This window comes from Rhodanobacter soli (genome assembly GCF_039523495.1).
Taxonomy (GTDB): domain Bacteria; phylum Pseudomonadota; class Gammaproteobacteria; order Xanthomonadales; family Rhodanobacteraceae; genus Rhodanobacter; species Rhodanobacter soli.
Window position 1 is genome coordinate 1,612,266 of sequence record NZ_BAAAFK010000001.1, and the last position, 57,671, is coordinate 1,669,936.

Genomic DNA, 57,671 nt, shown 5'->3' on the forward strand with positions numbered 1-57,671 from the left:
ATGAGCCAGGGCATCTGCGTGGTCGACGCCGAACTGCATCTGGTCGCCTGGAACACGCCGTATGCGCGTCTGTTCGACTACCCGCCCGAACTGTTGCAGGTAGGCCGCTCGGTAGCCGAGCTGACCCGCCACAACATCGACGCCGGCATGCTCGGTCCCGGTGAAGTGGATGCGCGCGTGCAGCGCCGGCTGGCGCACATGCGCGCCGGCACGCGGCATCTGTCCGAGCGACGCTTCCCAGACGGCACCGTCGTCGAGATTCGCGGCAACCCGATGCCCGGCGGCGGCTTCGTGGCTACCTTCACCGACGTCACCGCATTCCGCCAGGCCGAAGCCGCGCTGAAGCGTGTCAACGAGACGCTGGAACTTCGCGTGGAAGAACGCACCCGCGAACTCGCCGCGGCCTCGGCCGAAGCGCAGGCCGCGAACGAGGCGAAGAGCCGCTTCCTCGCCGCGGTCACCCACGACCTGATGCAGCCGTTGCACGCGGCCCAGCTGTTCGCCCATTCTTTGACCGAGCACGGCGGAGATGCCGTTACCGCGCAGCATCTCAACGGCGCACTGGCCGCCACCGAAGGTCTGCTCACCGGCCTGCTCGACGTGGCCCGGCTCGAAGGCGGCCGCCTGCATCCGCAACCGCGCGCGTTTGCGCTGGCCGAGGTGCTCGACCCGCTGGCCGCCGAATTCCGCGCGATCGCGCTCGACCGCGGCGTGCGGCTGGACGTGGTCGGCACGCGTGCCTGGGTGCGCTCCGATCCGCAGCTGCTGCGCCGGGTGCTGCAGAACTTCCTGTCGAATGCGTTGCGTTATGCGGAACACGGACGCGTGCTGCTCGGCGTGCGCCGATCTGGTCAGCAACTGCGTGTGGAAGTCTGGGATACCGGGCCGGGCATCGCGCCGGGCGAGCAGCAGCTGATCTTCCAGGAATTCCGCCGCGGCAGCGCCGCGGGCGGGCAGGGGCTCGGGCTAGGTCTGTCGATCGCACAACGCATGGCCGATTTGCTCGGTCATCCGCTCGGACTGCGCTCATGGCCGGGGCACGGCAGCGTGTTCGACCTCAGCGTGCCGAGGGCGCGCGCCGCAATACGACTGCCGCCTGTCGCGGACACGCAGCAGTCACTGCCGGCCGGTCGTGCGCTGGTACTGGACAACGAGCCGGCCGCACTTGCCGCACTAAGCAGCTTGCTCGTGAGTTGGGGCTGGCACGTGCATGCCGCACGCAATGCCGAGCAGGCGCTGGCGGCACCGTGGCGGCCGGATCTGCATATTCTCGATTTTCATCTCGACGGCGGGCGGACTGGTTTTGATGTGTGGCATCAGCTACGCAAACTGCATGCCGATGTGCCGACCGTGATGCTCACCGCCGATCGCGATGGCGAGCTGCGTCAGCGGTTGCTCGATGCGGGTGTGGGGGTGCTGTACAAGCCGTTGAAGCCGTTGGCGCTGAGGCAGGTGTTGCAGCGGGTGACGGCGGGCGCGATAAAAGCGTGATGCGAATTATCTAAGCCATGTGTGCCAAATTTCTCACAACATCTCCAATTAGGTTGGAGCTCTGCATAATCCGTTTTTTTCAGAAACAGCGGATCCGGCTTACAACTGCCTGCTGATTTGTCGCCATGCGCTAAAGGGGGAAGGTCAATGGATGAAGAGTCTCTGCGAATGATCTTAGAGCGTTGCCATTTGTCGCGAAGACACAATGATCGAATGAAATCCCTTATGCCAACGGGCGAGGCTCCCTCTTTGCGCGCAACCTTTGCAAGGTGTGCGATAGACTTGGCGCTTGAGCACCACTCAGCTCTTGTTCGCCTGGTGGAGGCTGGGGAATACGGAACTGGCGGAGCACTGTTGCGGCCAGTGCTCGAGGCGTCCACAGCAGGTTACTGGTTCGTCTACGTCGCCACCTGCAGTGAAATTCAAGCACTCCCGACGACGTCAGTCGATAGCCCTGAGGCAGACATCCCGGGACTTGGGGATATGCTCAAATCACTCATTCCCACCTTCCCAGATATTCAGAAGATGTCTGACGGTCTGAAGACAGGGGGAACAGCCAAGTGGCTCCACAAATACACGCATGGCGGCACACCTCAGCTAACTCGACGAGTGAATGGGGGTTGGACGGAAAGCGAAGTCATATTGACTCTGATCCGGGGCGACATGTTTTCGAACTTGGTTGCGTGTCTGGAAACTGTGATAGCTCCCAATGCTCCCCTTGCGAAGTACGGATTTAGCTATCGGGACGAACTCGCGTTCGAGCTGCAGACGACGTTTGGGACAGACCCTATTCCGCAACAGCCGCACAGCCTTCCCGTCGCGCCGCTACTTGAGGAAGGTTGTGGCTCCTCGTTTGCGTGAATACGACTGGACCAGTCGCGGAAGCTGCCCTCTAAACGTCCGTCTTCGTGGCGTCTTATCCGCTCAACCAACCCGCGCCGGCTCCCCTAGATCCAGCGACTTCAACAACATCCCCGCCTGCGTCCGGTTCCGCACCCGCAGCTTCTCGAAGATCGCCGTGACATGCGCCTTCACCGTGCGCTCCTGGATGCCCAGGCGATCGGCGATCTGCTTGTTGAGCAGGCCTTCCGCGAGCAGGGCAAGCACGCGGGACTGCTGTTCGGTGAGGCGGGCCAGGCGGCTGGCGAGGTCGGTGTCGGCCGGGTCGGCGGGCAACGCGGCGACTGCATCGGCGAGAGCAGGTGGCAGCCAAGTGCCGCAGTCGAGCACGCTGCAGATCGCTGCGCCGATCTCGGCAGGGCTCGCGCTCTTGGGGATGAAGCCGGCAGCGCCGTGGTCGAGCACACGGCGCACGATGCGCGGTTCGTCGTGGGCCGACACCACCAGCACGGCCACGCCGGGATGCTGGCCGCGCAACGCGGCGAGGCCGGACAGGCCTTGGCTGCCGGGCATGTGCAGGTCGAGCAGGACCAGGTCGGTATCCGGCTCGGTGGCCAGCGCGGCGAGTACGCCGGGCAGATCCGCGGCCTCGCGCACCTCGCAGCCGGGCAGACTGTCGCTGGCCGCCAGGCGCAGCGCGGCGCGGAACAGCGGGTGGTCGTCGGCGATCAGCAGGCTCGTCATTCTGTTGAAGTTAGCGGGCCACGGCGGCTACGTCGAGTTCGGCGCATGGACTTTCGTACGATGGCGGCCGGCGATGCGCTTGTTATGGTGACTCGATGAAGAAATCCGCCTGCATTGCGAGCCTGCTGTTCTTGTCCGTGCTGGTATCCGCCATGCTGTCGGCCTGTGCCAGCAACATGACGAGGAAAGACTCTGCCATGCGTGAGGTCGATTACGGCGACGTGCAAGTGACCGAGCATCGCGGCCACGATGATTTGTTGAGCGCGGGCCTGGGCCTGGCGGGCCTGGCCGGTTTGCCGTCACCGTTCACCCGTCCACTGGACCCCGATGTGCAGGAATTGCGCCGGCGCGCGATCCAGACCAGCTGGAAGGGCATCGCCGACCTCGGCCCGCTCGGCGGCTACGGCACGGTGTACGGCGGCGTGCCGGATGTGCCGGGCCGCGAATACCAGGCATTCGCGCGCATCCCCGGCGCCCGTTCGCCGCATCGCGTGCTGCTGCAACTGCCCGACAACTTCGACAGGCAGAAACGTTGCCTGGTGGTGACGGCCTCGTCCGGCTCGCGCGGCATCTATGGCGCGATCGCGCTGGCTGGTGCCTGGGGTCTGCCGCATGGCTGCGCGGTGGCGTATACCGACAAGGGCACCGGTGCCGGCTATTTCGACTACGCCGACGACAGCGGCGTGGCGCTGGACGGCCGCCGTGCGAAACGCGGCGAGGCGGAACTGGAATTCCAGCCGCCGCCGGCTTCGCCTGCCGCGGGCATCGCGATCAAGCATGTGCATTCGGGCGACAACCCGGAGGCCGACTGGGGCGGGCACGTGATCCAGGCGGCGCAGTTCGCTCTGGCCATGCTTGATCGCGCGTTCCCTGCCGAGGCCCCGTTCACGCCGCAGAACACCAAGATCATCGGTGCCGGCATATCCAATGGCGGCGGCGCCGTGCTGCAGGCGGCGGGACTGGATCAGGAACACTTCTTCGCCGGCGTGGTGGCGCTGGAACCGAACGTGCACGTGAAGGATCGTGGTCGCGCGCTGTACGACTACGCCACCGAGGCGGCGATCTGGTTGCCATGCGCACTGAGTGCCGACTATTTCGCTGCGACCCCGCTGGCGCGCGGACCACGCAACGTGCCGCTGCCGGCATGGCCGATCCGCTGTGCCAGCCTGCGCGCGCAGGGCAAGCTCGGCGGCAACACCGTGGCCGTGCAGGCAGAACAGGCGCGGCAATACCTGCACGCGCGGGGCTGGACCGACGAGACGATGAGCACGGCCGCCAGCACGACCGCGTTCGACCTGTGGCGGGTGATCGCCGCCGGTTACGCTTCGGCCTACCTGCGTCGCGGCGCCACCGACATGCCGTGCGGCTTTCACTACGCGGCGATTGGCGTGGGCGGGTTGCCGGGTGTGGCCGATCCCGTCACACGGGCGACCTGGTGGGCGGATGGTTCGGGCATTCCCCCCGGCAACGGCATCGGCCTGTTCGGCGGCGTGAATGTTTCGGCCGACCCTACCCTGATCGGCAGCGAATGTTTGCGCGCACTGTGGACCGGCGACGACCACGAGTCGCAAGCCTTGCACGCTTCGGTAGCCGCCACCGGGGCGCGGCTGCCGCGCAAGGACCTGCCGCTGTGGGTGTTGCACGGCGCCGGCGACGGCTTGCTGCCTACCGCGTTCAGTTCCGAGCCGTACGTGGCCTGGCTGCGCGGCGAAGGACGCCGGCCGATCTACTGGAAGGTGCCGCACGCGCAGCACTTCGATGCGTTCCTGGCGCTGCCCGGCTTCGGCGAACACCACGTACCGCTGCTGCCGTATGGCTATGCGGCGCTGGACCGGTTGTGGGCGTATCTGTATGAAGGCGCGGCGTGGCCGGTCGATGCACCGACGCCTGCGACCACGCCGCGTGGCGCAGGGTCGCTGGAACGCACCACGCTGGGCCTGCCATAGAATCCAGCCTCACCGTTCGCCCTGAGCGTGGGCCCAACGGGCCGAATTCGAAGGGCTGCCCTTGGACTTCACTGCGCTCAGGGCGAACGGTCGTTGAGACGTGGCTCGGCGCGAAAGCCATGGTCGCTGCTTCATCAAGCTCGCTGGGTTATTCTTGACCATCCTCGTGCCCGCGTCGTGGCACGGCGCAGTTTTCAAACCCAAGGATTTGCGATGACCATCAACGTCACCTTCACCACCAACCGCGGCCCGATCCACCTGCGCCTGCATGAAGACAAGGCGCCGGTGACGGTCGCCAGCTTCGTCAACCTGGCCCGGCGCGGCTACTACGACGGTCTGTCGTTCCATCGCGTCATCGCCGACTTCATGGTCCAGGGCGGTTGCCCCGAGGGCAGCGGTCGTGGCGGCCCGGGCTACAAGTTCGAGGACGAGTTCAATCCGTCGCTGCGCCACGACAAGCCGGGCGTGCTGTCGATGGCGAACGCCGGCCCGCGCACGAATGGCAGCCAGTTCTTCATCACCCACGGTCCCACGCCATGGCTGGACGGCAAGCACAGCGTGTTCGGCGAAGTGGTCGGTGCGGCCGACATGGACGTGGTCAACGCGATCCAGCAGGGCGACACGATCGAGAAGGTCACCGTGGAGGGCGACGTCGATGCCTTGCTGGCGGCGCAATCCGATCGTGTGGCGGAATGGAACGCGGTGCTCGACCAGCGCGGCTGAGTCTGGCGCCCTCGGGACACAGGAAACCGCCGGCCAGCAGTCGGCGGTTTTTTTTTGCGGTCTTTTCCCCGGCGCGGCCTTCACGAAATGTTGTCATGGCGGATTTCGCGACGACTTATGATCGGCTGGCTAAGCGCTTGATTCGTCACCATCCGAGGAGAACGACATGTCATTCCTCAATGATCTGCTCGGCGGCCAGGAGCAGGGACAGCAGGCAGGTGCCGGTTCGTTGATTGCCGTCGCGGGGCAACTGATCGAGAAGGCGGGCGGCGTGCAGGGCCTGGTCAACATGCTGCAGCAGCATGGGCTTGGCGGCGCGGTGCAGTCGTGGGTCGGCACGGGCGCGAACCAGCCGGTGTCGGGCGAACAGTTGGGTCAGGCGCTGCAGAGTGGCGGCCTGGGTTCGCTGGTGGAGGAAGCCGCGGGCAAGCTGGGCGTGGACCCGAATGTCCTGCTGGGCGGGCTGTCGCGGGTGCTGCCGCGCGCGGTCGACCATGTGACGCCGGATGGCCAGGTGCCGGCGCAGACCAGCGGTTTCGACCTGGGTATGCTCGAAGGGCTGGCCGGCAAGCTGCTCGGTTAAGGACGGTCCCGGTGGAGCAGGGCTTCACCGGGACCGCGGTCAGGTCGACTTGCGCTTGACCAGGTGATACAGCAGCAGCAACACGATAGCGCCGATCACCGAGGCGATGAAGCCGGCGGATTGTCCTTCCTGATACCAGCCGAACACGTTCTGGCCGACCCATGTCGCCAGCAGCGAGCCGGCGATGCCGATGATGGCGGTGATGATGAAGCCGCCCGGATCCTTGCCCGGCATCAGCAGCTTGGCCACCAGGCCGATAACCAGTCCGATCACGAATACCCAAAGCCAGTGCATGCGGATCTCCTTCGCTGGTGAGGTTTCACGGTACCCGTCGCGCGGGCGCACCCATCATGCCCGGATCGCGTCGCTGTGGCGTGTAGAGCCGACAGCCAGCGCCGGGCCCGGACGGCGTGATAAAATGCGGGCCTTTGCTTCCTCCCCCGCGTGAGATACCCATGCCCCAGCTCGCCCAGCGTGTCGGCCGCGCCAAACCCAGCGCGATCATGGTGATTGCCGAGAAGGCGAAGCAGCTCAAGGCTGCCGGCCGCGACATCATCAGCTTTTCCATCGGTGTACCGAACTTCCTTCCCGGTGAGCATGTGTATGCCGCTGCGCGCGAGTCGCTGTCGCACGACTCCGGCCAGTACGGCAGCAACCGCGGTGCCGAGGTGTTGCTGGATGCGTTCCTCAAACACATCGAGGCGTTGGGCTTCTCCGGCTACGGCCGGATGAACCTGTCGATCGGCATTGGCGCCAAGCACGTGCTGTACAACCTGGCCGAGGCGCTGCTGGACGAGGGCGACGAAATCTGTTTCGCCGCGCCGTACTGGACCACCTATCGCGACATCGCCGACATCGTGGGCGCGAAGGTCAACGTGATGCATTGCGGGCCGGAGCAGAACTACAAGCTCACCCCGACCCAGCTCGACGCCGCGCTGGCGCGCAAGCCGAGGGTGTTCCTGTTCAACAACCCGTCCAATCCCACCGGCATGGTCTACACCGCCGGGGAGATTGCCGCGCTGGCCGACGTGCTGGTGAAGCATCCGGATACATGGGTGATCACCGACGACATCTACAACGCGATGGTGTTCGACGGCATCGGCTACCACAACTTCGTGTTCGCCAGGCCGGAGTTGCGCGATCGGGTGGTCTTCGTCGACTCGGTGTCCAAGACCTATGGCATGCCGGGCTGGCGCGCGGGCCTGATAGCCGGCCCCGAGCTGGTGGCCAAGGCGGTGACCACGCTCAACTCCAACCACATCAGCAGCCTGCCGGAAGTGATCACCGCGGCGGCGGTGGCGGCGTTCAGCGGCCCACAGGACGTCCCGCGCGCCAGGTGTGCGGAATTCGCCGGCAAACGCGACATCGTGGTCGCGGCACTCGGCGCGATCCCCGGTGTGGCGTGTCCGCGGCCGCAGGGCGCGTTCTACGCGTTCCCCGACATTTCCGTGGCGTTCGGCAAGAGCCATCACGGCACGAAGATCAACAACGACGTGGAGTTCTGCGCTGCGCTGCTGGAGGCCAAGGGCGTGGCCTGCGTGCCCGGTTCCGCATTCGGCGAGCCGCGTGCGATGCGCATTTCCTACACCTGTCCGACCGCACAACTGCAGCCGGGTCTGGCGCGCATCGCCGAGTTCTTCGCCGAGCTGAGCTGACCATTTTCCCTGCGGAGCGCTCCGCGTGCTCCGCATAAACGAACACCCCAAGAAGGAGTCATCGTTCATGAAAGCCCCCGTTCGAGTTGCCGTCACCGGCGCTGCCGGCCAGATCGGCTACGCCTTGCTGTTCCGCATCGCCGCCGGCGACATGCTGGGTCCGGATCAGCCGGTGATCCTGCACCTGCTGGAAATCACCCCGGCACTGCCGGCGCTGCAGGGCGTGGTGATGGAGCTGAACGACTGCGCGTTCCCGACCCTGGCCGGCGTGGTCGCCACCGACGACGCGAACGTCGCATTCAAGGACGTCGACTACGCGCTGCTGGTCGGTGCCCGACCGCGCGGACCCGGCATGGAGCGCAAGGATCTGCTGGAGGCGAACGGCGCGATCTTCGGCCCGCAGGGCAAGGCGCTGAACGCGCATGCCAAGCGTGACGTGAAGGTGCTGGTGGTCGGCAACCCGGCCAACACCAATGCCCTTATCGCCCAGCAGAACGCGCCGGACCTGGATCCGAAGTGCTTCACCGCGATGGTTCGCCTCGACCACAACCGCGCCAAGAGCCAGCTGGCCGAGAAGACCGGCAAGCACAACACCGACGTGAAGAAGATGACGATCTGGGGCAACCACAGCTCCACCCAGTACCCGGACCTGCACCACGCCACCGTCGACGGCAAGGCGGCGATGTCGCTGATCGACCAGGCCTGGTACGAGAACGACTTCATCCCGACCGTGCAGCAGCGCGGCGCGGCGATCATCAAGGCACGCGGCGCCTCGTCGGCGGCTTCGGCGGCTTCGGCCGCGATCGATCACATGCGCACCTGGGCGCAGGGCACGGTCGAAGGCGACTGGGTCTCGATGGGTATCCCGTCCGATGGCTCGTACGGCATCAAGCCGGGCGTGATCTACGGCTACCCGGTCACCGTGAAGAACGGCAAGTACGAGATCGTGCAAGGCCTGGCGATCAACGACTTCTCGCGCGCCCGCATGGACGCCACCGACAAGGAACTGCGCGAAGAGCGCGCCGGCGTCGAGCACCTGTTCGCGAAGAAGTAAGCGCCCGGTTCATCGCAGGCGAAAGAGGGCGGCCATGGGCCGCCCTTTCGGTTTCTGCCCGGCTGCTCCTGGCCGTCGGCGACTACGACCATCGTCGCGATGATGCCGCCGGCGGCGTGTTCTAGGCTTGCGGCAACGAAGCCCCGGAGTCCGCCCATGCGTTACGAGGATTTCTACCGACAGTCGATCGACGAGCCGGAGCAATTCTGGGCCGAGCAGGCGCGGCTGATCCACTGGCATACGCCGCCACAGCAGATTCTCGACCAGTCGAATCCGCCGTTCCGGCGCTGGTTCGTCGGTGGTACCACCAATCTCTGCTACAACGCGGTCGACCGGCACCTCGCCAAACGCGCAGAACAACTGGCGCTAGTGGCGGTTTCCAGCGAGACCGACATCACCCGCGAATTCACCTACCGCCAGCTGCATCGTGAGGTGAACGCGTTCGCCGCCGTGTTGCAATCGCTGAGTGTGGGCAAGGGTGACCGCGTGGTGATCTACCTGCCGAACATCGCCGAAGCGGTATTCGCCATGCTGGCCTGCGCGCGCATCGGTGCGATCCACTCGGTGGTGTTCGGTGGCTTCGCCGCGCACAACCTGGCGCTGCGCATCGACGACGCACAGCCGAAGCTGCTGATCGCCGCCGACGCCGGCATGCGCAGCGGCAAGGTGATCCCATACAAACCGCTCGTTGATGCGGCGCTGAACGAGGCGTCCTCACCGCCGCCGCACGTGCTGATTGTCGACCGCAAGCTCGATCCGCAGATGATCCGTGTGGCCGGGCGTGATCTCGACTACGCTGAACTGCGCATGCAGCACGAGGACGCCGAGGTGCCGGTGACCTGGCTGGAGTCGAACGAGCCGAGCTATCTGCTGTACACCTCCGGCACCACCGGCAAGCCGAAGGGCGTGCAGCGTGATGTGGGCGGTTACGCGGTGGCGATGGCGTTGTCGATCCGCTACGTGTTCGACATCGCGCCGGGGCAGGTGATGTTCGCCACATCGGACGTCGGCTGGGCGGTGGGGCATTCCTACAATGTCTACGGCCCGCTGATCGGCGGTGCCACCAGCCTGCTGTACGAAGGGTTGCCGACGCGGCCGGACGCGGGCATCTGGTGGCGGCTGTGCGAGCAGTACGGCGTGCGCACGATGTTCTCTTCGCCCACGGCGATCCGCGTGCTGAAGAAGCAGGACGAGAGCTGGCTGAAGAAGTACGACCTGTCGAAACTGAAATGGCTGTTCCTCGCCGGCGAGCCGCTGGACGAACCGACCGCGCAGTGGATCACCGCTGCGCTTGGCGTGCCGGTGATCGACAACTACTGGCAGACCGAGACCGGCTGGCCGGCGATCACGCTTATGCCGGGGCTGGAACTGAAGACGGTGAAGTTCGGCTCGCCCGGCCTGCCGGCACCGGGCTATCGGATGAAGGTGATCGATGAGAACACCGGCAAGGAAGTCGCGGCCGGGACCAAGGGCGTGCTGGTATTCCAGCCACCGCTGCCGCCGGGCTGCCTGACGACCGTGTGGCGCGACGACGACCGCTACGTGCACAGCTACTTCAGCCACTTCAAGGAGCTGCTGTACAGCTCGCTGGACTGGGCGGTTCGCGACGAGGACGGCTACACGTTCGTGCTCGGCCGCACCGACGACGTGATCAACGTGGCCGGTCATCGGCTGGGTACGCGCGAGATCGAGGAATCGGTGGCCAGCCACCCGGCAGTGGCCGAGGCGGCGGTGATCGGCGTGAAGGACGAGTTGAAGGGGCAGGTGCCGATCGTGTTCGCCACGCTGAAGCAGGACGCCGGCGACGGTGCCGGCGCGGTGGCGCGGGCGATGCAGCAACGCGTGGTCGACCAGCTAGGCGGGGTGGCGAAACCGTCGCGCATCTACGTGGTGAATGCCTTGCCGAAGACCCGTTCCGGCAAGCTGCTGCGCCGCTCGCTGCAGGCGCTGGCGGAGCAGCGCGATCCGGGCGATTTGTCCACGCTGGATGACCCGGGCGCGCTGGACGATATTCGCCGTGCGCTGGAGCGCGGGCCCGACCAGGGCAGTTGAAGAGAACCATCAGGCAAACGGGACGGCCGAAGCCGTCCCGTGTGTTTTTCTGCCCGGATGATCTCAGGCGATCAGGCAGCCACGGCTTCCTTCTCCGGCTTCGCAACCACCACCGGGCTGCGGATCAGGTGGTCGAACGCGCTCAGCGCGGCGGTGGAACCGGCACCCATCGCGACCACGATCTGCTTGTACGGCACCGTGGTGGCATCGCCGGCGGCGAACACGCCGGGCAGCGAGGTCTGGCCGCGTTCGTCGATGACGATCTCGCCGCGGGACGACAGTTCCAGCGTGCCCTTCAGCCACTCGGTGTTCGGCAGCAGGCCGATCTGTACGAAGATGCCTTCCAGTTCGAGGCTGTGCATCACGCCGTCGACGCGGTCCTTGTAGACCAGGCCGCTGACCTTCTGCCCGTCGCCCAGCACCTCGGTGCTCTGCGCGCTGACGATCACGTCGACGTTGGGCAGGCTGCGCAGTTTGCGCTGCAGCACCTCGTCCGCGCGCAGCTTGCTGTCGAACTCGATCAGGGTGACATGGCTGACGATGCCGGCCAAGTCGATCGCCGCCTCGACGCCGGAGTTGCCGCCGCCGATCACTGCCACGCGCTTGCCCTTGAACAGCGGGCCGTCGCAGTGCGGGCAATACGCCACCCCCTTGTTGCGGTACGCGTCTTCGCCGGGCACGCCCATCTGCCGCCAGCGTGCGCCGGTGGAAAGAATCACGGTTTTCGATTTCAGCGTGGCACCGTTGGCCAGCTCGATCTCAATCAGGCCGCCCGGCTCGCTGGCCGGTACCAGTTTTTCGGCGCGCTGCAGGTTCATGATGTCGACGTCGTATTCCCTGACGTGCTGCTCCAGTGCCACGCCCAGCTTCGGGCCGTCGGTGGCGGTGACCGAGATGAAGTTCTCGATCGACATGGTGTCCAGCACCTGGCCGCCGAAACGTTCGGCTGCCACGCCGGTGCGGATGCCCTTGCGCGCGGCATAGATTGCCGCCGCCGCGCCGGCCGGGCCGCCGCCGACCACGAGCACGTCGAACGCGCCCCTGGCCTTGATCTGCTCCGCCTCACGGGCGCTGGCGCCGGTGTCGATTTTTGCCAGGATCTGCTCCAGGCTCATGCGGCCCTGGTCGAACACTTCGCCGTTGAGGTAGACGGTCGGCACTGACATTACCTGGCGCGCCTCGACCTCGTCCTGGTACAGCGCGCCGTCGATGGCGACGTGCTGGATCTTCGGGTTCAGCACGCTCATCAGGTTCAGCGCCTGCACCACGTCGGGGCAGTTCTGGCAGGACAGCGAGAAATAGGTCTCGAAACGGTAGTCGCCGTCGAGGTTCTTCACCTGCTCGATCACGTCTGCGGCGGTCTTGGACGGATGGCCGCCGACCTGCAGCAGGGCGAGCACGAGTGAAGTGAATTCATGGCCCAGCGGAATGCCGGCGAAGCGCACGCCGATGTCGCTGCCGACGCGGTTGATCGCGAACGAGGGCTTGCGCTTGTCGTCGTCGCGGCGAACCAGGGTGATCTGACCGGACAGCGAGGCGATTTCCTCGAGCAGTTCGTTCAGTTCGGCGGATTTGGCACTGTCGTCCAGGGACGCAACGATCTCGATCGGCTGCGTGACCTTTTCGAGATAGGCCTTCAACTGGGTCTTGAGGTTGGCATCCAACATGGCGGACTCCGTGGGTTTCTTCGGGGTGAGCGTGGCGAGCACCCGGGCGGACCCGGGCGTCGCGTTGCACTGATACTTCGGTAAAGCGGGTCGGGAAGAACTCCGGGCCCGTGGCGCATGGCGCGGTGCTGCTTAGATCTTGCCGACCAGGTCCAGCGACGGCGCCAGGGTCTTCTCGCCTTCCTTCCACTTGGCCGGGCAGACTTCACCCGGATGGGTGGCGACATACTGCGCTGCCTTCACCTTGCGCAGCAGCTCCTTGGCGTCGCGGCCGATGCCGCCGGCAGTGATCTCGACGATCTGGATCTTGCCCGCCGGATCGATCACGAAGGTGCCGCGATCGGCGATGCCGGCGTCTTCAATCAGCACCTCGAAGTTCTTCGAGATCTGATGGGTCGGGTCGCCAACCATCGTGTAGTTGATCTTCTTCACCGCATCGGAGGTGTCGTGCCAGGCCTTGTGCGCGAAATGGGTGTCGGTGGAGACTGAGTAGATCTCGACGCCCAGTTTCTGGAACTCGGCGTAATTGTCAGCCAGGTCTTCCAGTTCCGTCGGGCAGACGAAAGTGAAGTCGGCGGGGTAGAAGAACACGACCGACCACTTGCCCTTCAGGTCGGCGTCGGTGACTTCGATGAATTGGCCGGCCTTGAGGGCCTGGGCCTTGAACGGTTTCACTTCGGTATTGATCAGGGACATCTTTGCTTGCTTCCCGTGGTGGTTGAAGGATGAGACAGATGTTACGGCTCCCGATTCGATAAATCTAATTGATTGTCGACATCGGTTCGATTGGCTGTGACTATCATGTGACTATTCACATGTGAGGCCGGGCGGGACAGCTTCAAGCCCTGCCGATCGGCCACGTCGTATGCGGGAGTTACGGTGCTGCCGCGAGGCGGTCGCGCAACTGGTTGTCGACCACCGTGGCGGTGATGATGTCGCTGCCCACGTTCACCGTGGTGCGCATCATGTCGAGGATGCGGTCGACGCCGATGATGATGCCGATCCCCTCCGGCGGAATGCCGAACGTCGCCAGCAGGCCGGCAATCATCGGCAGCGAGCCGCCCGGTATGCCGGCCACGGCGACCGCGCTGAGCACCGACAGCAGCATCAGGATGGCCTGGTGACTCAGGGTGAGTTCCACGCCGAACGCCTGCGCCACGAACAGCACCACGCAGCCCTCGAACAACGCGGTGCCGCTCATGTTCATGGTCGCGCCCAGCGGCAGCACGAAGCCGGCCGTGCTGGGGGAGAGCTTCAGCTCGTCGTGCGCCACCGCCAGCGAGGCGGGCAGGCAGGCGTTGCTGGAGCTGGTCGAGAAGGCGGTGATCAGCAGCGGTCGGATCTGCCGGAAATAGGCCAGCGGCGAGCGGCCGGCGAGAAAGCGCAGCCACAACGACATGGTGCCGAACAGGTGCAGTGCCAGCGCCACGGTGCAGCCGACCACGAACACCGACAACGCCAGCAGCACGTCCACGCCGACCTTGACGATCACGCTGTAGATCATTGCCGGCACCGCGTACGGCGCCAGTTGCAGGGCGAAACCGACGATCTTCGTCATCAGGTCGGTGATGGTGTCCAGCGCCATCTGTACACGCTTGCGTTCCTTCTCGCGCAACTGGGTGGCGGCGGCACCGACCAGGATCGCGAACAGGATCAGCGGCAGCACGTCGCCCAGCGTGTCGCGGCTGGGGCCGGCCACGGCGCCGACCAGGTTGCGCGGCATGAACATCTCCACCAGCGTGCCGAAGTTCATGCTGGGCTGGGCGGCCTTGGTGTCGATCGACTTCTGCGCGCTGCTGCCGTACTCCTGCATTAGCTGGGTGCGTGCCTGTTCGTCCAGGTGGTGGCCCGGCTGCACGATGTTCATCATCGCCAGGCCGATCGCTACAGCGATGCCCATGTTGAGGAAGAACAGCAGGAAGGTCCGCCCGGCCAGGGGACCGAGTCGTTCCAGTCGACCGAGCTGGGCCACGCCGGAGGCCAGCGAGCTGAACACCAGCGGGATCACCACGAAGAACAGCATGCGCAGGAAGATCTGTCCGAACGGGTCGAACACTGCGGCGGAGATCTTCTGCATCAGCACCAGCGTGGGCGGATGCAGTTGGCCGATGCCCAGCGTGGCCACGGCAGCGACCACGCCGATCACCAGGCCCCAGAGGATGCGTTTTGCGAGAGGAGTCGATGTGCTCATCCGGTTGAATGTACGGGGCTGCGGGGAATTCGTCACGCGAGAAATGGCCGGCTGCCGGCCATGGGCTCCGAACGGCGGTTCGGGATGGCCGCGCCCGCGTCGGATGGTCCAATCCCGGCACGGGCCGGGGTGGGCTAAAATAGCCGTTTTGACGGAGGCGACATGACACAGCCAGCATCCCCGGGCGCACGTTTCCGCGCAGAACTCGCCGTCGAGCAGCCGTTGCAGGTCATGGGCGCAATCACCGCCTACGCCGGCTTGATGGCCAAACGGGTCGGCTACAAGGCGCTGTATTTGTCCGGTGGCGGGGTGGCCGCCAATTCGCTGGGGATGCCGGACCTGGGCATCAGCACGATGGAAGACGTGCTCACCGACGCGCGTCGCATCGTGGACGCCACCGGGTTGCCGCTGCTGGTCGACATCGACACCGGCTGGGGCGGGGCATTCAACATCGCGCGCACGATCCGTTCGTTCGAGCGCGTCGGCGTGGCCGCGGTGCACATGGAGGACCAGGTCGGCCAGAAACGCTGCGGCCATCGCCCGGGCAAGGAAGTGGTGCCGAAGGGCGAGATGGTCGATCGCGTGAAGGCGGCGGTGGATGCGCGCACCGACACGGGCTTCGTGATCATGGCGCGCACCGATGCGGCCGCCGTGGAGGGCATCGATTCGGCGATCGAGCGCGCCTGCGCCTATGTCGAGGCCGGCGCCGACATGATCTTTCCCGAGGCGATGAAGACGCTGGACGACTACCGCAAATTCAAGGCCGCAGTGAAGGTGCCGATCCTCGCCAACCTCACCGAGTTCGGTTCCACCCCGTTCTTCACCACCGACGAGTTGCGCGAAGCCGGCGTGGACATCGCGCTGTACTGCTGCGGAGCCTATCGCGCGATGAACAAGGCCGCGCTCAATTTCTACGAAACCGTGCGCCGCGAAGGCACGCAGAAGAACATCGTCGACACCCTGCAGACGCGCGAGGAGCTGTACGACTTCCTCGGCTACCACGCGTACGAGGACAAGCTCGACACGCTGTTTTCTAAGCAAAGCTGATCGTCCACCTTGTCCCGCGGAATCCGTCTACCGGTTTCCGCCGAAACGAACAATCCTGCACCCTGGAGATTTTCGATGAGCGAGCAAGTCCTACCCAAGGCCAAGAAATCCGTCGCCTTGTCCGGCGTGGCCGCGGGCAACACCGCGCTGTGCACGGTCGGCCGCAGCGGCAATGACCTGCATTACCGCGGCTACGACATCCACGACCTGGCCGCCAAGGGCTGCTTCGAGGAGGTGGCCTACCTGCTGGTGCACGGCGTACTGCCGAACTGGACCGAGCTGAACAACTACCGCTCGCGGCTGAAGCGCCTGCGCGGCCTGCCGGCGCCGGTCAAGGCCGCGATGGAACTGCTGCCGGCCGCCACTCATCCGATGGACGTGCTGCGCACCGGCTGCTCGGTGCTCGGCACCGTGCTGCCGGAGAAGGACGACCACAACCTCACCGGTGCGCGTGACATCGCCGATCGCCTGATGGCCAGCTTCGGCTCGATGCTGCTGTACTGGTACCACTTCAGTCACAACGGCAAGCGCATCGAGACGCAGACCGACGACGACTCGATCGCCGCGCACTTCCTGCACCTGCTGCATGGCAAAAAGCCGAGCGAGCTGCATGCGCAGGCGCTGGACAAGTCGCTGGTGTTGTACGCCGAGCACGAGTTCAATGCCTCGACTTTCGCCGCGCGCGTCATCGCCGGCACCGGTTCGGACATCTACTCGGCGATCACCGGCGCGATCGGCGCGCTGCGCGGCCCGAAGCACGGCGGCGCGAACGAGGTGGCGATGGAGATCATCGCGCGTTACCGCAGTGCCAACGAGGCGGAGGCCGATATCCGCGCCCGTGTCGAGCGCAAGGAAATCATCATCGGCTTCGGTCACCCGGTTTACACGGTGTCCGATCCGCGCAACGAGATCATCAAGGAAGTCTCGCGCAAGCTGTGCACCGACGGCGGCAATCCGACCCTGTTCGATGTTTCCGAGCGGATCGAGAAGGTGATGGGCGAGGTCAAGAAGATGTTTCCGAACCTCGACTGGTTCTCGGCCAGTGCGTACCACATGATGGGCGTGCCCACCGCGATGTTCACGCCGCTGTTCGTGATCGCGCGCACCTCCGGCTGGAGTGCGCATGTGATCGAGCAGCGCGAGGACGGCAAGATCATCCGCCCCAGCGCGAACTACACCGGCCCGGAAGACCAGGCCTACGTGCCGATCGACAAGCGCTAGGCAGACGTTTTCCGATACGCAAAGGGAGCCGCGCGGCTCCCTTTGCGTATCGGCGAGGTGAAAATTTCCAGAATCAAAACTTGTTCGTGGAACGATCACTTCCGGCCTGATGCGAGAAGCCCTCTCGCTGTATCACTTCTGTTACATGGTGTTAACACCTTGTTCCCGGACGGGTTCCTGCCGCTAGCCAAGCTGTAGTGCGGTTTGCCGGCCTGGCAGCGACAAGAGATGTTGCGAGGAGGAATCGGTTGCCAATGTCGTGTGCGTGAACCGACTTGCAGCTCACTGGCCGATTTGTCTGCCAAGAGACTGATTTTTCGCGGGGTCGCATCGGCCCGGATGAAGCTTTCCCCCAGTGGCTCGGAACTTGCTTGGGGGTGTTTGCTCCAAAGCGAGCAAAAACAGGGGGTCACCGCATCGTTCGGGAGAACAAACATGCGAAAGACTCTTTTAATGACAGCAATATGCATTGGCTTGGGATTCACGCTCCCTGCCTTGGCCGACGATACGCAGACCGGCGCAGCCGGAGCGACGGCCCAACGGCACTCCATTGCGGTGCAAGCCACTGACAATTCAACCGACAACTCCACCCATTCGCGTCAGCGCAACAACAACGGCGATTCCTACGCCGATGGACAGGGCAGCGCGGCCGCCAACAACGGTGGCACGGCGAGTTCGTCGATAGCGTCCTCGTTCAACACCAACAAGGCGATCGCGATCAGTCGCCTCGATGGCATGGTGACCGACATCCGCGCGCACGACATCGGCAACGTAGCCCGGAATTCCGGCGATGCCAATGGAGGCCGGGGCGGCTCAGGCGGTGACGGCTATGGCGGCTGGGCTTCCGGTGGCCGCGGTGGCTCGGGCGGTGATGGCGGGAATGCCCGCTCGCACAGCGGTTATGCCGGTGGATCGGGTGCCGACAGCGGCTATGTCGGCGCACTCAGCGGCGCGAAAGGCGGCGATTCGAGCGGCGACAACTACGCCAATGCGCGGGCTCGCTCGCGCGGGGCATCCAGCACCGGAGGAACGGCGACCGGCGGCAACGGCACCTGGGCCGGTGGAGCAGGCACCAGTGGTGCGGCGACTGCAAGCAGCGGCGCGGCGACTTCGACCGGCGGCAGCAGCGGTGCGGCTGACAGCACTGGCGGCATGGGCGGAGCCGGCGGCAGCGGCGCGTCCGGAACCGGCGGCGAAGGCATTGCCGGTGCCGGCGGAACCGGTGGTGCGGGCGGGTCGAACACGGTGGATGCCGGCACGTTCGACATGTCCAACCATATGGACGGTGCGGCCGCGGCGGCGGCAGGCGTCACGGTCATGGCGCAGAACAGCGGCGTCGGCTCGCTGATCCAGCAGAGCGTGAACGTCCAGGCCAACCTCAACATTGGTCCATGACTGAAGCCTTGCGCGGTGGGGCGCCTGGCGCTCCACCGTGCTTCCTGAGCAGAGCGTTTCGGGTGCCGATGCCATCGGCGTTTGCGGATGTCCCGTCGTACGCAGTCGTCATGGAGACAGGAGACAGCACCATGCGAACAGTGAATCTCATGTCGTGGCCCGCGATGTTGTTGCTTGGCGCGGTGATGTGGAGCGCAGCGGCGACGCAGGCGGCGGCCCAGTCTCCGGCAACCACCGTGGCGACGCCTTCCGCCAAGCCTGCCTCGCTTGATGGATGGGGCCGCGGCGTGGACAGCACGGCCCTGGCGATGTCCAGTGGCGGCAATGAGGTCAGCGAAACCATCACCCTGAACGGCACGGTGACAAACAACACCGTCGACCATGTGGTGACCGGATCGAACGTGATCGGCAACGGCGCCTTCAACGGCGCCGCCGGCGTGCCGATGGTGATCCAGAACACCGGCAACGGCGTGCTGATCCAGAACGCCACCATCCTCAATGTGCAATTCCAGCCATGACGGGCCGGTTGCGCCACGTGTGCTGGCTGGCCCCGGCGTTCGTCGTCGGGCTACTGGCTTCGGCGCCGTTGGCGGCCTCCTCGGTCGCGCTGCCCGGCGTGCAGGGCGGCAGTTATGGCCTGCACCTGACCAGCCTGAAGGAAATCCGCTACCGCAACACGATTCGCCAGAAATACGATTTCAGCTGCGGCTCGGCAGCCGTGGCAACCCTGCTCACCTACCAGTACGGCTACCCGGTGGACGAACAGCAGGCGTTTGCGCAGATGTATGCGCACGGCAACCAGCCGAAGATCAACCGGGAAGGCTTCTCGCTGCTCGACATCAAGCGTTTCCTGCAGGCCAACGGTTTCGAGGCCGACGGTTTCCAGGTGCCGCTGGACAAGCTGCAGGAAGAAGGGCTGCCTGCCATCGTGCTGATCGACGAAAGGGGCTACCACCATTTCGTGGTGATCAAGGGCATGCGCGCGGGCCGCGTCCTGCTGGGTGATCCCGCCCGCGGCACGCGTTCGATTCCGCGCGCGCAGTTCGAGGCGGCGTGGAAGAACCACCTGGTGTTCGTGATTCACAACCGGCGCGCCCTGGCGATATTCAACAGCGGCGACGACTGGCGCGCTGCGCCGATGGCCCCCATCCATTCCGTCATCGACCGAGCCGGCCTGGGCAACATCACGCTGCCCAAGCGTGGTCCGGGGGACATCTGAGTGCCGCCATGAATCCTGTCCTGAGCAAGTTTTCACACTTCCTCGCACTGGCTGTCCTGCCGGTGGCGGCCAGCCTTGCCCATGCACAAGAGCCACCGATGGCGCATTGGCCGGCCGCCGTGAGCGGGCACTGTCTGGACGCCGTTCGCGGCGGGTTCGACTTCGGCAACGGGCTGCTGGCGTCCTTCGGTATCGAGCGTGCGGTCTACATCAACGGCAACCTGGTCACCAGCAACAGCGTGCAGGTGCCGGACATCGGCCGGATGACGCCCGACCAGGCCACGGCCCTGGCTGCCGCCACGGGCACGGTCAACGTGATCCGGAACGGCGCGGGGAACAGCGTCGATACGTCTGCGTTCAATCAGATGACGGCCGCGACGGTGATCCAGAATAGCCTCGACAACCAGGACATCCGCAGCCTGACCATGATCAATGTCGGGGTGAACAGCCAAATAGCCTTCCGCAGCCTGAACCTGCAGCAAAGCCTGCAGGCCGGCCTGATCGGATCGCTCGGGCACTGACCCGGGCGGGATGTAACCAGGGTTGCGCCGTCGTCGGGCATCCATTTGACCAGCGAGGAAACGCGATGTCCCGCAAGTCATGGCGAAGCAGGTGTTCGACCGCTTGTGCGGGGGTGTTGCTGCTTGGCGGAGTGGCCAACGCGCAGGATCCGCCGTCGCCCGAGGTGCTGCCGCCGACGAGCTCGGGCGAACTGTCGACGGTAATCCGCCAGAGCATGCGCGAGCAGGACGCGCGCATCGCCGCGATGCGTGCCCAGCTAGCTGTTCAGAACGCGCAGATCGAGGCCATGAAGCGCGAGCTTGCGTCGCAGCAGGCGGATTACCGCGCACTGCGGCGAGCGGTCGGGCTCGACACGCTCGAGCAGCAGCGGGCCGGCAACATCCGCGCAGGCGGTCCGGGCGCCAGCGCGCTGCCGATGCCGGCTGGCGAAGTGCCCGCCGATGCTGCGCCCGCCGGACAGACGCCGGTTCGCACGGTGGGACAGGCGCCCGAGCGCGATCAGCGGCCGCCGGCCGTGGCACCGATCTTCAACCAGCCGGGCGTACTGACTCCGCGCGGCAAGCTGGTAGTGGAGCCTTCCTATCAGTTCGGTTACTCGTCGGCGGAACGGGTCGCCCTGATCGGCTACACGGTGATCCCGGCAATCCTGATCGGCCTGATCGACGCGCGCCAGGTCAAGACGACCACGCAAACCGGCGCGGTCGCGCTGCGCTACGGACTCAGCAACCGGCTGGAGATGGAACTGCGGATACCGTATGTCTACGGCCACACCGACACGATCAGTCGCGAGATCTTCACCGGCAGTGCCACGGACAAGGTCTTCACCAGCAGCGGTCACGGCATCGGCGATGTCGAAGCCACCGCCCGTTACCAGATCAATGATGGCGGCGCGGACAAGCCGTACTACATCGGCTGGCTGCGCTTCAAGTCGCGCACCGGCAGGGATCCGTTCGAAGTCACCATCGATTGCGTCAACCGCTGCGTGCAGAATGCGACCGGCACCGGGCTGCCGCTGCAGCTGCCGACCGGTTCGGGTTTCTATTCGCTGCAGCCCGGCGTTACCTGGTTGTATCCGTCCGATCCGGTGGTGTTCTTCGGCAACCTCAGTTACCTGCACAACTTCCCGCGCCACAACGTCAGCCGCACCGTGCTGCTCGGTGGCAAGGAGCCGCTGGGCACGGTGCGGGTGGGTGACATTGCCGATGTCAGCATCGGCATGGGCCTGGCGTTGAACGACAAGGCGTCGATCAGCATAGGCTACGACCAGAGTTTCATCGGCATCACCAAGCAGAACGGCAAGACCGTGCCCGGATCGGCCAAGAGCGTGCTGGGCACCTTGCTGCTCGGCGGCTCCTATCGCTTCAACGACAAGCGCACGATGAACTTCACGCTCGGCGTGGGGGTGACCCGCGACACGCCCGACGCCACCGTGACGGTCAGGGTGCCGATGATGTACTGAGTGCGCACGAGGCTTTCGGCGAACGCGGCCGGGCGACCGGCAGGGCCTCAATCAGCAGCAGACAGCTTCAGCCGCCGCCGTCGCCGCTGCAGCAGCCAGCCGCCGCCGCAGATGCCGATCACCGCCATCACGTCCAGGCCGTACTTCGCCCAGCTGTGCGCGTCGAACCAGCCGCTGAGCAGATGGTCGTGCGCGATCATGCGCCCGGCCGTGATCGCGATCGCGGCGGCGCCGATGTACATGATGACGGGGAAGCGATCGATCAGCTTCAGGATCAGGGTCGAACCCCAGACCACCAGCGGTACGCTGATCAGCAGGCCGAGAATGACCAGGAGCAGGTGTCCCTTCGACGCGCCGGCAATCGCCAGCACGTTGTCCAGGCCCATCAGTGCGTCGGCGGCGATGATTGTGCGCAACGCGCTCCAGAACGTATTGCCGGCCTTGATGTTGGGGCCTTCATCGTCGCCGTGGTTCAGCAATTTCCAGGCGATCGGCAGCAGCAGCACGCCACCGGCCAGCATCAATCCCGGCAGCTTGAGCAGGTAGACGACGACGGCGGTGAGCGAGAAGCGAACGGCGACGGCACCGAACGTGCCCCAGAACACCGCCTTCTTCTGCAGTTCCTTGGGCAGGCGGCTGGCGGCCATGGCGATGACGATGGCGTTGTCGCCAGCCAGTACGAGGTCGAGCAGGATGATGGCCAGCAAGCCGGAGAGAAAGTCGGGACCAAATTCCATGCAGGTTTCCATGCGCGTCTGAGAATGCAGTGGGCACGGACGCGCGCGGCCCGTGACCACCGCAAAAGTCTCGTTCGCAAGATAACTGCCGGATGACCGGAGCGAAGATTCGCTCGTGTTGACGATCACCGCACCGGGGCAGACGAACCTGCCGCGGGAACTACTCCCTTTTGGGTGAGTGGCGATTGTCGGTGGCCGGCATGGTCGCGGTCAAGCAACGCACAGAGCATCCTTGCCGTCGCAGTCGGCTAAAATGGCGGTTTTCCCCGCCGCGAGATTCCGTCATGAGTGCGCACGACATCCGTTCCGCCGTCCGTCCCGATCCCGATCAGCCGCTGCTCGACATCGCCGACTACGTCGTCGACTACCAGATCGACTCGAAGGAGGCCTACGACACCGCGCGCTACATGCTGCTGGATTCACTCGGTACCGCCATGCTGGCGATGAAGTTTCCCGAATGCGTGAAACACCTTGGTCCGCTGGTGCCGGGCGCCACGCTGCCGGGTGGTGCGCGCGTGCCGGGCACCAGTCATGAACTGGACCCGGCGCAGGCCGCGTTCGCCATCGGCACGCAGATCCGCTGGCTCGATTTCAACGACACCTGGCTGGCGGCCGAATGGGGCCATCCGTCGGACAACCTCGGCAGCATCCTGGCGGTGGGCGATTACCTCAGCCGCAAGGCGGAGCGCGAGGGCGGCCAGCCGCTCACCGTGCGCGACGTGCTGTCCTACGCCATCAAGGCGCACGAAATCCAGGGTTGCTACGCGCTGCTGAACAGTTTCAACCGGGTCGGCCAGGACCACGTGATCCTGGTGCGGCTGGCGTCCACCGCAGTGGCCACCGCGATGCTCGGCGGCAACAAGGAACAGATCACCACCGCCGTGTCACACAGCTGGATCGACAACGGTGCGCTGCGCACCTATCGCCATGCGCCGAACACCGGCCCGCGCAAGAGCTGGGCCGCCGGCGACGCCTGCCGCCGCGCGGTGACTCATGCGATCAACGCGGTCTATCGCGGCGTGGTCGGCTATCCGTCGGCGCTGTCGGCGAAGACCTGGGGTTTCTACGACGTGGCATTCAAGGGCAAGCCGTTCGAGTTTGAGCGTCCGTTCGGCAGCTACGTGATGGAAAACGTCCTCTTCAAGATCAGCTACCCGGCCGAGTTCCACGCGCAGACGGCGGTGGAGTGCGCGATGCAGCTGCATGGTGAAGTTGCTGACAGGATCGACCAGATCGAGAAGATCGTCATCGAGACGCAGGAAGCCGGCTGCCGCATCATCGACAAGACCGGCCCGCTGGCGAACTACGCCGACCGCGACCACTGCATTCAGTACATGGTGGCCGTGCCGCTGATCTTCGGTCGGCTGGTGGCCAGCGACTACAACGACGACGTGGCTGCCGATCCACGCATCGACGCGCTGCGCGACAAGATGACGGTTGTCGAGAATCCGCAATTTACGCGCGATTACTTCGACCCCGCCAAGCGCTATATCGGCAATTCGGTGCAGGTGTTCTTCAAGGACGGCAGCAGCACCGAGAAAGTTTCCATCGATTATCCGATCGGCCATCGCAAGCGTCGCGCCGAAGGCATTCCGGTACTGCTGCAGAAGTTCGAAGCCGCCATGCGCGGCCATCTGCCGGCGCACCAGGTCAAGGCGATCATGGCCGCGACGAAGGATCCGACGCAGTTGGACGCGATGCCTCTGCATCACTTCCTGGCGCTCTTCACATTGTAAAGACGATGTGAGTAGGACATTAAGGCAGGGACGGAAGCCGCGGAGGCTGCGACCCTGCCAACCGCTCGGCGTTCAACCAACGGACAGACGTGAGGACTGCATGTACCAGGCCATCACGAATCCGGAGGATTCAATTGTGCGCAAAACCAATAAACTTTCCTGAACGAAGCCTCACCAGCAAATGGTTCCATTGTCGTTAAACCGCTCCCTGCTTAACGATTTTGCTACAATCCCCGCCGCTTGCCGCATATAACGCCAAGCAGGGGCTGTAAAAGCTCTGAGTGACGTAGTTCAGTTCTGACGCGCGATTTCCGGTTGGGGTTGAACGGACGCGAAACCTAACAAATGAGGAGACACCTGATGAAACGTAAGGGCTTGTATTTTCTGATAGCGCTGGCCCTGGGCGGCGTAGGTGCCGTTCATGCGCAGAACACCACCACCACCGCTCCCGCCGATACCACAACCTCGGATATGGCCACCTCGTCCTATGACGGTCGCTGGTATATCGCACCGACCGTGGGTGGTTATTACAACGACACCGATCGCAACACCAATAGCCGTCAGTTCTATTACGGCCTGGGTGTGGGTCGCTTCATTTCGCCGAATGCATCCATTGACGTTTTTGCGGATCGCACCAAGCGCAAAGCGGACGGTGGCGGCAATTGGTCCAACAACGCTGTTGGCGCCGCAGTGCGTTTCTATGCGGGTGACTGGAACGCCTGGCGTCCGTACCTGCTGGCTGGCGTGATGGGCAGCAACCATCACAGCAGCGGCGACAGCGGCTGGTCCCCGGCGGCTGAACTGGGCGGCGGCGTCTCCAAGACGATTACCGACAGCTCCGACGTGCGTATCGAAGCCGGTTACCGTTATGACTGGGACAACAAGACCCAGCCCTCGCAGAACGGTTACGGCGACTGGTTCCTGGGCTTCAGCATCGTGTCGCGCTTCGGCGCTCCGGCTGCCGCTGCGGCCGCTCCGGTCGCTGCAACCCCGCCGCCGGCCGATTGCTCGACGATGGACAGCGACGGCGACAGCGTCAACGACTGCGACGACAAGTGCCCGGGCACTGCCGCCGGCACGATCGTCGGTCCGGACGGCTGCCCGCAGAAGGTCGTGATCGACCTGCGCGGCGTGAACTTCAAGTACGATCGCCCGAAGAAGGGTGAGACCGACATCTCGAAGTCGCTGGCCGAGCCGAGCGCCGATTCGATCGCCGTGCTGAACCAGGCCATCGACACCCTGCAGCGTTACCCGCAGGTGAAGGTGACGGTTGCCGGTTACACCGACTCGAAGGGCACCGATGAGTACAACCAGGCCCTGTCCGAGCGTCGCGCCTCGATCGTCTACAACTACCTGACCAGCCATGGCATCGATGCCAGCCGTCTGGAAGGCCCGATCGGCCACGGCGAGAGCAACCCGATCGGTGACAACGCCACCGACGCCGGTCGCGCGCAGAACCGTCGCACGGAGCTGCAGGTTCAGCAGTAATCGAACCGCAGTAACGCAGCAATGAAAAAAACCCGGCTCCGGCCGGGTTTTTTTTGCTTGTCAGCCGTCGATGCGGCGATACATTTCTTGTCGTACTGCGGCTCCGCCCTATACGCTAGCGCGATGCCTCGCCCGTCTTCCTTGCGTCCCGCCCGTCACGCTGTATCCACCGTGCAGCCGCCGCGGCATGGGCTGGCCCGCGTGCTGTCCAAGCTGGGTGCCTGCTCGCGCAGCCAGGCCGAGCAATGGATTCGTGCCGGCCGCGTCGGACTGGATGGACGCGTGGTCCGCGATCCGTATCATCCGACCCTGCTCGATCGGCAGCAGATCACCGTCGATGGACAGCCGGTGAAAAAAGCTGAGTGCGTCTACGTCGCCTTCAACAAACCACGGGGGCTCGTGGTCAGCGCGGCCGACGAGCACGGCCGCGCGACGGTCTACACCGCGCTGGCTGCTGCGGGCTTGCCGTGGCTGGGGCCGGTCGGTCGGCTGGACAAGGCCAGCGAAGGCCTGCTGTTGTTGAGCAATGACACTACCTGGGCGGCTGGCATCACCGATCCGGCCACGCACCTGGACAAGACCTACCACGTACAGGTGGCCGGTCAGCCGGACGCAGCGGTACTGGCCGCGATGCTGGCGGGTATCGACGATGCTGGCGACCTGCTGAAGGCGCGCCGGGCGACGCTGTTGCGTGCGGGCGAGAAGAATGCCTGGCTTGAGGTGGTGCTGGACGAAGGTCGCAACCGGCATATCCGCCGGTTGCTCGCTGCTCTGGGTTTCGACGTGCTGCGGCTGATCCGGGTGGCGATCGGGCCGCTTGCGTTGGGCGAGCTGGCGAAGGGGCAGTGGCGTCAGCTGAGTGCAGGCGAAGTGGGGGCGCTCGACACCCGTAAAGGCTGAGTGCCGTCAGCCGCCGATCACACCGAGCTTCCGACCCACCTTGGTGAACGCGGCAATCGCCCGATCGAGATGCTCGCGGGTGTGCGCCGCGCTCATCTGCGTGCGGATGCGTGCCTGGCCTTGCGGTACCACCGGGTAGAAGAAGCCGGTGACGTAGATGCCTTCCTCGAGCAGGGCGGTGGCCATCGCCTGCGCCTTCGGTGCGTCGTAGATCATCACCGGCACGATCGGGTGCACGCCCGGTTTGATGTCGAAGCCGGCGGCGGTCATCTGCTCGCGGAAGTAGCGCGTGTTTTCCTTGAGCCTGTCGCGCAGGTCGCCGGCGCTGGCCAGCATGTCGAATACCTTGATCGCGGCGGCGACCACGTGCGGCGGCAGCGAGTTGGAGAACAGGTACGGCCGCGAGCGCTGGCGCAGCAGCTCGATCACTTCCTTGCGGCCGGTGGTGAAGCCGCCCAGCGCGCCGCCGAGCGCCTTGCCCAGGGTGCCGGTGAAGATGTCGATCTTGTCCATCACGCCGTTGACTTCGGCCGAGCCGCGGCCGGTATCGCCGAGGAAGCCGGTGCAGTGGCATTCGTCGATGTGCACCATCGCGTCGTATTTCGCGGCCAGTGCGGTGATCTGGTCGAGCTTGGCGATGAATCCGTCCATCGAGAACGCGCCGTCGCTGCTGATCAGCTTGGTGCGTGCGCCGGCGGCGTCGGCCGCCTGCAGCTGCTTCTCCAGGTCGGCCATGTCGCTGTTGGCGTAGCGGAAGCGCTTGGCCTTGCACAGGCGGATGCCGTCGATGATCGAGGCGTGGTTCAGCGCGTCGGAGATCACCGCGTCTTCCTCGCCCAGCAGCGGTTCGAACAGGCCGCCGTTGGCGTCGAAGCAGGCGGCGTAGAGGATGGTGTCCTCGGTGCCGAAGAACGCCGCAATCTTCGCTTCCAGCTGCTTGTGCAGATCCTGCGTGCCGCAGATGAAGCGCACGCTGGCCATGCCGAAGCCGTGCGTATCCAGCGCGTCCTTGGCGGCCTGGATCACTTCGGGGTGATCGGCGAGGCCGAGGTAGTTGTTGGCGCAGAAGTTCAGCACCTTGCGACCGCCTTCCAGCTCGATCTCGGCCGATTGCGGCGAGGTGATGATGCGCTCGGCCTTGAACAGGCCCTGTTCGCGGATGGCGTCGAGTTCGCTGGCGTAGCGCGCCTTGGCTGAGTAGCTCATGGGGAATTCCGGCGGTGGGCAAAGCGCCATTGTAGGACCCCAGCCGATCGTCGCGCATGCGGATCGCGCTGCGCGACGATCAATGCAGACCGAAATCCGCGCGCGTGCTCTTGCCCTTGTCATTGATGCCCGAGGCGTCGAGCCTAGGTGGCTTGATCGCGATCCGCTTGTCGTCCAGCTTGCCGTGCAGCCAGTCCTGCACGGCGGCGGCGCGGCGCTCGGCCAGCGCGCGCATCGCGGCGGCGTCCGTGTCCACGTGGGTTTCCAGCAGGCTGCGCATTTCGTCCGGTTCCAGCGACTTGCTGAGGCCGAGGACGTTCTTCGGTTTCTCGAAGTCGGCATGGCGGTAGGCGCGTCGCAGATAGCGCTCGTATTCGTCGGGCGTCACTGTCACCTCGGTCAGCGTCGTCGCCGCGGCGTCCGCGGCGGCCTCGTCGCCCGACTCCTTGGCGAGTTTTTCACGGCGAACCAGGTCGTCCACGGTCACCTTGCGCAAGCCGGCTTCGTCCAGCGACGGATCCACCCGGCCGCTGATGTCCAGGGTGAGTGCGGGCTTGCGGCCGAGCATCTGCACGATCTGGCCAAGGCGATCCTTGGCGGACCCATCCAGCACGGCCGAGCCCGGCGCGAACTCGACGTAGCCGAGATCCTCGTGGCCGCCGCCGAACGCCGAGGCGAGCAGGCGGAACGGCGCGGTGGCCGCCTTGGCGATGAGGTTGCCGAACGCGCGCATGATCATGCTGCCGAGGCTGAACTGCGGATCGTCCAGCGAGCCGGACACCGGCACGTTCACGTCGATATTGCCCTCGGCATCCTTCAGCAGGGCCACCGCCAGCTTCACCGGCAGGTGCGACACGCCCGGGCTGTCCGTGCGCTCGCCGAAGGTCAGCTGGGTGATGAAGATGTGGTTGTCGGCGGTGAGCTTGCCCTGCTCCAGCAGGTAGTGCACGTCGGCGGTCAGTCGGCCCTTGGTGATGGGGTAGCCGGTGTACTTGCCGGAGTAGGCGCTGAGCCGGGTCAGCTCGACGTCGGTCGCCTTGCCCTTGATGTCGAGGAAGGCCACCGGCACCAGCGGGTTGATGCTGCCGCTGATGTCCACCGGCGAGGCATCGTCCAGCTTCGCCTGCGCTACCAGTTCCGCCGGCGGTTCGCCGGCCGTAGTGCCGAACGCACCGATCCTGCCGGTGAGGCTGGTGAGGTTGGCGGTGTAGTTGGGCTTGATGAAGTTGTCGGTGTAGTTGAGCTGGCCATTGGCCAGGGTGACTTCGCCGATATGGACGTCCGCGGCGGGCGTCGTGGATGCGCCGGACACCGGCTGCGGCGCCGCCGGTGCGTTGTTCGCGGCACGTGTCACCGATACCGGCGCCTGCTCGCCAGTGGAGATCACGTCCGACAGGTTCAGGCGCCCGTTGCTGTTGACGATGACGCGCGCGTAGAACGCATCCAGTACCAGTCCGCCCATATGCACGCGTGGCGTGCCCTCGCCGTAACGCAGGTCGATGCGCGAGCCGCGCAGCGAGCGCCAGCGCATGAAGTCGTCGCCGGTGAGCTTGTCCTGCATGCGCACGCGCTCGAACGCAGCGTCGCCCTTGAAGTCGAAGCGTGGCTCGGATCGACGGCCGTCGTAGTGCAGCTTGCCGGCGCTGCTGAGGCGCGCGCTGGTGACCTGCACGTTCAACGGCACGCTGGCATAGGGCACGAAGCCGGCGACGTCGAGCCGCTTGGTGACCACTTGCAGGTCGGCCACCGTGGGCAGTGGCTGCACCGTGCCCGTGGCGGCGAAGCTGCCTTTGTTGATGCGGCCTTCCAGCTTGATCCGGCGCGGCTGGTCGAGCTTGTCGCTGAGTTCTTCGATAGTGCCGTTGAGCGCTTCGATGAGCAGCGGTATCGGCTTGGCGCCATCGATGCTGCGGTCGGTGAGGCGCAGCGAACCCTGTTCGAGACCGAGGCGGGCGATGCTCCAGCGCCATGCCGGACCTTCGTCGTTGCTGGATGCGGCGTGCTTGCTGGCGAACAGGCTAGCCAGGTCGACTCGGTTGTCGCGCTCGCGCACCGCGTCGATCTGCAGGCCGTTCGCCGTGACCTTGTTCAGTTGCGCGTTGCGGGCGGCCAGATCGAGGCTGACGATGCCGGCATCCAGCTTGCGCCAGGCCACCGGCACGGCCTGTCCCTTGACCTGCGGTTCCAGCGCGAAATCGCTGACGCCGAGTCGGGCCGGCCCGATGCGCACATTGAATGCCTTGCCCCAGTCCAGCCGCAGCTGCCCGCTGGCGTCGAGCTTGCCTTTCGCGATGCGTGCGGCGGTGGCGGATGCGGCCAGTGCCTGCAGCGGCGCAAGTGCCACCTGTTTCAGTTCGAGCGTGCCGGCGTAATGGCTGGCGGCGAGATCGACGTCGCCCCGCATGCCGAGGTTGCCGCCGGCGAACTGACTGGACAGGTCGAGCTTGCCGGCCGGTCCGGCGATCGTGCCCAGGCCGAGCAGGTTGCCGTGCAGTTTGGTCAGCTGCAGCTTGGCCTGGCTGGCATCGGTGTAGGTGAGCGCACTGTCCTGCAGCGTGAGCGCAGCGATGCGCAGGTCGGTGGGCGGCGCCTTGTCATCGGCGTTGGCCGGAGGCGACATGAGGGTATCGAGGTTACTGTGGCCGCCGGCACGCTGTGTGTAGAACAGCGCGGCGCGCTCCAGCTGCATCGCACCGAAGTGGTAGCGCGAGACCAGCGGTTGCACGTCGGTCAGTTCGATGTTGCCGTGTCCCAGCCGGGCGATGGCTTCGCCGCGGCTGCTGTCGAGCACGAGGTCGTCCACTTGCAGGTTGCCGGTGAGCTGCAGCTGCGGCGTCGGCTGCGTCTGCACGAAGTGCAGGGACAGCTTGCCGCTGAGCAGACCCTTGGGAATCGCCACCGGCATCGCCGCCGGCACGTAGCCGAGGTAGCGCGGCAGGTCGAGCCGGTCGAGCTGGAAGCCGATGGTCGACTCGCGATTGCTGGCGAACGGCTTGGTCTGGCCGTCGATGCGCAGCGGGCTGCCGTCGACCGTCATGGCCAGCAGTGGCTGCACGAAGATGTCAGCGGAGCTGGGCAGGTTGGCCAGGAACGGGATGCCCAGTTCGAGCTTCTCGACATGGTGCTGCGCGTCCAGCAGGCGGTCGTCGAAGCGGATGTCGCCGCCGTGGACGCTGATGTTGGAGAGCGAGAATCGTGCCGGCTGGCTGTCCGCCGGCGCCGGTTTCGCGGTGAAGCGTTCGATCAGGTCGGTGAAGTTGAAGCGCTGGTCCTTGCCCCGCGTGATGGCGATCCGTGGCTGATCGAGCCGCAGTTCGTCCAGCACCGGGGCCAGGTGGAACAGCGAGCTCCACGACGCATTGACCGTGAGCTGGTCGATGTCGACGAACGGGGTCTGGCCGTCCGCCTCGGGCAGGTGCAGCTTGTCGACCCGCAGGTTCAGCGTGAACGGATTGAAGCGCACCTGGCCGAGACTCAGCGGCCGTCCCAACGTCTCCACGGAATGGTTCTGCAGGTAGTTGCGCAGCAGTGGCGGGGCGGCAAGGAAGCCGAGCAGGGCGTAGACCAGCAGCACGGCGGCGAGAATCGCGGCGATACGGCGGGCGCGCCGTGAGTGACTCAGCTGTTGCGCACGCGTGCGTGCGGAACCCCAGGCTGCACGCAAAGACGCGCGCAGCCGCGACAAGCTCGACCCGGACATACCGACTCCCTGGAAATGCTGAATGGCTTGGTTTGGCCCGCTTCGCCTTCGTGGCTGGGCAGGCCGCTAGCGGAATCTACCGCGACCGGGCTTAACGCGGGAACACCGCCCGCGGCCTTCAGACAGGTCGCGAGCGGTCAGGGTCAGTGGTTCGGATCGTGCAACGACTGACCGTTGTGTCGTGGCTCAATGCCAGGAACAGACGACCTTGCCGCAGGTGCCGGCATCCATCAGGTCGAAGCCTTTCTGGAAGTCGTCGATATGGATCTGGTGGGTCAGCACTTTCTGCAGCGGGAAACCGGTCAGCACCATCTGGGTCATCTTGTACCAGGTCTCATACATGCGCCGGCCGTAGATGCCCTGCAGCGTGAGGCCCTTGAAAATCACCCGATCCCAGTCGATGCCGGCACCCTTGGGCTGGATGCCGAGCAGGGCGATCTTGCCGCCGTGGTACATGCAGTCGAGCATGTCGTTGAACGCGCGCGGGTTGCCGCTCATCTCCAGGCCCACGTCGAAGCCCTCCATGTGCAGGTCCTTCATCACGTCTTTCAGCGACTGCTTGGACACGTTGACAACGCGGGTGGCGCCCATGTCGGCGGCCAGCTTCAGGCGATAGTCGTTGACGTCGGTGACCACCACGTTGCGCGCGCCCACGTGCTTGGCGATGCCGGCGGCGATGATGCCGATCGGGCCGGCGCCGGTGATCAGCACGTCCTCGCCGATCATGTCGAATTCCAGCGCGCAGTGCGCGGCGTTGCCATACGGATCGAAGAACGCGGCCAGCTCGGACGGGATCTGGTCCGGGATCGGCCACAGGTTCGAGGCCGGCATGGTCATGTATTCGGCAAACGCGCCGTTGCGGTTCACGCCGATGCCGATCGTGTTCGGGCACAGGTGCTGGCGGCCGGCGCGGCAGTTGCGGCAATGGCCGCAGACGATGTGACCTTCGGCCGAGACGCGATCGCCGATCTTGTAGCCGGTCACGCCGGGGCCGATCTCCGCGATGCGACCGACGAACTCGTGGCCGATGGTGAGGCCCGGCTTGATCGTGCGCTGGCTCCACTCGTCCCACTTGTAGATGTGCAGGTCGGTGCCGCAGATCGCGGTCTTCTCGATCTTGATCAGCACCTCGTTCGGGCCGACCTGCGGCAGCGGCACTTCTTCCATCCAGATGCCCTGTTCGGGCTTGCGCTTGACCAGGGCTTTCATCGTCTGCGGCATGGGGAATCCATCGGTTGGCTCGCGAAGCGGGCGGGGAAACGGCAATTATAGAACGCGCTCGCCGGTGGCGGCTTTCGCGCGGACATCTTGCCGGCGGCGCCCCGGCAAACTATGGTCGCAAGTTTATGCGATGGCTCACGAGGGCGGATTCGATGCGATTGAAAAGGATGCTGTGGTCCACTGCGGTGGCGATGTCACTCAGCCCGCTGGCACAGGCGGACGAGGGCATGTGGATGCCGTCGCAACTGCCGTCGATCGGCCAGCAGTTGAAGGTCGCCGGCTACCAAGGCGACCCTGCGGCGCTGGCCGAACTGACCCGTCCGCCGCTCAGCGCGGTGGTCAAGGTCGGTGGCGCTACCGGCGCCTTCGTCAGCGACCAGGGCCTGGTGTTGACCAACCACCACGTCGCGTTCGGGGTGATCCAGTACAACAGCAACGCGCAGCGCAACCTGATCGAGCAGGGTTATGTGGCGGGCAATCGCAGCGAGGAACTGCCGGCCAATCCGGACTTCCGCCTGCGCGTCACGGTCGGCTTCGACCAGGTCACCGACCAGGTATTGGCCCACGCCCGCGGCAAGACCGGTCGGGCTTATTACGACGCGGTGGATGCGGCGAGCAAGACGCTGGTCGCCGCCTGCGAACGCGAGGACGGCATGCGCTGCAGTGTCGCCAACATGTTCTACGGTCGCGACTTCTACCTGGTGAAGCAGCTGGAGCTGCGCGACGTACGGCTGGTCTACGCGCCGCCGCGCGCGATCGGCAACTACGGCGACGAGGTGGACAATTTCATGTGGCCGCGCCACAGCGGCGACTTCACCGTGCTGCGTGCCTACGTCGGGCCGGACGGCAAGCCGGCGGATTACTCGAAGGACAACAAGCCCTACACGCCGCCCGCGCATCTGCAGATCGCCCGCGAAGGCGTCAACGCCGGCGATTACGTGATGCTCGCCGGCTATCCCGGTACCACTTATCGCCATCGCAGTGCTGCCGAGTTCGCCGACCAGGTGCAGTGGCGCCTGCCGGCGGCGGTGGCGGCGATGAAGCAGCTGCAGGACGCGATCGAGGATGCCGGTGCGGCGGACGAGCAGGCGAAAATCCGCTACGCCTCGCAGCTGCAGTCGCTGAAGAATGGCATCAAGCGTTTCAGCGGCGAGCTGGAAGGCCTCCAGCGCAGCGACGCGGTCAGCGTGCGGCAAAAGGATGAAGCGGCGATGCTGGCCTGGCTGGACAAGCAGGGTACGGCGAAGTCGCTGCGTCCGCAGATCGACGCGGCGATGAACCTGATCGCCGACGGCAAGGCCACCCGCGAGCGCGACCTGTTGTTCGGCCTGATCCAGTCGCAGACCCAGCTGATGCGCTCGGCGCTGCGCCTGCAGCGGCTCGCGTACGAGCGCGCCAAGCCCGATGCCGAGCGCGAGGACGGCTACCAGCAGCGCGACGAGGAGCTGATCGCCAGCCAACTGCGGCAAGTGCAGCGCCGCTACGATCCGGCCGTCGAGAAGCGCCTGCTGAGCGCGCTGCTGACCCGTTACCAGCAATTGCCCGCCGCGCAGCACGTGGCGGAGTTCGATGCCGCGTTCGGCCGTACCGCGGCCGAGCTGACAGCTATCCTGGATCGCGTTTACGCCACCACCAGACTCGGCGACGAGGCGCAGCGCCTGCGTTGGATGGACACTGACGCAACGGAGCTGGCCACGGCCGACGACAGCCTGCTGCAACTGGCGGCGAAGCTGCAGCCTGCGCTGCTGCGCATCGACGACGAACGCAAGGCACGCGACGGCGACCTGCTGCGTCTGCGCCCGGCCTACATGCAGGCACTGATCGCCTATCGCGAGCAGCAGGGCCGCGCGGTCTATCCGGATGCGAACTCCACCTTGCGCGTGAGCTACGGCAAGGTCACCCCGCTGAAGGCGCGAGACGCGGTGGGCTACGAGCCGCTGACCAGCACCGCCGGCATCGTCGAGAAGAACACCGGCGTGGTGCCGTTCGATGCGCCGAAGCCGCTGCTCGACGCGATCGCCGAGGGCGACTACGCCGGTTACCTGGATCCGAAGTCCGGCACCATGCCGGTGAATTTCCTCAGCAACCTCGACACCACCGGCGGCAATTCCGGCTCGCCGGTGCTGAATGCGAAGGGCGAACTGGTCGGGCTGAATTTCGACAGCAACTGGGAGGCGGTCAGCGCCAGCTGGATGTTCGATCCGCGTTACAAGCGGGCAATCCACGTCGACATGCGCTACATGCGCTGGCTGATGGACAAGGTTTATCCGGCGCCGTGGCTGCTGCAGGAGCTGGGCGTGCCGGTGCGCTGAGTGTCGCATGCATGACTTGCGGCATATGCCGCAGTCGCCCGGCTCGGGCATAAGTCGAAAGTTATTGCGTCACTTTTGCCGGCCTCCCGGGGCCGGCTTTCATCAGGAGATTCCCGTGCGCCGTCTATTGCTCGCTGCCGCTGTATCCATCGGCCTCATTTCGTCCGCCCATGCCGTCGAAGGCATGTGGCAGCCCGCCCAGCTGCCGGGCATCGCCGCCACGCTGCAGCAGCACGGCCTGAAGCTCGATCCGAAGACGCTGACCGATCTCACCGCTTATCCGATGGGCGCGATCGTGAGCCTCGGCGGCTGCACCGCCTCGTTCGTCTCCCCCGAAGGCCTGGTGGTGAGCAACCACCACTGCGTCTACGGCGCGCTGCAGCTGAACTCCACGCCGGAGAACAGCCTGATCGAGAAGGGCTTTCTGGCAAAGACCCAGGCGGACGAGCTCTCCGCCGGCCCGTCCTCGCGCATCTTCGTCACCGAGGAAATCCGTGACGTCACCAAGGCGATCACCGCCAAGCTCAACGACACGATGAGTGGTGCCGAGCGCTACAAGGCGATCGAGCAGGCGATCAAGGAGCAGGTCAAGGCGTGCGAGAGCGACGGTTACCGCTGCGACGTCTACACCTTCCACGGCGGTTACAGCTACCAGCTGATCAAGCAGTTGGAGATCAAGGACGTGCGCCTGGTCTACGCGCCGCCGGAATCGATCGGCAAATTCGGCGGCGACGTCGACAACTGGATGTGGCCGCGCCACACCGGCGACTTCGGCTACCTGCGCGCCTACGTATCGAAGGACGGCGAGTCGGCTGCTTTCTCGAAGGACAACGTGCCGTACCGGCCGAAGCACGTGCTCAAGGTGAATCCGCACGGCGTGGAAGCGGGCGACTACGTGATGGTGGTCGGCTATCCGGGCCGTACCAACCGCTATCGCCTCGCCGATGAGGTGAAGAGCTCGATCGACTGGGTCTACCCGACCCAGATCAAGGTGTACGAGGACACGCTTAACATCATCAACACCGCTGGCAAGGCCGATCCCAAGGTGGCGGTGAAGTACGCCAGCATGGTCGCGGGCCTGAACAACTACCTGAAGAACTTCGGTGGCCAGCTCGAAGGCCTGCATCGTGCCGACGCAGTCGCGGTGAAGCGCGCGCAGGAGGCACAGTTGGAGGCCTGGCTGAAGCAGCAGGGCGGCGCCGAGAACACCGCGCTGGCGGCCGACATCGGCAAGCTGCGCCAGCAGATCGCCGCCGACCAGGCCAATCGCGAACGTGACCTGGCCATCAGCCTGGTGAACCGCGCCTCGCTGTTCAGCACCGCGGTGCGCCTGACCCATCTGGCGAAGGAGCGGCCGAAGGCCGATCTCGCGCGCGATGCCGGTTACCAGGAACGCGACTGGGTGCGCATCGAGGGCGGCCTGAAGCAGATGGATCGTCGCTTCGATCCGGGCGTCGACCAGCAGTTCATGGTCTATGGCCTCGAGCGCTACGTGGCCTTGCCGCAGGCGCAGCGCCTGCCTGCGCTGGACGCCTGGCTCGGTGATGCGAAGACCGCGGCTGCGATCAAGGCCAAGGTCGCCGCGCTGTACGCCGGCAGCAAACTGGACAACGTCGACGAGCGCATGAAGTGGTTCAGCGCCGACAGCAAGGCCATCGACGCCAGCAACGACAGCATGCTCAAGCTCGCCCGCGCGGTGCAGCCGCAGCTGAAGACGCTGGAAGACCAGGCCGACGCGCGTGATGGCGAGCTGAGCAAGCTGCGCCCGCGCTACATGCAGGCGATGATCGCGTGGAAGGATTCGCAGAAGCTGCCGGTCTACCCGGACGCGAACAGCTCGCTTCGCGTCACCTTCGGCAACGTGCAGGGCGTGGCGCCGCGCGACGGCGTCAGCTACGCGCCGTTCACCACCGCACAGGGCATCGTCGAGAAGGACACCGGCGTCGAGCCTTTCAACTCGCCCAAGGCCGAGCTGGCCGCGATCAAGGTCAAGGCGTTCGATGGTTATGCCTCGCCGAAGCTGGGCACGCTGCCGGTCAACTTCCTCGCCGACCTGGACATCACCGGCGGCAACTCCGGCTCGCCGGCGATGGACGCGAACGGCCAGCTGGTCGGCCTGGCGTTCGACGGCAACTGGGAGTCGGTCAGTGGCGACTGGCTGTTCAATCCGCAGCTCAACCGCTCGATCCAGGTCGACGTCCGCTACATGCTGTGGGTGATGCACCACCTCGATCATGCCGACAACCTGCTGAAGGAAATGGGCGTGCCGGCGAAGTAAGCCGCTCGTTCGCGCAAGTCCCGGGGCCCGCGTCGTCGACGCGGGCCTCTTGCGTTGCGGCAACCTCTAAACTAACGCCATGCCGATCGACCGCCGTCCCCTCGCCATCTTCCTGATGGGCCCCACCGCCTCCGGCAAGACCGCGCTGGCGTGCGGGCTGAGCGAGCAGTTTCCGCTGGATCTGGTCAGCGTCGATTCGGCGCTGGTCTACCGCGGCATGGACATCGGCACGGCGAAGCCCGATCCGGCGATGCTGGCGCGCTGCCCGCATGCGCTGGTCGACATCCGCGATCCCGGCCAGCCGTATTCGGCGGCGGATTTCTGCGCCGATGCATTGCCGGTGATGCAGCGGATCAGCGCGCGAGGCAGGGTGCCGCTGCTGGTCGGCGGTACCGGGTTGTACTTCCGCGCGTTGCAGCAGGGACTGTCCGATCTGCCGGAAGCCGCCCCGGCGACCCGCGCGCGACTGGCCGCCGAAGCGCAGCAACTCGGCTGGCCGGCCATGCATGCGCGACTGGCGACCCTCGATCCGGCCGCCGCCAGCCGGATCGGCTGCAACGACGTGCAGCGCCTGCAGCGCGCACTGGAAGTGATCGAACTGACTGGTCGGCCGTTGTCCGAGTTGCAGCGCGGCGCGACGGCGGCGCGCTTTCCGTGGCGCGTGCTCAAGCTGGCCCTGATGCCGATCGACCGGCGCGTGCTGCATGAGCGCATCGCTCGACGTTTCGACGCGATGCTGGCGGAGGGTTTTCTGGAGGAAGTGCGCGCGCTGCGAATGCGCGGCGACCTGCACGCCGATCTGCCGGCGATCCGCGCGGTCGGCTATCGGCAGGCGTGGGAACACCTGGGTGGCCTGACCGACTTGGCCGAATTTCGCGACCGTGCCATCTACGCCACCCGCCAGCTGGCCAAGCGGCAGATCACCTGGCTGCGCAGCGACTACGGCGCACGCCTGTTCGACCCGGACCAGCCCGGTCTGGCCACCCGTGCCGCGGCGGCCGCACAGCTGTTTCTGGACGGACCGGGCGGGCCAGCGCCGCCAGCGTGACCCAGTGCACTTGCACGGCGCAAAAATCTTCTTTCATCAAGTATTTGAAAGCAGCTAACATCCCCGCATGTTGGACCGGGCGCCGTCGGCGTTTTTTCTCCGGTCTGTCCGTGGCAAGGGGAGAACAAGAAATGTCCAAGGGGCAGTCGTTGCAGGATCCGTTTCTGAATGCATTGCGGCGCGAACGCGTGCCGGTAGCCATTTATCTGGTCAACGGCATCAAATTGCAGGGGACGGTAGAGTCGTTCGACCAGTTTGTGGTGTTGCTGCGCAACCAGGTGAGCCAGATGGTCTACAAGCACGCCATCTCCACCGTGGTGCCGAGCCGCAACGTACGTATCGGCAATGGCCACGACGGCCATGATGGCCACGACCATCAATCCGACGCGCCAGCCACATCCGCCGACGCGGACGCTTGATAGAGGGGCGCTCCGCCCGCATGAAGTGGGTCTGCTCCCGAAGGATCACACCCACTAGTGTTCGATAGACAAAAGAAAGGCGATCGCGCCGTCCTGGTTCTGCCGCATTCCCGCGGCGACGGCGACACCGCGCGTCGTGCCGAGGAATTCGCCGAGCTGGTGAAGTCTGCCGGGGCCGAGGTGCTTGGCGTGATCAGTGCCCGCGTCGAGGATCCCAACCCGCGCTACTACATCGGCACCGGCAAGGCGAACGAGGTGGCCGAAGCGGCACGGGCGCTGGAGGCCGACCTGGTGCTGGTCGACCACGTGCTGACCCCGGTGCAGGAACGCAACCTGGAAAAACACCTGGGCATCCGCGTGGTCGACCGCGCCGGCCTGATCTTGGACATCTTCGCCCAGCGCGCCCGTTCGCACGAAGGCAAGCTGGAAGTGGAGCTGGCCCAGTTGAAGCACCTGGCCACCCGGCTGGTGCGCGGCTGGACCCACCTGGACACCCAGCGTGGCGGCGCCATCGGCAACCGCGGTCCCGGCGAGACCCAGCTGGAGACCGACCGCCGCCTGCTCGGCGAGCGGGTCAAGATGCTCACCAAGCGGCTGGAAAAGGTGCAGACCCAGCGCGGCCAGCAACGCCGCGCGCGGCTGCGCAACACGGTGCCGCGCGTGGCCCTGGTCGGCTACACCAACGCCGGCAAGTCGACCCTGTTCAATGCGCTGACCACCGGTGACGTCTACGCCGCGGACCTGCTGTTCGCCACGCTGGACCCCACCGTGCGCAAGCTGGAAGACTTGAGCTGCGGCCCGGCGGTGCTGGCCGATACCGTCGGCTTCATCCGCGAGCTGCCGCACGACCTGGTCGCCGCGTTCCGCGCCACCCTGGCCGAGGCGCGCGACGCCGACCTCCTGTTGCACGTCAGCGACGCCGCCGACGAGGAGCGTGAGCGCCTGCATCACGTAGTCGACAAGGTGCTGGAGGAAATCGACGCCGGCGACGTGCCGCAGCTGCACGTGATGAACAAGATCGACCTGGCCGGCACCGAACCGCGGATCGAACGCGACGGCACCGGCAAGCCGGTGCGGGTGTGGCTGTCCGCTGCCACTGGTGCCGGGCTGGACCTGCTGCGCCAGGCGCTGGGCGAGCTGCTCGGCGGCGAGCGGGTGCAGTCGGCGCTGCAGTTGCCGTTGTCGGCCGGGCGCCTGCATGCGCGGTTGAAGGCCGCCGGTGCGATCACCGGTGAGACGGTGGACGAGCATGGCTGGCAGCTGCGCATCGACGCGCCGCGCAGCGTGATCGCCCCGCTCGGCGGCAACCCGACCGAGACTCAATTGCTCCGTCAACTGCTGGCTGTGGCGGAATGACGCCAGCACGCGACGCGCGGCGCCAGCCGCGCTCTGCTAGAATCCCCGGTGTTTGCGCGGCCCCTGAAGGCGGCTGGCGCGGCACCCGACAGCTTTGGCTGAATCTCATGTGTAACCCGGTGCAACGCGTGTTCCGGCCGTGGTTGCCGGCCTCCCGACGGCCCCTAGGAGACTGACTCGTGGCATGGAATGAACCCGGCAACAACGGGCAACGTGATCCCTGGAACAGGAATCGCAAGGGCGGCAAGTCGCCGCTGGACGATCTGCTCAACAATGCCAGGAACCGCCTGGGCAAGATGGGGCAGGGCCCCGGCAGCATCCTCACCGGTGTGGCGGTGGTGCTGGTGGTCGGCCTGCTGTTCAGCAGCTACACCATCATCGGCGCGCGCCAGGCGGGCGTGGTACTGCGCTTCGGCGAGTATTCGCGCACCTTGCCGCCCGGCTTCCATCTGAAGCTGCCGCAGCCGATCGAGTCGGTCACCAAGGTCGAGGCCACGCGGATCCGCTCGGTCACCGACAAGGTGGCGATGCTGACCAAGGACGAGAACATCATCACGATCGACTTCACCGTGCAGTACCAGGTGGACGATTCGCGCAAGTACCTGTTCTCGCTGAACGACCCGGACGGCACTATCGGCGCCGCCGCCGAAGCCGCCGTGCGCTCGGCGATCGGCAGCAGCGACATGGACCAGATCCTGTCCGCCGCCGGCGCCAGCCTGGTCGCCCAGGCGCAGGAAACCCTGCAGAAAACCCTGGACACCTACGACTCCGGCCTGCGCGTCACCGAAGTCAGTTTCCAGAACGTGGCGCCGCCGAACGAGGTGAGGGACGCGTTCGACGACGTCAACAACGCCCGCGAAGACAAGCAGAGTATCGAAAACGCCGCCCTGGCCTACGCCAGCAAGGTGGTACCGGTGGCGCGCGGCGATGCCGCGCGCATCGCCGCCGAGGCGTCCGGCTACAAGGCCGAGCGCGTTGCCCGTGCCACCGGTGACGCCGCGCGCTTCGAATTGTTGCTGAAGGAATACAAGGTCGCGCCGGAAGTGACCCGCAAGCGGCTGTGGCTGGAAACGATGGAACAGGTGATGGCGAAGAACCCCAAGGTGATCGACGGCTCCGGCGGTCGCAACATCATCAACCTGCCGGCGCTGCAGGGCTCGCCGACCGTGGCGCAGCCTGAGGCGGGCACTGTCGGTGCGGTGGTGTCGCCGCCGACCGGCAATGCGGCCGACAAGGGGGCGCAGCCATGATGAGGATCGGTTCCATCGTCGTCGCGGCCTTGGTGCTCCTGCTCGGCCTCAACAGCATGTTCGTGGTCAGCGAAGGGCACAGCGCGCTGCTGCTGCAGTTCGGCCGCATCGTGCGCACCGACTACCAGCCGGGCCTGCACTTCAAGCTGCCGGTGATCCAGCAGGTGATGCATTTCGACAAGCGCATCCTGTCGCTGGACGCGCCGCCGGAGCGCTATTTCACCTCCGAGAAGAAGAGCGTCAACGTCGACTTCTACGTGAAGTGGCGCGTCGCCGACAACGCCGCGTACTACCGCGCCACCGGCGGCGACCAGCTGCAGGCGGCACAGCGGCTGACCCCGATCGTGAAGGACGCGCTGCGCTTCGAGTTCAACGCGCGCACCTTGCCCGACCTGATCTCCGGCGGACGCAAGGACATCACCGAACGCGTGCGTGCACAGACCGACACCTCGGCACGCAAGAACCTCGGCATCGCCGTGGTCGACGTGCGCATCAAGCGCATCGACCTGCCGAACGAGGTCAGCGAATCGGTGTACAAGCGCATGCGTGCCGAGCGCCTGCAGTTGGCCAACGAACTGCGCTTCACCGGCCAGGAATCGGCCGAGACGATCCAGGCCGACGCCGATCGCCAGGGCCAGGTGCTGCGCGCCGATGCCCAGCGTGACGCGGCCAAGATCCGCGGCGAGGGCGACGCGCAAGCGGCGGGCATCTACGCGCAGGCGTACAACCAGGATCCGGAATTCTTCACGTTCTACCGCAGCCTGGCCGCGTACCGTACCTCGTTCGAGGATGGCAAGGGCGTGCTGATCATGAAGCCCGACGACGAGTTCCTGCGCTACTTCGAACAGCCCGCGCAGAAACGCTGAGTCGACCCCGATGCATCAGCTGGCTGCCGCGTTGTGCCTGATGCTGGTGATCGAGGGTCTGCTGCTGTTCGCGGCGCCGCAAGGCTGGCAGGCGATGGTGCGCGAGGCGCTGAAACTGCCGCCGCGCACCTTGCGGCTGTTCGGCGCCGGTGCGATGGTGACCGGCCTGGTGCTGTTGCAGTTTTTTCATTGATACGTGTGGTCCCGCCAACGGGACGCCATACACCTGAGCGAGAACATCTCGGAGTAATGCAGCATGGGCAAGTCAGTAGTCATTCTGGGTGCGCAGTGGGGCGACGAGGGCAAGGGCAAGATCGTCGACCTGCTGACCGAGCGGGTCAGCGCGGTGGCGCGCTTCCAGGGCGGCCACAACGCCGGCCACACGCTGGTGATCAAGGGCAAGAAGACCGTGCTGCACCTGATTCCCTCGGGCATCCTGCGCGAAGACGCGCTGTGCCTGATCGGCAATGGCGTGGTGTTGTCGCCGGCTGCGCTGATGACCGAAATCGCCGAACTCGAAGCGAACGGTGTCGAGGTGCGTTCGCGCGTCAAGATCAGCCCGGCCACGCCGCTGATCATGCCGTACCACATCGCGGTGGATAAGGCCCGCGAGATCGCCGCCGGCGGCAAGGCGATCGGCACCACCGGCCGCGGCATCGGCCCGGCCTACGAGGACAAGGTTGCGCGCCGCTCCATCCGCGTGGCCGATCTGATGTATCCGCACGAATTGCCGGCGCTGCTGAAGACCGCCGTCGATTACCACAACTTCATCCTCACCCAGTGGCTGAAGGCCGAACCGGTCGACTACGACGCCGTGCTGAAGGACGCGCTGGCCTGGGGCGAGTACATCCGTCCGCTGGTCGACGACGTCGCCACCATCCTGCACGACGTGCGCAGGGACGGCGGCAACATCCTGTACGAAGGCGCGCAGGGCGCGCTGCTCGACATCGACCACGGCACCTATCCGTACGTCACCTCGTCCAACACCACCATCGGCGGCGCGCTCGCCGGTACCGGCGTGGGCGTGGGCGACATCGACTACGTGCTGGGCATCTGCAAGGCCTACGCCACCCGCGTCGGCAGCGGCCCGTTCCCGACCGAGCTCAACGACGACATGGGCGAGCTGCTGCGCAAGAAGGGCAACGAGTTCGGCGCCAGCACCGGCCGCCCGCGCCGCTGCGGCTGGATCGACCTGGTCGCGCTGAAGCGTGCTACCCAGATCAATGGCATCAACGGCCTGGCCATCACCAAGCTCGACGTGCTCGACGGCCTGGACACGGTCAAGGTGTGCATCGCCTACGAATACCGCGGCAAGCGCCGCGAACTGGCCCCGCTCGACGCGGACGGCTGGGACGAGTGCAAGCCGGTCTACCTGGAATTCCCCGGCTGGCAGGAATCCACCGCCGGCATCCGCGACTGGAACCAGCTGCCGCCCGCCGCCCGCGCCTACCTGCGTGCGGTCGAGGAACTCTCCGGCTGCCGTCTGGCCCTGGTCGCCACCGGTGCCGATCGCGACGACACCATCGTGCTGGACGATCCGTTCGCCTGAGCGCCCGCCACACCGTTGCGTCACGCCGACAGACCCCGCCATGCGGGGTCTGTTCGTTTCGGTCGATGGATCGGCTTCCCGCTACCCCGCGGCGTCGCCTTCGCTGCGCCCGCCGCGCTCGCCCACCGGCAGGCTGAGCGTCTCCTTGACCTCTTCCATCACGATGTAGCTTTTCGAATCGCGCACGTTCGGCAAGGTCAGCAAGGTGTTGCCGAGCAGCTTGCGATACGAGGCCATGCCGGAGATGCGCGCCTTGATCAGGTAATCGAACGCGCCGGAGACGAGATGGCATTCCAGCACGTTGGGCAGGCGCAGCGCGGCGTTGCGGAATTCCTCGAAGATGTCGCCCGACTTGTAGGCCAGGCTGATTTCCACGAACACCAGCAGGCCGGCGCCGACCATGTGTGGGTCGAGCCGCGCGTGATAGCCGGTGATCACGCCGTCGCGTTCCAGCCGGCGCACGCGCTCGGTGCACGGCGTGGTGGACAGGCCGACCCGCTCGCCCAGCTCGGTGAACGAGATCCGCCCATCGTCCTGCAACACCCGGAGGATTTTCCGGTCGATTTTGTCGAATTCCCGCCGCTTTGCCGCCATGGGCTCACCAAGGATTGCCAATCTGGCAGTGATTTTACCCGTCAACATGGCAAAAGACAGAAAACAAGATTGGTCGACCGTTCCTATACTTGTCGGGATCATTCCTGCGGCTGGCCCGCAGGCCAACCGGCGGAAGGGGGAACGCGATGCGGGTACTGATATTGGGCAGCGGCGTGATCGGAACGTGCAGCGCGTGGTACCTGGCGCGCGCCGGTTTCGAGGTGACCGTGGTCGATCGCGAAAGCGCGCCAGCCCGCGAAACCAGCTTCGCCAACGCCGGCCAGATCTCGCCCGGCTACGCCTCGCCGTGGGCCGCTCCCGGAGTGCCGCTGAAGGCGCTGAAGTGGTTGTTCATGCGCCACGCACCGCTGGCGATCCGCCCCGGCCTCGACCCGCAGCAATACCTGTGGCTGCTGCAGATGCTGCGCAACTGCACCGCCAACCGTTATGCGATCAACAAGGCGCGCATGGTGCGCCTGTCCGAATACAGCCGCGACTGCATGGATGAATTGCGCGCCGAAATCGGGCTGGATTACGAAGGCCGCCAGCTCGGCACCGTGCAACTGTTCCGCACCCAGGCGCAGCTCGACGACGCGGCCAAGGACATCGCCGTGCTCAAGCAGTACGGCGTGCCGTACGAACTACTCGACCGCGCCGGCATCGTGCGGGTGGAGCCGGCGCTGGCCGGGGTGGTTGATCAGCTCAGCGGCGCGCTGCGCCTGCCGAACGACCAGACCGGTGACTGCGAGCTGTTCACCCGCCGGCTCGCCGCGCGGGCAGAGGAAGCCGGCGTCGAGTTCCGTTTCGGCGCCACCGTGGAAAAACTCGAGCACGACGGCAGTCGCCTTACCGGCGTGCGCATCGACGGCAAGCTCGAACACGCCGACCGCTATGTGCTGGCGCTGGGCAGCTATTCCCCGCAACTGCTGGCGCCGCTGGGCATGCGCCTGCCGGTGTACCCGCTGAAGGGTTACTCGCTGACCCTGCCGATCACCGACCCGGCGATGGCACCCACCTCGACCATCCTCGACGAAACCTACAAGGTGGCGGTGACCCGTTTCGACCAGCGCATCCGCGTCGGCGGCATGGCCGAGGTGTCCGGCTTCGACCTGTCGCTGTCGCCGCGCCGTCGCGCCACCCTGGAAAAAGTGGTCGGCGACCTCTACCCGCACGGTGGCGACATGGCCCAGTCCACGTTCTGGACCGGCCTGCGCCCGGCCACTCCGGACGGCACGCCGGTGGTCGGCGCCACCCGTCTGGACAATCTCTACCTCAACACCGGCCACGGCACCCTGGGCTGGACCATGGCCTGCGGTTCCGGCCGCTACCTGGCCGACCTGATCGCGGGGCGCAAGCCGCAGATCAGCAGCGAGGGCCTGGACATCTCGCGCTACAGTTCACGCCCGACCGCGGGAGTCCATGCCTGATGCGCCCGGCACGTGCCCTGATCGACCTGGCCGCCCTGCGCCACAACTACCGCCTGGCGCGCGAGCTGGGCGGACGCAAGGCGCTGGCCGTGGTCAAGGCCGACGCCTACGGTCACGGTGCCGTGCGCTGCGCGCAGGCACTGGAAAGCGAAGCCGACGGTTTCGCGGTGGCCTGCATCGAGGAAGCCTTGGAACTGCGCGAGGCCGGCATCCGCGCCCCGATCCTGCTGCTGGAAGGGTTCTTCGAAGCCGACGAACTGGCACTGATCGACACCCACGACCTGTGGTGCGTGGTGCAGGCCGAGTGGCAGATCGAGGCGATCGAGCGCGCGCGCCCGAGCAAACCATTCACGCTCTGGCTGAAGCTCGATTCGGGCATGCACCGGCTCGGCCTGGCCGCGACGGACTACCGCGCCAGCCTGCAACGCCTGCAGGCCATGCCGCAGGTGCGCGAAGTGGTGGCGATGACCCACTTCGCGCGTGCCGACGAACTCGACTGCGTCCGCACCGACGAGCAGCGGGCGCTGTTCCACCAGGTGTGCGACGAGCTGCACTTGCCCGCCAGCCTCAGCAATTCCCCCGCGCTGCTCGGCTGGCCCACCGCGCAGGGCGAGTGGGCGCGACCGGGCCTGATGCTGTACGGCGCCACGCCGTTCGCCGGCCCGCATCCGGTCGCCGACCGCCTGCGACCGGTGATGACGGTAACCTCGAAGGTGATCGGCGTGCGCGAGCTGGCGGCGGGCGAACCGATCGGCTACGGCGCGCGTTTCGTCACCTCGCGCCCCAGCCGCATCGGCGTCGTCGCGATGGGCTACGCCGACGGCTACCCGCAATTCGCCCCCAACGGCACCCCGGTCACCATCGACGGCCAGCCCGGCGAACTGGTCGGCCGCGTGTCGATGGACATGCTCACCGTCGACCTCACCGACCACCCCGCCGCCGGCCTCGGCAGCGAGGTCGAACTGTGGGGCAGGCAGGTGTCGGTCAGCGAACTGGCGTTGCACAGTGAGAGCAGTGCCTACCAGTTGCTGTGCGGACTGAAGCGCGTGCCGCGCAGCTACATCGGCGAGTGAATGCTTCCCGCTGCCTGCAGCAGGGCAGCAGGCAAAGCTCCCGACCTCCGGGACGTCCAGCCCCGATCTCGGCCGCTGCGACCCGCCGCGGCCACCATCGCGCGATAGGATCAATCAGGGGGAACGCCATGACTGCATTCACCGACCGCTTCAGCCGCGCCGTCGACTACGCCCGCATCACCCACGCCGCGCAATGCCGCAAGGGCTCGAACATCCCGTACCTCTACCACCTGCTCGGCGTGGCCAGCCTGGTGATCGAATTCGGCGGCAACGAGGACCAGGCCATCGCCGGCCTGCTGCACGACACCATCGAGGATGGCGGCGCCGCGCATGAAACAACCATCCGCGCGCAGTTCGGCGACGCCGTCGCCTCCATCGTCAAGGACTGCACCGACGGCACCGCCGAAGGCAAGGCCAGCCACACCGACCCCGAGGCCAAACGCCGCGACTGGATCGAACGCAAGCTCGCCTACCTCGCGCATCTGAAGGCCGCACCGGATCAGACCCTGCTGGTCTCCGCCTGCGACAAGCTGCACAACGCCCGCGCCATCGTGCAGGACCTCGAAGACCCCGAAGTCGGCACCCGCGTGTTCGACCGCTTCACCGGCGGCCGCGACGGCACGCTCGGCTACTACCACTCGCTGGCGGAAATCTTTTCCGCGCGCAACGTACCCGCAGCCAAGGTGCTCGATGCGACGGTGGGGTGGATGCATGAGCTGGCGGGGCAGGAGACACGCAATGGTTTAAGGAGTGGCGCCTTGATCGCCGGGTAGCGTGGAGCTATGCGCGGACTGATCGTTTGAGCCTTTAACCTTCGCGCCGTACAGTGTGTGAATAGGCTCAACAGGGGAAGCTCGTGGCAGACATCACCAAGGCCAGGAAAGGTCAACTTATTCGCGTACTGTTCGACATCCTCATCGAGCATCCCGATGGCCTTCATGCATCGGAAGCGCTGGCCACCTTGGCCGATCGGGTCAAGCTCACCGAATACGAGGCCGGCGACTTCGATTCCGGCGGTCGACGCTTCGAACGCATTGTCCGCTTCAATACGATTCAGTCGGTCAAGGCGGGTTGGCTAGCCAAACGCAAGGGCATGTGGACAGTGACGGAAGAGGGCCTAGCCGCAGCCAAGGCCTACCCTGACTCATTGAAATTTTACGAGGAAGCGACGCGGCTCTACTGGAAGTGGCGCAAAGCCCAACCAGCTGCGATCGAAGAAGCCGTCGGTGAAGAAGCGGTGGAAAGTTCTGCCGTCATCACTCTCGAACAAGCCGAAGAGATGGCCTGGAAGGAAATCGAGGACTACCTGGCCGGAATGCCGCCTTACGATTTTCAGGAGTTGGTAGGCGAATTGCTCCGGGCTATGGACTATCACGTCGCCTGGATCGCGCCGCCCGGCAAGGATGGCGGTGTCGATGTCATCGCTTACAACGACCCTCTTGGTACCAAACCGCCACGCATAAAAGTGCAGGTCAAGCGCAACGCCAACTCACCACGCATTGACGTCACCGGTCTGCGCAGCTTCATGGCTGTCTTGGGGGAGGGCGATGTTGGACTCTTTGTGGCGCTGTCTGGTTTCACCAAAGACGCTGAGTACGAAGCGCGGCAATCTCATCGTAGGCTCACCTTGCTGGATGCCACCAAACTGGTGGAATTGTGGACCACCCACTATGCCAAGCTGGATGATGCGGCGCGTCGGCGGCTTCCGCTCAAGCCAGTCTGGTTTCTCGCTGGCGAGGACTAACTTTCATCGATCAAGTCGCTCGACATTTATTGAAAAATCTTTCCGCATCATTCAGGCAGTAGAAGAACGTGATCACAGGCACCATCAAGTCCCAAGTCGACCAAATCTGGAACGCATTCTGGAGCGGCGGCATCTCCAACCCGATGGAGGTCATCGAGCAGATGACCTACCTGCTTTTCATCAAGCGGCTGGACGAGATGCAGACGGTCAAGGAGAAGAAGGCCAATCGCACCAAGCAGCCGATCGAAAATCCGATCTTCAATACGCGCCAAAAGAAGCTGCGCTGGTCGCACTTCAAGGAGCTGGGTGATCCCGGCTTGCTGTATCACATCGTGTCGGAAGAGGTGTTTCCCTTCATCAAGAAGCTGGGTGGGCAGTACGGCGATTCCACCTACGCCACGCACATGAAGGATGCCCGCTTCACCATCCCCAATCCGGCGCTGCTGGCCAAGGTGGTGGACATGCTCGATGCGATCCCGATGGAGGATCGCGACACCAAGGGCGACCTGTACGAGTACATGCTGGGCAAGATCGCCTCGGCCGGGCAGAACGGCCAGTTCCGCACGCCGCGCCACATCATCAAGCTGATGGTCGAGATGATGGCGCCCAAGCCGTCGGACACCATCTGCGATCCGGCCTGCGGCACGGCGGGTTTCCTCGTCGCCGCCAGCGAGTACCTCAACCAGCATCACAGCGACGAAATCTACGCCGACAAGAAATCGGCCAAGCGCTTCAATGAGAAAACGTTCCACGGCTTCGACTTCGACAGCACCATGCTGCGCGTTGGCTCGATGAACATGCTGTTGCATGGCGTGGAGAATCCGGCCATCGAGAACCGCGATTCCCTGAGCGAAGGTTACGCCGGCGTCGAAGGCGAGTTCAGCCTGATCTTGGCCAATCCGCCTTTCGCCGGTAGCCTGGATTACGAAAGCACGGCCAAGGATTTGCAGGCCATCGTCAAGACCAAAAAGACCGAACTGCTGTTCGTGGCGCTGTTCCTGCGCCTGCTGAAAGCCGGTGGCCGCGCTGCCGTGATCGTTCCCGATGGCGTGCTGTTCGGTTCCAGCAAGGCGCACAAGGCGCTGCACCGCATGTTGGTGGAAGACCACAAGCTGGACGGCATCGTCTCCATGCCCTCGGGCGTGTTCCGTCCCTATGCCGGCGTGTCCACCGCGATCCTGCTATTTACCAAGACCAATTCCGGCGGCACGGATGACGTCTGGTTCTACGACATGCAGGCGGACGGCTATTCGCTGGACGACAAGCGCAACGAGCTGGATGGGACGAAGCATGACAGCAACAACCTACCGGACATTCTCAAGCGCTGGCAGCACCGTAAAGCTGAAGCGAAACGCGGGCGTACGGAGCAGAGTTTTCTGGTGCCCAAGGCCGAGATCGCGGGCAACGACTACGATCTGTCGATCAATCGCTACAAGCAGGTGGCCTATGAGGAAGTGCAGCATGAATCGCCGCAGAAGATTCTGGCCGAGCTGAAGACGCTGGAGAGCGAGATCATGCGAGGGATAAAAGAGCTGGAAGGGATGCTGCAATGAGTTGGCCGACTGTTTCTCTAGGCGAAATCTTCGAAATCGCCCGAGGTGGATCTCCGCGTCCGATAGACGATTACATAACTGACGCGTCAGATGGGGTGAACTGGATATCGATCAAAGATGCATCGAACAGTTCGAAATACATCACGAAGACCGCAAAGAAGATCCTTCCTTCCGGAGTCAGTAGATCTCGCGAGGTCAAGCCAGGCGATTTCCTGCTGACAAACTCGATGAGTTTTGGTCGCCCTTACATTCTTCGTACGTCGGGATGCATCCACGACGGATGGCTTGTACTCAGTGGCGACGACAAGATCGTAGATCAGGACTATTTCTATCACCTGCTTGGCAGCGACTCTACCTATCGAAAATTCAAGTCACTGGCCGCCGGTGCGGTCGTCAAGAATTTGAACATTGATTTGGTAAAGACGGTCAAGGTGCCTCTGCCACCGTTGGCTGAGCAACGCCGCATCGCGGCGATTCTGGACAAGGCTGACGCGCTGCGCGCCAAGCGCCGCGAAGCCATCGCCAAGCTCGACCAGCTGCTGCAGTCCGTGTTCTTGGACATGTTCGGCGACCCGGTAACGAATCCGAAGGGTTGGCCAATTGAGTCACTTAAACAATTGGGCAAGGTTCAAACGGGATCAACACCACCGTCCTCTGAAACCGGGATGTTTGACGGAGATATTCCCTTTGTCACGCCCGGCGACTTGGTAGGTGTCATAGTTAATACGAAAAGAAACGTGACTGCAAAAGGTGCCGCAAAGATTCGAGTGGCAAGTGCAGGCAGCACTTTGGTGTGCTGTATCGGCACGATTGGTAAAATGGGTCTCGCAACGAAAGAAAGTTCGTTTAATCAGCAGATTAACGCCGTAACTTGGGGGGCGAATATTCAAGCTGAATATGGATTCCATACGATGACTTTTTTTGCCAAAGAAATCGCAAACCGTGGTACATCTACGACTCTGCCCATCCTTAAGAAAAGTGAGTTTGAAAAGATCGCCATCCCCGTAGCTTCCAAGCTGCTGCAGACCACGTTCAAGAAATTTGTTGAGAAGCACTCTTCTGAAAAAATGAAGATGGCGCTTTCGGTAACCAAGACCGAAGCTATATTCGCATCGCTTCAGCGCCAGGCATTTGCAGGGACGCTCTAACCCATGACTAACTTCCAGTTTCTCCACCCTGAATTCAAACCGCTCTTCGAGCCGGCCAAGGGCGCGGAGCAACTGGTCTATTCCGATCCACGCGCCTGCTGCATGCGCACTCGCCACGCATTGGAGCAAGCGGTGCACTGGCTGTACGAGCATGACCGCGACCTTCGGATGCCGTACGACCGCAATCTCAATGCGTTGCTGACCGATCGCGATTTCGAGGCGCTGCCACCGCCGGCGGTGCTGCAGAAGATGCGGCTGATCCAGCGCTTCGGCAATCAGGCGGTGCATGCCGGCCCGCCGATTGGGCACTTGGATGCGTTGCGGTTGGTGCGCGAATTGTTCCATGTGATGTTCTGGCTGGCGCGCACGTATACGCGCGCCAGTGACCCCAAGAGCATCATGGCCGAGTTCGACGAGAAACGCGTGCCGAAGCTGGTGCGCGCCGATGAAGCCATCGCGCTGACCCGCGATGAGCTGAGGAAGCAGGAAGCGAAGTTCCAGCAGCAGATCGACGCGCAGCACGCCACGCTGGAAACGCGCGAAGCAGCAATTGCCGAGCAGGCTGTGACGTTGGCCGAGCGCGAGTCGATGCTGGCGAAGCTCAATGCCGAGCTGGCCGCCGTCCGCGCCGAACTGGCCCAGGCCAAGGCCGCCAATATCGCGGTGCCGGATACTCACGACTACGACGAAGCGGATACACGCCGTTTTTTCATCGACGTGCTTCTGCGCGAGGCTGGCTGGGAATTGGACAAGAATGCCTCGATCGAGGTGCCGGTCACCGGCATGCCGAACGAGCAGGGCGAGGGCTTTGTCGACTATGTGTTGTGGGGCACCGACAGCCAGCCGCTGGCGGTGGTGGAGGCCAAGCGCAGCCTGAAAGACCCGGACATCGGCCAGCAGCAGGCCAAGCTCTATGCCGACTGCCTGGAAGCGATGAAGGGCCAGCGCCCGCTGATCTTCTACAGCAACGGCAACAGGACCTGGCTATGGGATGACCGTCGCGCGCCGCCGCGCGAGGTGCAGGGCTTTTACACGCGCGAAGAGCTGGAACTGGCGATCCATCGGCGCAGCCTGCAGACCGATCCGCGCAAGTTGCCGATCAACAACGTCATCGTCGAGCGTGCCTATCAGCACCGGGCGATCCGCGCGATGAGCGAAGCGATGGGTCAGGGCCGCCGCGCCGGTCTGCTGACCATGGCCACCGGCAGCGGCAAGACGCGCATGTCGATCGCGCTGGTGGAACTGCTGATGCGCGCCAACTGGGTCAAGCGCGTGCTGTTTCTGGCCGATCGCGTGGCGCTGGTGAAACAGGCGACAGGCGAGTTCAAGAAGCATCTGCCGGACTCCAGTCCGGTCAATCTGGTGACGGACAGGAACGGGCAGGGCCGCGTCTACCTGTCCACCTATCCCACGATGATGGGGTTGATCGACCGGATGGAGGGTGACCGGCGCAAGTACGGCGTGGGCCACTTCGACCTTATCGTGATCGACGAAGCGCACCGCAGCGTGTACCAGAAGTACGGTGCGATCTTCCGCTACTTCGACAGCTATCTGGTTGGCCTGACTGCCACGCCACGCGATGAAGTGGATCGCGACACCTATCACCTGTTCGGTCTGGAAACCGGCGTGCCGACCGATGCCTACGGCCTGGACGAAGCCGTGGCCGACGGTTACCTGGTGCCGCCGAAGGCACACTCCGTGCCGATCAAATTCGTGCGCGAAGGCATCCGCTACGACGAACTGAGCGACGAGGAAAAGGAGCACTGGGAATCGCTGGACTGGGGCGACCGCGCGGGCGAGAACGAGGAAGCCGCTGTTCCGGCCGAGGTGCATGCCTCGGAGGTCAACAAGCAGCTGTTCAACGAAAGCACGGTCGACCTGATGCTGCAGCACGTGATGCAGAACGGCCTGAAGGTGGAGGGCGGCGACAAGCTGGGCAAGACGATCATCTTTGCGGTCAACCAGAAGCACGCCGAGTTCATCGCCAAGCGCTTCAACCATCACTATCCGCACTACAACGGCGAGTTTGCCCGCGTCATCACCCACGCGGTGAACTACGCGCAGAGTCTGATCGACGACTTTGGCAGCAAGCTCAACAAGCTGCCGCAGATCGCTATTTCGGTGGACATGCTGGACACCGGTATCGACGTGCCGCAGGTGTTGAACCTGGTGTTCTTCAAGGCGGTGCGCTCGAAGGTGAAGTTCCTGCAGATGATCGGCCGCGGTACGCGCCTGTGCCCGGACCTGTTCGCGCCGGGCGTGGACAAGACCGAGTTCTACATCTTCGACTTCTGCGCCAACTTCGAATACTTCAACGAGAACCCGCGCGGTGTACTGGGTGGCTTGGCTGAGCCCTTGGGCAAACGGCTGTTCAAGGCCCGATTGGATTTGCTGGCGTTGTTGCCGGATGGAAAGGCTGAGGATGCGCATCCCTTGTCTGAAGGTGCGGGCAGCTACGACAAGCTGGTTTTCCTGCGCAAGGATCTGACTGACGAGCTGCACAACGAAGTCGCGGCGATGAACCTGGACAACTTCATCGTGCGCACCGAACGTGAGCATGTCGTCCGCTTCGCCGAACGCAAGCAATGGGAAGCGCTGGATGACTCAGCCTTGGGCGATCTGCGTGCCCACGTCGCCGGCCTGCCCAACGAACGCCCATCTGAGCACATCACTGCCAAGCTGTTCGATCTGATCTGCCTCAACCTGCAGCTGGCGCTTGTCCGTTCGACGGCCATCGGCTATCGCGACAGGATCATCGAGCTGGCCAGCGAACTGGAAACCCGGGACGCAATTCCGGCCGTGCGCGCCGAGCTGGCGCTGATCCAGGACGTACAGACCGAGGAATACTGGAAGGACATCACGCTGCCGATGATCGAATCGGTGCGGCGCAAGCTGCGTGGCCTGATCCAGTTCGTGGAGCGGCATTCGATCAAACCGGTCTACAGCGTGCTGACCGATCAGATCGGCGAGGCGACCGAGGTCGTACTGAAGGACTTCAGTACCGGCATCAACCTCGCGCAGTACCGCAAGAAGGTCGAGGCGTATATCCGGTCCAACGAAAACCATGTGGCGATTGCCAAGCTCAAGCACAACAAGCCGCTGACGCCGACTGACTTGGGCGAGCTGGAACGGTTCGTCTACGAATCCGAACCCGTGGAAAGTCGTGACCGCTTCGAGCAGTGTTACGGCGCCGATCGACCGCTGACGATATTCATCCGTTCGTTGGTGGGACTGGACCGCAATGCGGCGAAAGAAGCCTTCGGGCAGTTTCTCGACGAAAAACGCTACAGCAGCCAGCAGATCCGTTTCGTCGAGATGATCATCGACAAACTGACCCGCAGCGGCGTGATGGATGCTGGTCAGCTTTACGATCCGCCGTTTACCAGCCTGCACCATGAGGGGCTGGATGGCGCGTTTCGTGACAGTGACGCAGACGCCATCGTTGGGGTGCTGGCCGAGATCAATCGGCGTGCGGCGGCCTGATCGCAGCGCCGCTTCGTCTAATCCCCTCTGCCGGACTAAAAGAGCGACGCTTGGCTCTCCCGAGCCCCACACGTCACTCCCAAAGAGCCAATCGCCACTCTTTTAGTGCCGCGCGTGGGACTAAAGGACCCACGCTTGGCACCCGGGAGAGCCACGCGTGGCTCTACTCATTCGGAACGTGGCTCTTTTTCACTGGCGCTTGGGACTCGACAGCGCCACGCGTGGCTCTCTGCCATCGGCGCCTGGGTCTTTCCCAGCCAAGCGTGGGTCTTTTGGCTCGGCGATCGGCTCTTTTTGTGTGGAACGCCCCTATCCAACGTCCCGATCAGGGACGGTCGCGTTGACTGCCGGCATTCACGCGCCCGCAAACACGGTTTCCGCCTACGCAGCAGCGCCTTTTCGACCTACACGCGAGGCGTGGGCGAGGGATGGCGCGCACGTTACGCTGCGCCGCCGGCCAAGCGGGTCGGCTTTCCTGACATCACATCTAAGGAGTGGACATGAGCCAGAATCTGGTCGATATCGACCTCAACACCGACGTGCTTGCCACCACGACAACGCCCTCACGGCGCTGGAGACGGGCCTGGCCTCGCTGATCGCGCTGACGCCGGACCAGCGGCACGAACTGACCAAGATGGGCGACAAGTCCGAGGCGTTCTGCCGGCAGGCCGGTCATGTCTTCGGCGACAACCCGGGTGTGTTGCCGCGCAATTTCGATCTGGCCGGTTACCAGCGCGACCTGGCCACGCTGGATGCGTTGCGCCCGCGCCTGGTGCGCATGGGCAAGCTGCATCAGCGAGGGGTCGATACCGAGATGGCGATCGGCAGCGACCTGATGACCAACGCGCTGGAGGGCTATGCGGTGTTCAAGGTCGCCGGCAAGGGGCAGGGACTGGACGACGCGCGCAAGGCGCTGGCCGCCCGTTTTGCCCGTGGATCGCGCACGCCCACACCGCCGAGCGATCCGGCGTCGGCCGGGTCGCTGACGGCCTGAGCCTGGATTCGCTGCATCTCTCGTGAGACCAAAGAGGCCCCGCACCATGCGGGGCCTCTTTTTTTGCCACGAAGGAACCCCGCAAACGGGGGCTCCTGGTTTTCACGGTGCTGCTGGCTTAGTGCTGCTGCGCATTCGCGCCGGCGCCGGCATCGCCGTCGGTCTGCGCCGAGGTGGAGATGCCATCGCGGGCCGAACCGTGGGCACTGGCCTGGCCGCCGGCCCGGCCGCTGGCGTTGGCCGAGCCGCGGGTGCCGGAGGTCGAGCCGGCGTTGGCGTTCGTGTTGCCGTTGGCTGCACCGGAGCCCGACACGTCGATCGTCTTGTCACCGGCGCCGCGGACGGCGTGGGACGTCGGCGACAGCAGGCCCGGTTGCGGGGTCGCGGCGTTACCCGACGGCTGGCGTGCGGCGTTCGCGCCGGTCGAGCTTGCTTGCGACGCGCTGCCGGCCGCGTCCGTGCCGAGCGAGCCGGCGGTCTGCGCCGACTGGGTGCCGGTAGCGGTGGTTTGGCGGGCGGCGCTCAGGCCGGCCGTGGCCGAGCCTTCGGCTGCGCCCTCGGCGTTCGCGGATGCGTTACTGGCCGTGTTCTGTACGCGGCCCAGCGCGCCCCGGGCGCCGCGTTTGGCCGTCGAGACGGCTGAACGCGATTGGCCGACGGCCTGGTCCGTGGCGCCGGCCACGGCATTGTGTGTGCCTGAGGTATCGACCGCGCTGGCTGCGGAGGCGCCCAGTTGTCCCGCGCCGTCCAGCGCAGCGCTGTTGCCGCTACCGTTGCCGGCGCTGGCGCCGGCCGCACCGGTGAGGCCGGCGGCGGTGTCAGCGGCGGCCTGGCCGTTCACCTGGCGAGTGGTGCGTGCAGCGGTGTCCGTCGCCGAAGCGGCGGTGGTGGCGGCGCGCTGACGCAGGCGCTCCGCGCGCCGCTCGGCTAAGCGCGGATTGATGTCGGGCGCATGCAGGTTGCCCATGCCGCGCGCGGAGCCGCCGATCTGGCCGCCCACCTGGCCCATCGTGGAATGGATCGGGCCGTTCATCCCGCCGGTGATGCCGCCGGTGAGCGAACCGCCACCCAGGATCTGGGCGTGCGCCGGGACCATCGCGGCCAGCGCCAGCGCGCCGGCGAACAGGGCGGTGTTGAGGGTTTTGTGGTTGAGGGTCGTGTTGCGCATGGTGGGACCTCCTGCCTGCGGCCGATCCGCGGCTTCCGGGGTCCTGTACGCCGCTGCCGGAACGATCCTTCCATCGCGGCGGGTTGCGGTCGGGTTTTGTTCAGATTCAGGGCGACAGCAGGCCGTAGCCGTAGCGCGGGTCATGGCCCGGGGCGCCGAGGGGGCGGGCTGCATCGATCAGTTGCTGCTGCACCTGTGCCGCGGCGCCCTCGCGAGGAGCGTCCAGCAGATGAGCCGCTTTTCGCGCCACGATCGGCGCCGCGAACGAGGTGCCGCGCAGCGCATTGCGGCCGCTGCCGACCACGCCGGACGCGCAGAAATCCACCTGGTCGCCACTGCCGGATTCGGGCAGCACGCGATCGCGCGCGTCGACGCCGCTGACGCCGATCACGCCCGGGTACGCCGCGGGAAACAGCGGCGGTGCCGCGGGTCCGTCGTTGCCGACCGCGCTGACCAGCACGTGGCCGCGCGCGATCATCGCCTGCACCGCGCGCGCGAGCACCGGGTTGTCGGGACCGACCAGACTGATGTTGATCACCGCCACGTGCTCGTGCGCCATCCACGCGAGCGCGTCCACCAGGTTCGAGGTGGCGCCGCCGACCGCATCTCCGC

General features: G+C 65.1%; 47 protein-coding genes (2 of these 47 cut by a window edge). 35 read left to right on the forward strand and 12 right to left on the reverse strand.

Annotation, left to right across the window (positions count from 1 at the left end; translation table 11 throughout):
- Both ABD024_RS07305 and ABD024_RS07310 read left to right on the forward strand, forming a co-directional pair.
- On the forward strand, window positions 1–1,491 hold the 3' end of the coding sequence (locus ABD024_RS07305) for a hybrid sensor histidine kinase/response regulator (RefSeq protein ID WP_343851138.1). Its footprint begins 1,818 nt before the window's first position; only the last 1,491 of its 3,309 coding nucleotides appear in the window; its start codon lies beyond the left edge, outside the window; the stop codon is at window positions 1,489–1,491.
- Window positions 1,492–1,773: 282 nt separating this feature from the next.
- On the forward strand, window positions 1,774–2,352 hold the full coding sequence (locus ABD024_RS07310; protein ID WP_157616889.1) for a DUF6988 family protein: 579 nt from the start codon (window positions 1,774–1,776) through the stop codon (window positions 2,350–2,352).
- Window positions 2,353–2,415: 63 nt separating this feature from the next.
- On the opposite strand, the gene ABD024_RS07315 is transcribed toward ABD024_RS07310, so the two are convergent.
- Window positions 2,416–3,075, reverse strand: coding sequence for a response regulator transcription factor (locus ABD024_RS07315; protein WP_343851141.1), 660 nt, complete (start codon window positions 3,073–3,075; stop codon window positions 2,416–2,418).
- 152 nt (window positions 3,076–3,227) lie between these two features.
- Here ABD024_RS07315 and ABD024_RS07320 point away from each other — a divergent pair, with 152 nt between their 5' ends.
- From ABD024_RS07320 to ABD024_RS07330, 3 genes are all read left to right on the forward strand, one after another.
- Complete coding sequence (locus ABD024_RS07320; RefSeq protein WP_343854535.1) at window positions 3,228–5,021, forward strand: 3-hydroxybutyrate oligomer hydrolase family protein; 1,794 nt, start codon at window positions 3,228–3,230, stop codon at window positions 5,019–5,021.
- A 213-nt stretch (window positions 5,022–5,234) separates the two neighbouring features.
- On the forward strand, window positions 5,235–5,744 hold the full coding sequence (locus ABD024_RS07325) for a peptidylprolyl isomerase (protein ID WP_343851143.1): 510 nt from the start codon (window positions 5,235–5,237) through the stop codon (window positions 5,742–5,744).
- A 166-nt stretch (window positions 5,745–5,910) separates the two neighbouring features.
- Window positions 5,911–6,327, forward strand: a complete 417-nt coding sequence (locus tag ABD024_RS07330; protein ID WP_343851145.1) for a YidB family protein — start codon at window positions 5,911–5,913, stop codon at window positions 6,325–6,327.
- Between the two features lie 39 nt (window positions 6,328–6,366).
- Here ABD024_RS07330 and ABD024_RS07335 read toward each other — a convergent pair whose 3' ends face one another.
- Window positions 6,367–6,621 (reverse strand): GlsB/YeaQ/YmgE family stress response membrane protein, encoded by a 255-nt coding sequence (locus ABD024_RS07335; protein ID WP_343851147.1) that lies wholly within the window; start codon window positions 6,619–6,621, stop codon window positions 6,367–6,369.
- A 161-nt stretch (window positions 6,622–6,782) separates the two neighbouring features.
- On the opposite strand from ABD024_RS07335, the gene ABD024_RS07340 reads away from it, so the two are divergent.
- From ABD024_RS07340 to prpE, 3 genes are all read left to right on the forward strand, one after another.
- Window positions 6,783–7,982, forward strand: a complete 1,200-nt coding sequence (locus ABD024_RS07340) for an aminotransferase class I/II-fold pyridoxal phosphate-dependent enzyme (RefSeq protein WP_343851149.1) — start codon at window positions 6,783–6,785, stop codon at window positions 7,980–7,982.
- A 67-nt stretch (window positions 7,983–8,049) separates the two neighbouring features.
- Window positions 8,050–9,036 (forward strand): malate dehydrogenase, encoded by a 987-nt coding sequence (locus ABD024_RS07345; RefSeq protein ID WP_343851151.1) that lies wholly within the window; start codon window positions 8,050–8,052, stop codon window positions 9,034–9,036.
- A 156-nt stretch (window positions 9,037–9,192) separates the two neighbouring features.
- Window positions 9,193–11,088 (forward strand): propionate--CoA ligase, encoded by a 1,896-nt coding sequence (gene prpE, locus ABD024_RS07350; protein ID WP_343851153.1) that lies wholly within the window; start codon window positions 9,193–9,195, stop codon window positions 11,086–11,088.
- A gap of 71 nt (window positions 11,089–11,159) precedes the next feature.
- Here prpE and ahpF read toward each other — a convergent pair whose 3' ends face one another.
- From ahpF to ABD024_RS07365, 3 genes are all read right to left on the reverse strand, one after another.
- Window positions 11,160–12,755 carry an alkyl hydroperoxide reductase subunit F gene (gene ahpF / locus ABD024_RS07355; RefSeq protein WP_343851155.1) on the reverse strand — a complete coding sequence of 532 codons (1,596 nt, stop codon included), beginning with the start codon at window positions 12,753–12,755 and terminating at the stop codon, window positions 11,160–11,162.
- 132 nt (window positions 12,756–12,887) lie between these two features.
- Window positions 12,888–13,451 carry an alkyl hydroperoxide reductase subunit C gene (gene ahpC / locus ABD024_RS07360; protein WP_343851157.1) on the reverse strand — a complete coding sequence of 188 codons (564 nt, stop codon included), beginning with the start codon at window positions 13,449–13,451 and terminating at the stop codon, window positions 12,888–12,890.
- Window positions 13,452–13,629: 178 nt separating this feature from the next.
- Window positions 13,630–14,946, reverse strand: a complete 1,317-nt coding sequence (locus ABD024_RS07365) for a dicarboxylate/amino acid:cation symporter (RefSeq protein WP_343851159.1) — start codon at window positions 14,944–14,946, stop codon at window positions 13,630–13,632.
- A 162-nt stretch (window positions 14,947–15,108) separates the two neighbouring features.
- On the opposite strand from ABD024_RS07365, the gene prpB reads away from it, so the two are divergent.
- The 7 genes from prpB to ABD024_RS07400 all read left to right on the forward strand — a co-directional run bounded on the left by prpB (window position 15,109) and on the right by ABD024_RS07400 (window position 21,809).
- Window positions 15,109–15,993: a methylisocitrate lyase gene (gene prpB, locus ABD024_RS07370; protein WP_343851161.1), complete on the forward strand. Its 885-nt coding sequence runs from the start codon at window positions 15,109–15,111 to the stop codon at window positions 15,991–15,993.
- A gap of 75 nt (window positions 15,994–16,068) precedes the next feature.
- On the forward strand, window positions 16,069–17,214 hold the full coding sequence (gene prpC, locus ABD024_RS07375; protein WP_343851163.1) for a bifunctional 2-methylcitrate synthase/citrate synthase: 1,146 nt from the start codon (window positions 16,069–16,071) through the stop codon (window positions 17,212–17,214).
- A gap of 339 nt (window positions 17,215–17,553) precedes the next feature.
- Window positions 17,554–18,609 (forward strand): hypothetical protein, encoded by a 1,056-nt coding sequence (locus tag ABD024_RS07380; protein WP_343851165.1) that lies wholly within the window; start codon window positions 17,554–17,556, stop codon window positions 18,607–18,609.
- On the forward strand, window positions 18,606–19,127 hold the full coding sequence (locus ABD024_RS07385) for a hypothetical protein (protein WP_343851167.1): 522 nt from the start codon (window positions 18,606–18,608) through the stop codon (window positions 19,125–19,127). The genes ABD024_RS07380 and ABD024_RS07385 overlap by 4 nt, the downstream gene beginning before the upstream one ends.
- Window positions 19,124–19,828 carry a C39 family peptidase gene (locus ABD024_RS07390; protein ID WP_343851169.1) on the forward strand — a complete coding sequence of 235 codons (705 nt, stop codon included), beginning with the start codon at window positions 19,124–19,126 and terminating at the stop codon, window positions 19,826–19,828. The genes ABD024_RS07385 and ABD024_RS07390 overlap by 4 nt, the downstream gene beginning before the upstream one ends.
- 8 nt (window positions 19,829–19,836) lie before the next feature.
- Window positions 19,837–20,349 carry a hypothetical protein gene (locus ABD024_RS07395; protein WP_343851171.1) on the forward strand — a complete coding sequence of 171 codons (513 nt, stop codon included), beginning with the start codon at window positions 19,837–19,839 and terminating at the stop codon, window positions 20,347–20,349.
- 131 nt (window positions 20,350–20,480) lie between these two features.
- The gene (locus ABD024_RS07400) at window positions 20,481–21,809 is read left to right on the forward strand and encodes an acetate kinase (RefSeq protein WP_343851173.1); all 1,329 of its coding nucleotides are present in this window, start codon (window positions 20,481–20,483) and stop codon (window positions 21,807–21,809) included.
- Window positions 21,810–21,856: 47 nt separating this feature from the next.
- Here ABD024_RS07400 and ABD024_RS07405 read toward each other — a convergent pair whose 3' ends face one another.
- Entirely contained in the window at window positions 21,857–22,546 is a 690-nt protein-coding gene (locus ABD024_RS07405) for a TerC family protein (protein WP_343851175.1), read from the reverse strand.
- A gap of 284 nt (window positions 22,547–22,830) precedes the next feature.
- Here ABD024_RS07405 and ABD024_RS07410 point away from each other — a divergent pair, with 284 nt between their 5' ends.
- The 3 genes from ABD024_RS07410 (at window position 22,831) to ABD024_RS07420 (ending at window position 26,670) form a co-directional block, all read left to right on the forward strand.
- Window positions 22,831–24,282 carry a bifunctional 2-methylcitrate dehydratase/aconitate hydratase gene (locus ABD024_RS07410; protein WP_343851178.1) on the forward strand — a complete coding sequence of 484 codons (1,452 nt, stop codon included), beginning with the start codon at window positions 22,831–22,833 and terminating at the stop codon, window positions 24,280–24,282.
- A gap of 360 nt (window positions 24,283–24,642) precedes the next feature.
- Window positions 24,643–25,770, forward strand: coding sequence for an OmpA family protein (locus ABD024_RS07415; protein ID WP_343851180.1), 1,128 nt, complete (start codon window positions 24,643–24,645; stop codon window positions 25,768–25,770).
- A gap of 123 nt (window positions 25,771–25,893) precedes the next feature.
- Complete coding sequence (locus ABD024_RS07420) at window positions 25,894–26,670, forward strand: pseudouridine synthase (RefSeq protein ID WP_343854537.1); 777 nt, start codon at window positions 25,894–25,896, stop codon at window positions 26,668–26,670.
- Between the two features lie 6 nt (window positions 26,671–26,676).
- Here ABD024_RS07420 and kbl read toward each other — a convergent pair whose 3' ends face one another.
- The 3 genes from kbl to tdh all read right to left on the reverse strand — a co-directional run bounded on the left by kbl (window position 26,677) and on the right by tdh (window position 32,785).
- The gene (gene kbl / locus ABD024_RS07425; RefSeq protein ID WP_343851182.1) at window positions 26,677–27,876 is read right to left on the reverse strand and encodes a glycine C-acetyltransferase; all 1,200 of its coding nucleotides are present in this window, start codon (window positions 27,874–27,876) and stop codon (window positions 26,677–26,679) included.
- Window positions 27,877–27,955: 79 nt separating this feature from the next.
- Entirely contained in the window at window positions 27,956–31,576 is a 3,621-nt protein-coding gene (locus ABD024_RS07430) for a DUF748 domain-containing protein (RefSeq protein ID WP_343851184.1), read from the reverse strand.
- A gap of 186 nt (window positions 31,577–31,762) precedes the next feature.
- Window positions 31,763–32,785 (reverse strand): L-threonine 3-dehydrogenase, encoded by a 1,023-nt coding sequence (gene tdh / locus ABD024_RS07435; protein WP_343854540.1) that lies wholly within the window; start codon window positions 32,783–32,785, stop codon window positions 31,763–31,765.
- 164 nt (window positions 32,786–32,949) lie between these two features.
- Between tdh and ABD024_RS07440 the strand changes: the two genes are divergently transcribed.
- From ABD024_RS07440 to ABD024_RS07480, 9 genes are all read left to right on the forward strand, one after another.
- The gene (locus ABD024_RS07440) at window positions 32,950–35,109 is read left to right on the forward strand and encodes a S46 family peptidase (protein ID WP_343851186.1); all 2,160 of its coding nucleotides are present in this window, start codon (window positions 32,950–32,952) and stop codon (window positions 35,107–35,109) included.
- Between the two features lie 115 nt (window positions 35,110–35,224).
- Window positions 35,225–37,387, forward strand: coding sequence for a S46 family peptidase (locus ABD024_RS07445; RefSeq protein ID WP_343851188.1), 2,163 nt, complete (start codon window positions 35,225–35,227; stop codon window positions 37,385–37,387).
- A gap of 79 nt (window positions 37,388–37,466) precedes the next feature.
- Window positions 37,467–38,435 (forward strand): tRNA (adenosine(37)-N6)-dimethylallyltransferase MiaA, encoded by a 969-nt coding sequence (gene miaA / locus ABD024_RS07450; protein ID WP_343851189.1) that lies wholly within the window; start codon window positions 37,467–37,469, stop codon window positions 38,433–38,435.
- Window positions 38,436–38,566: 131 nt separating this feature from the next.
- Entirely contained in the window at window positions 38,567–38,854 is a 288-nt protein-coding gene (gene hfq, locus ABD024_RS07455) for an RNA chaperone Hfq (protein ID WP_343851191.1), read from the forward strand.
- Window positions 38,855–38,911: 57 nt separating this feature from the next.
- Window positions 38,912–40,210, forward strand: coding sequence for a ribosome rescue GTPase HflX (gene hflX / locus ABD024_RS07460; protein ID WP_343851193.1), 1,299 nt, complete (start codon window positions 38,912–38,914; stop codon window positions 40,208–40,210).
- A gap of 179 nt (window positions 40,211–40,389) precedes the next feature.
- Window positions 40,390–41,460 (forward strand): FtsH protease activity modulator HflK, encoded by a 1,071-nt coding sequence (gene hflK, locus ABD024_RS07465; RefSeq protein ID WP_343851195.1) that lies wholly within the window; start codon window positions 40,390–40,392, stop codon window positions 41,458–41,460.
- The gene (gene hflC, locus ABD024_RS07470; protein WP_343854542.1) at window positions 41,460–42,326 is read left to right on the forward strand and encodes a protease modulator HflC; all 867 of its coding nucleotides are present in this window, start codon (window positions 41,460–41,462) and stop codon (window positions 42,324–42,326) included. Before hflK ends, hflC begins: the two co-directional genes overlap by 1 nt.
- Before the next feature lie 10 nt (window positions 42,327–42,336).
- Complete coding sequence (locus ABD024_RS07475) at window positions 42,337–42,519, forward strand: DUF2065 domain-containing protein (protein ID WP_343851197.1); 183 nt, start codon at window positions 42,337–42,339, stop codon at window positions 42,517–42,519.
- A gap of 63 nt (window positions 42,520–42,582) precedes the next feature.
- Window positions 42,583–43,875 (forward strand): adenylosuccinate synthase, encoded by a 1,293-nt coding sequence (locus ABD024_RS07480; RefSeq protein WP_343851199.1) that lies wholly within the window; start codon window positions 42,583–42,585, stop codon window positions 43,873–43,875.
- 81 nt (window positions 43,876–43,956) lie between these two features.
- Here ABD024_RS07480 and ABD024_RS07485 read toward each other — a convergent pair whose 3' ends face one another.
- Window positions 43,957–44,469 (reverse strand): winged helix-turn-helix transcriptional regulator, encoded by a 513-nt coding sequence (locus ABD024_RS07485; protein WP_343851201.1) that lies wholly within the window; start codon window positions 44,467–44,469, stop codon window positions 43,957–43,959.
- A gap of 146 nt (window positions 44,470–44,615) precedes the next feature.
- Here ABD024_RS07485 and ABD024_RS07490 point away from each other — a divergent pair, with 146 nt between their 5' ends.
- From ABD024_RS07490 to ABD024_RS07525, 8 genes are all read left to right on the forward strand, one after another.
- Window positions 44,616–45,896 carry a D-amino acid dehydrogenase gene (locus tag ABD024_RS07490; protein ID WP_343851203.1) on the forward strand — a complete coding sequence of 427 codons (1,281 nt, stop codon included), beginning with the start codon at window positions 44,616–44,618 and terminating at the stop codon, window positions 45,894–45,896.
- Window positions 45,896–46,969 carry an alanine racemase gene (alr, locus tag ABD024_RS07495; protein WP_343851205.1) on the forward strand — a complete coding sequence of 358 codons (1,074 nt, stop codon included), beginning with the start codon at window positions 45,896–45,898 and terminating at the stop codon, window positions 46,967–46,969. Before ABD024_RS07490 ends, alr begins: the two co-directional genes overlap by 1 nt.
- A 128-nt stretch (window positions 46,970–47,097) precedes the next feature.
- Complete coding sequence (locus ABD024_RS07500) at window positions 47,098–47,742, forward strand: HD domain-containing protein (RefSeq protein WP_343851207.1); 645 nt, start codon at window positions 47,098–47,100, stop codon at window positions 47,740–47,742.
- 83 nt (window positions 47,743–47,825) lie between these two features.
- Complete coding sequence (locus ABD024_RS07505) at window positions 47,826–48,713, forward strand: restriction endonuclease (RefSeq protein WP_343851209.1); 888 nt, start codon at window positions 47,826–47,828, stop codon at window positions 48,711–48,713.
- Between the two features lie 68 nt (window positions 48,714–48,781).
- On the forward strand, window positions 48,782–50,266 hold the full coding sequence (locus ABD024_RS07510; RefSeq protein ID WP_343851211.1) for a type I restriction-modification system subunit M: 1,485 nt from the start codon (window positions 48,782–48,784) through the stop codon (window positions 50,264–50,266).
- Window positions 50,263–51,414, forward strand: a complete 1,152-nt coding sequence (locus ABD024_RS07515) for a restriction endonuclease subunit S (RefSeq protein ID WP_343851213.1) — start codon at window positions 50,263–50,265, stop codon at window positions 51,412–51,414. The genes ABD024_RS07510 and ABD024_RS07515 overlap by 4 nt, the downstream gene beginning before the upstream one ends.
- A gap of 3 nt (window positions 51,415–51,417) precedes the next feature.
- Window positions 51,418–54,897, forward strand: coding sequence for a DEAD/DEAH box helicase family protein (locus tag ABD024_RS07520; protein ID WP_343851215.1), 3,480 nt, complete (start codon window positions 51,418–51,420; stop codon window positions 54,895–54,897).
- Between the two features lie 634 nt (window positions 54,898–55,531).
- Window positions 55,532–55,891: a hypothetical protein gene (locus ABD024_RS07525; RefSeq protein WP_343851217.1), complete on the forward strand. Its 360-nt coding sequence runs from the start codon at window positions 55,532–55,534 to the stop codon at window positions 55,889–55,891.
- Window positions 55,892–56,009: 118 nt separating this feature from the next.
- On the opposite strand, the gene ABD024_RS07530 is transcribed toward ABD024_RS07525, so the two are convergent.
- Entirely contained in the window at window positions 56,010–57,059 is a 1,050-nt protein-coding gene (locus ABD024_RS07530) for a hypothetical protein (protein ID WP_343851219.1), read from the reverse strand.
- A 106-nt stretch (window positions 57,060–57,165) separates the two neighbouring features.
- Window positions 57,166–57,671, reverse strand: partial view of a S8 family serine peptidase gene (locus ABD024_RS07535; RefSeq protein ID WP_343851221.1) — the 3' end only. Its footprint extends 742 nt past the window's final position; only the last 506 of its 1,248 coding nucleotides appear in the window; the start codon falls outside the window, past its right edge; the stop codon is at window positions 57,166–57,168.

What these genes read in the sequence shown, in the direction of transcription:
- ABD024_RS07315 (WP_343851141.1), bottom strand. Translation starts at nt 3,075, where the DNA reads ATGACGAGCCTGCTGATCGCCGACGACCACCCGCTGTTCCGCGCCGCG.
- ABD024_RS07320 (WP_343854535.1), top strand. Translation starts at nt 3,228, where the DNA reads ATGCTGTCGGCCTGTGCCAGCAACATGACGAGGAAAGACTCTGCCATG.
- ABD024_RS07325 (WP_343851143.1), top strand. Translation starts at nt 5,235, where the DNA reads ATGACCATCAACGTCACCTTCACCACCAACCGCGGCCCGATCCACCTG.
- ABD024_RS07330 (WP_343851145.1), top strand. Translation starts at nt 5,911, where the DNA reads ATGTCATTCCTCAATGATCTGCTCGGCGGCCAGGAGCAGGGACAGCAG.
- ABD024_RS07335 (WP_343851147.1), bottom strand. Translation starts at nt 6,621, where the DNA reads ATGCACTGGCTTTGGGTATTCGTGATCGGACTGGTTATCGGCCTGGTG.
- ABD024_RS07340 (WP_343851149.1), top strand. Translation starts at nt 6,783, where the DNA reads ATGCCCCAGCTCGCCCAGCGTGTCGGCCGCGCCAAACCCAGCGCGATC.
- ABD024_RS07345 (WP_343851151.1), top strand. Translation starts at nt 8,050, where the DNA reads ATGAAAGCCCCCGTTCGAGTTGCCGTCACCGGCGCTGCCGGCCAGATC.
- prpE (WP_343851153.1), top strand. Translation starts at nt 9,193, where the DNA reads ATGCGTTACGAGGATTTCTACCGACAGTCGATCGACGAGCCGGAGCAA.
- ahpF (WP_343851155.1), bottom strand. Translation starts at nt 12,755, where the DNA reads ATGTTGGATGCCAACCTCAAGACCCAGTTGAAGGCCTATCTCGAAAAG.
- ahpC (WP_343851157.1), bottom strand. Translation starts at nt 13,451, where the DNA reads ATGTCCCTGATCAATACCGAAGTGAAACCGTTCAAGGCCCAGGCCCTC.
- ABD024_RS07365 (WP_343851159.1), bottom strand. Translation starts at nt 14,946, where the DNA reads ATGAGCACATCGACTCCTCTCGCAAAACGCATCCTCTGGGGCCTGGTG.
- prpB (WP_343851161.1), top strand. Translation starts at nt 15,109, where the DNA reads ATGACACAGCCAGCATCCCCGGGCGCACGTTTCCGCGCAGAACTCGCC.
- prpC (WP_343851163.1), top strand. Translation starts at nt 16,069, where the DNA reads ATGAGCGAGCAAGTCCTACCCAAGGCCAAGAAATCCGTCGCCTTGTCC.
- ABD024_RS07380 (WP_343851165.1), top strand. Translation starts at nt 17,554, where the DNA reads ATGAAGCTTTCCCCCAGTGGCTCGGAACTTGCTTGGGGGTGTTTGCTC.
- ABD024_RS07385 (WP_343851167.1), top strand. Translation starts at nt 18,606, where the DNA reads ATGACTGAAGCCTTGCGCGGTGGGGCGCCTGGCGCTCCACCGTGCTTC.
- ABD024_RS07390 (WP_343851169.1), top strand. Translation starts at nt 19,124, where the DNA reads ATGACGGGCCGGTTGCGCCACGTGTGCTGGCTGGCCCCGGCGTTCGTC.
- ABD024_RS07395 (WP_343851171.1), top strand. Translation starts at nt 19,837, where the DNA reads ATGAATCCTGTCCTGAGCAAGTTTTCACACTTCCTCGCACTGGCTGTC.
- ABD024_RS07405 (WP_343851175.1), bottom strand. Translation starts at nt 22,546, where the DNA reads ATGGAATTTGGTCCCGACTTTCTCTCCGGCTTGCTGGCCATCATCCTG.
- ABD024_RS07410 (WP_343851178.1), top strand. Translation starts at nt 22,831, where the DNA reads ATGAGTGCGCACGACATCCGTTCCGCCGTCCGTCCCGATCCCGATCAG.
- ABD024_RS07415 (WP_343851180.1), top strand. Translation starts at nt 24,643, where the DNA reads ATGAAACGTAAGGGCTTGTATTTTCTGATAGCGCTGGCCCTGGGCGGC.
- ABD024_RS07420 (WP_343854537.1), top strand. Translation starts at nt 25,894, where the DNA reads ATGCCTCGCCCGTCTTCCTTGCGTCCCGCCCGTCACGCTGTATCCACC.
- kbl (WP_343851182.1), bottom strand. Translation starts at nt 27,876, where the DNA reads ATGAGCTACTCAGCCAAGGCGCGCTACGCCAGCGAACTCGACGCCATC.
- ABD024_RS07430 (WP_343851184.1), bottom strand. Translation starts at nt 31,576, where the DNA reads ATGTCCGGGTCGAGCTTGTCGCGGCTGCGCGCGTCTTTGCGTGCAGCC.
- tdh (WP_343854540.1), bottom strand. Translation starts at nt 32,785, where the DNA reads ATGAAAGCCCTGGTCAAGCGCAAGCCCGAACAGGGCATCTGGATGGAA.
- ABD024_RS07440 (WP_343851186.1), top strand. Translation starts at nt 32,950, where the DNA reads ATGCGATTGAAAAGGATGCTGTGGTCCACTGCGGTGGCGATGTCACTC.
- miaA (WP_343851189.1), top strand. Translation starts at nt 37,467, where the DNA reads ATGCCGATCGACCGCCGTCCCCTCGCCATCTTCCTGATGGGCCCCACC.
- hfq (WP_343851191.1), top strand. Translation starts at nt 38,567, where the DNA reads ATGTCCAAGGGGCAGTCGTTGCAGGATCCGTTTCTGAATGCATTGCGG.
- hflC (WP_343854542.1), top strand. Translation starts at nt 41,460, where the DNA reads ATGAGGATCGGTTCCATCGTCGTCGCGGCCTTGGTGCTCCTGCTCGGC.
- ABD024_RS07475 (WP_343851197.1), top strand. Translation starts at nt 42,337, where the DNA reads ATGCATCAGCTGGCTGCCGCGTTGTGCCTGATGCTGGTGATCGAGGGT.
- ABD024_RS07480 (WP_343851199.1), top strand. Translation starts at nt 42,583, where the DNA reads ATGGGCAAGTCAGTAGTCATTCTGGGTGCGCAGTGGGGCGACGAGGGC.
- ABD024_RS07485 (WP_343851201.1), bottom strand. Translation starts at nt 44,469, where the DNA reads ATGGCGGCAAAGCGGCGGGAATTCGACAAAATCGACCGGAAAATCCTC.
- ABD024_RS07490 (WP_343851203.1), top strand. Translation starts at nt 44,616, where the DNA reads ATGCGGGTACTGATATTGGGCAGCGGCGTGATCGGAACGTGCAGCGCG.
- alr (WP_343851205.1), top strand. Translation starts at nt 45,896, where the DNA reads ATGCGCCCGGCACGTGCCCTGATCGACCTGGCCGCCCTGCGCCACAAC.
- ABD024_RS07500 (WP_343851207.1), top strand. Translation starts at nt 47,098, where the DNA reads ATGACTGCATTCACCGACCGCTTCAGCCGCGCCGTCGACTACGCCCGC.
- ABD024_RS07515 (WP_343851213.1), top strand. Translation starts at nt 50,263, where the DNA reads ATGAGTTGGCCGACTGTTTCTCTAGGCGAAATCTTCGAAATCGCCCGA.
- ABD024_RS07520 (WP_343851215.1), top strand. Translation starts at nt 51,418, where the DNA reads ATGACTAACTTCCAGTTTCTCCACCCTGAATTCAAACCGCTCTTCGAG.
- ABD024_RS07525 (WP_343851217.1), top strand. Translation starts at nt 55,532, where the DNA reads ATGGGCGACAAGTCCGAGGCGTTCTGCCGGCAGGCCGGTCATGTCTTC.
- ABD024_RS07530 (WP_343851219.1), bottom strand. Translation starts at nt 57,059, where the DNA reads ATGCGCAACACGACCCTCAACCACAAAACCCTCAACACCGCCCTGTTC.